This window comes from Arthrobacter sp. Soil761, assembly GCF_001428325.1.
Taxonomy (GTDB): Bacteria; Actinomycetota; Actinomycetes; order Actinomycetales; family Micrococcaceae; genus Arthrobacter.
Genome location: NZ_LMSF01000014.1, coordinates 1 through 43,202 on the forward strand (window position 1 = coordinate 1; position 43,202 = coordinate 43,202).

Genomic DNA, 43,202 nt, shown 5'->3' on the forward strand with positions numbered 1-43,202 from the left:
CGGGACCTGGTGGTCCTGAATGATGTGAACTCCGGGAACGTGTGGCTGGTGAACCAGAACATGCAGCTGGTCAACAACTGGGACGACGTCATCCCACCAAAGAACCAGTCCGACGACCAGGACCAGGAGTCGGCGGACAACAACACCATCAACATCCTGCCGGACCGCACCAAACCCAACCGTCCGCCGGAAACCAAGCCCGACGCCGTCGGAGTCCGCCCGGGCCGCACCACCATCCTCAGCGTCCTGGACAACGACTCCGACCCCGACGGCGACGTGCTCACCGCAGCGGTCGGGGAGGCCGGGCCCAAGTCCGGCACCCTGGAAAGCATCTACGGCGGCACGGCGTTCCAGATCACCGTGCCCGCGGACGCCAAACCCGGCACGGAGACCTTCAACTACAGCGCCTCCGACGGCCGCGGCCTGTCCGCCACGGGCCAGGTCACGCTCAGCGTCGTAGGACCCGATGAGAACAAGCCGCCGAAGTTCAAGCGCGGCGAAGACACCACCATGCTGGTGGAACAGGGCAAGACCGTCAGCCAGAACATCCTCACCGACTGGATCGATCCCGACGGCGATGACCTGGTCCTGCTGGATGCCAAGGCCGACAACGACCAGGACCAGGTCAAGGTACGGCGCGACGGCCTGCTCACCTTCCAGGATTCCGGGGCCACGGCCGGCAAGAAGAACGTCCAGGTCACCATCTGGGACGGCCGCGCCACTGTCACCGGCAAGGTGGTGGTCAATGTCCAGCCGCCCGGCGCCCTGGCACCCGTGGTCAACGCCGACCACGTCACCGCCGTCGTGGGCCAGGACCTGGTCATCTCCCCGTTGAAGAACGACGTCGATCCCAACGGTGGTGCCCTCCGGCTGGCCCAGGTGGAAGCCAACGGCCCTGCCGAACTCGGCCCCGTCACCGACGGCGGCACCTTCACCTTCCGCAGCACCACCCCCGGTCCGGTCTACCTCACCTACATTGCCAGCAACGGCCCGCAAAGCAGCCAGGGCCTCATCCGCGTCGACGTGGAATCCGGCAACGACGGCGGCGACCCCGTGGCGGTCCACGACGTGGCCCTGATGCCCACCGGCGGCAGCGTCCTGCTGGATCCCCTGGCCAACGACTCCGACCCCTCCGGCGGCGTCCTGGTGCTGCAGTCCGTCAAACTCCCCGATAACGCGACTGTGTCCGTCAGCGTGATCAACCACAGCGTCCTGCGGATCACCGACATCCTGGGTACCAAGGACCCCATACTGTTCGAATACACCATGTCCAACGGCAGGAAGTCGGCCACCGGCAGCGTGTCAGTGGTGCCCGTCCCGGCGCCGGCCGTGGTGGAGGCGCCGCAACCCAAACCGGATGAAGTCAATGTCCGCGTCAACGACGTGGTCACCATCCCCGTCCTGGACAACGACACCCACCCGCAGGGCCAGGAACTGTCTGTGGACCCCGTCCTGCCGCAGGCCGTGGATCCCGCCGACGGCAAGAGCTTCGTCTCCGAGAACACGCTCCGCTTCATCGCCGGCAGCCAGCCCAAGACCGTGCGCGCCATCTACAACGCGGTGGATCCGCAGGGCCAGAAGAGCGCAGCCGCCGTCACCATCCACATCCTGCCGCTCGAGGGCGCGGAGAACTCCCGCCCCCAGCCGCGCAACCTGACCGCCCGCGTGGTGGCGGCCGGCACCGTCCGGATTCCGGTCCCCCTTGACGGCATTGACCCCGACGGCGACTCGGTGCAGCTGACCGGCATCGACAGCACCCCTGCCATGGGAACCGCCACGGTGGGCAGCAATTTCATCGACTTCACCGCCGCAGGTGACGGCGCCGGTACAGACACCTTCCGCTACAAAGTGGTGGACCGCCAGGGCGCCATCAACACGGGCACGGTGACGGTGGGCATCGCACCCCGCGGCGAGTCCAACCAGAAGCCCACCCCGGTGGATGACGAGGTCCGGGTACGCCCGGGCCGGCAGATCGCCGTCGACGCAACGGCAAACGATACCGATCCCGACGGTGACCGCATCCGCATCCTCACCGACGGCATCGACGCCGACCCGGCACTGCAGGCCACCGTCAGCAGGAACAGCGGCCGCATCATCCTCCTGGCCCCGAACGAGGCCGGAACCGTCAATGTGCGGTACACCGTCGCCGACGACCGGGATGCCACGGCGCAGGCCACCATCCGCTTGGTGGTTGACAACGAAGTGCCCCTGAAAGCCCCGATTGCCCGGGATGACAGGGTGACGTCTGCCCAGGCCATGGGCAAGACCGCCGTTGATGTGCCGGTCCTCAAGAACGACGAGGACCCCGACGGCGTGGGCGAGAACCTGAAGATCAGCACGGAGGCCACCACGGCGCGGCCTGGCGGCAACGGCAACATGCTGGTGGACCTTACCGAACAGCCCCAGCTGGTCCCGTACACCGTGGAGGACGTGGACGGCCAGCAGTCAACGGCCATCATCTGGGTGCCGGGCCTGGGCCAGCAGGTTCCCACCCTGGCCAAGGACGAGGTCCTTGAAGTGGTGGCCGGGCAGTCCGTGGACGTCGACCTGAAGGACTGGGTCAAGGTACGGGAGGGACGCTCGCCGCGGCTGACCCAGGTGGACCGGATCAAACTCATCGGTGCCGACGGCGGGAATCCGGTCACGGGAGACGGCACCGGCCTGAAGTACACGGCGGGCGCCGACTACGTGGGCCCGGGGTCCCTCACGTTCGAGGTGACCGACGGCACCGGACCTGACGATCCCGCCGGCCTGAAGTCCACCCTGAGCATCCGCACCAAGGTCCTGCCGGACCCCAACAAAAACAACCCGCCCGAGCTGCTCGGCGCGGACGTTGATGTCCCCAAGGGCGACACGGCCAGCACGGACCTGGGAAAGCTGACCTCCGATCCCGACCGGGACGACGTCGAAAAGATGAAGTACCAGCTGGTGGGCGACCCGCCCGGCGGTTTCAGTGCACGCATCGAAGGCAGGACCCTGAAGGTTTCCGCGGCGGACTCGACGGCCACGGGGACCAGGGGCGCCGTGCAGGTCAAGGCGACGGACTCCCGCGGCCTCGAAGCCACGGCCACGTACCCGCTCGCCGTGACAGCCTCCAACCGGCCCAAGCCGGTGGCCAATGACGACGTGGAGCCCAACGCCGCCGCCGGGAAGCCCGTGACCATCAACGTCCTGGCGAACGACGCCAACCCGTTCCCCGAAACACCGCTGAAGATCATCGCCGCCAATACCGAAACAGGCAGCGGCAACGTAGGCGTCAACGGCGACTCGGTGACGGTCACGCCTGCTCCCGGCTTCACCGGAACCCTGGTGGTGGCGTACACCGTGGAGGACAAGACGCAGGACAGCTCCCGGCATGCCACGGCACGGGTCCGGCTGACAGTCAAGGACAAACCTGCAGCGCCCACCACGCCCCAGGCACAGAGTGTGGGGGACCAAACCGCGCTGCTCAACTGGTCCGCCCCCGCGGACCGGGGCTCAGCCATCACCAAGTACACGGTGTATGGGGAGGGCGGGTTCCGGCAGGACTGCCCCGCCAACACCTGCACCCTGAACGGGCTGACCAACAACACCACTTACCACTTCCAGGTCACGGCCACGAATGAATTCGGCGAGTCGGACCGGTCGCCGGCCTCGGCGGACGTCCGGCCGGACGTCAAACCGGATACTCCGTTGGCCCCATCCCTGAAATTCGGCGACAAGCAACTGGCCGTCAACTGGACCGCACCGGCCAGCAAGGGCTCCCCGGTGAAGTCCTACGACCTGGAGATCTCACCGGCGCCGGCCGGCCAGAACGCCCAGATCCAGAACCTGACCTCCGTCAGCTATGTGTGGAAGGGACTGCAGAACGGGGTGTCGTACAAGGTCCGCGTCCTGGCCCGCAACGACGCCAAGGACCCGTCCGAGTGGAGCCCGTATTCGGCGGCCGAAGTCCCGGCCGGTGTTCCCGCGACCCCTGCCGCGCCAAGCGTGTCGCAGGCAACTCCGGTGGGCTCGCAGAGCCAGCTGCGAGTGGTCTGGTCCGCGCCCAACAACAATGGCGACCCTGTCTCGTCCTACACCCTGACCACCCTCCGTGGTGGCGCGGCGGTGGCCAGCCAGCAGGTTGCCGGCACCTCGCAGAACGTCACCGTGGACAACTCCGAGTCCAACTACACCTTCACGGTGGCTGCCACCAACAAGGCCGGTACCAGTGCCACCAGTGCGCAGTCGGCCCCCATCCGGGCGGCCGGCAAGCCCGGACAGGTCAACGGCGGGACGGTGCGGGAGAACGGAACCAGCGGTCAGCTGGAGGTTACGTTCACGCCGCTGACGGATGCCCAGCGCAACGGCTCCACGGCGTCCGAGATTGCCTACTCCTACAACGCCGACGGCAAGACCGGCGCCATCAAGGCCGGGGGCGGAACCATTGGCGGCATGACCAACGGCAGGGACATCACTGTCACGATCATCGCAACGTCCACGAAGAACAACATGTCCGGCGACGCGAAGGCCATCGGCACGGGGAACCCCTATGGTCCGGCCAATGCCCCCAACGTGAACGGCACGACATCGGCGAAGGGCGACGGGCAGGTGCACTGGACCTGGAATAACCCCAGCACCAACGGCCGTCCGCTTAACCACTATGAGGTCAGCATGGACGGCGGAGGCTGGCAGAACGTGGGCAAGGCGACCAGCTATGACGCGGGCGCCGGTGGATGGAACCAGAGCCACAGGCTGCGCGTCCGCGCCGTAACGGTGGTGGACGGGGCGATTGGCGGACCGGCAACCTCAACCTCCGGTCCAGACAACACCCCGCCGCCGCCCACGTCCTGGAACGTCACGGCCAGCCCTGTCCGCAGCTGCACGGAGCCCCGCAAGGGCACCGACAGCTACGTTGCCGGCAACCCATCACAGTGCACGGGTGAGGGGATTTGGCTCGACGCAGGCGCTTACTCCCGGGCTGACCGCTACCAGGTCTGGTACAAGACCTCGAACAATCCCAGCGGCATCTGGTACCACCTGAGCGAAGGAATGGCCGCGGGCAACTGGCTCCGCTGCGACACCTCCAACGTGGGCTGCAACCCGCCGGCCGGCATGCCGAACCGCTAGCTAGCTCCAGCATCAAACAGGGAATTTCGACCAGTAGAAGGAAGCACATTTCATGACCATGACCATTGAGCAGGCCGAGTGGTTTGCCGACACGTTCGAAAAGCTGGTTGCCAACGTGGGGCAGGCGGTGCTGGGCAAGGAACACGTCATCCGGCTGACCTTCACCGCCATGCTGGCCGAGGGCCACGTCCTGTTCGAGGACGCTCCGGGCACCGGGAAGACCTCCCTGGCCCGGGCCCTCGCCGCCACGGTGCAGGGCTCCAACAACCGCATCCAGTTCACGCCTGACCTGCTTCCCTCCGACGTGACGGGTGTGACCATCTACGACCAGAAGACGCAGAAGTTCGAGTTCCACAAGGGCCCCATCTTCAACAACATCGTCTTGGCCGACGAAATCAACCGTGCCTCGCCGAAGACCCAGTCGGCGCTGCTGGAAGTCATGGAGGAATCCCGGGTCACCGTGGACGGCGTCACGTACGAGGCAGGCCGCCCCTTCATGGTCATGGCAACCCAGAACCCCATCGAGCAGGCAGGTACCTACCGCCTGCCCGAGGCCCAGTTGGACCGCTTCCTGATCAAGACCTCCATCGGCTACCCTGACCACGCCTCCACCGTCCGGCTGCTGGGCGGAAACAACCTGAAGGACCGGTCCAAGGACCTGTCTGCCGTCATCACCACCCAGGCGGTGGCGGACATGGCCGACCTCGCCGCCACGGCGCACGTGGACACCGCAGTGCTTGAGTACATCTCCCGGCTCTGCGAGGAAACCCGCAGTGCCCCGGAGACGCGCCTGGGCGTCTCCGTCCGCGGCGCCCTGGCCATGGTCCGGGCCGCCAAGGTCTGGGCTGCCTCGCAGGGACGGAACTTTGTGCTGCCGGATGACATCAAGGAACTGGCACCCGTGGTGTGGACCCACCGGTTCGTGATGGACCCCGAAGCCGAATTCTCGGGCGCCACCGCTGAGGCCGTGCTGACCAGGATCCTCGCCGACGTCGCCGCCCCGCAGCAGCGCACCAACGCCTGAGGCGCCGGGCCCGCGGCTTCAAGCCGCAGCCACCACCACTGACATTCCAGCGCAACAACGAAGGCACACCCCTATGTCTGACGGCACGTCCAGCGGCGCCCCGCTGACCCGGCTCGCGGAGCGTCTCCGGCAACCCTTCCACCGGAACGGCCGCCCCACCCGGCTGCACCCCGCGGCCGTATGGTCCGAAGCCAGCAGCACCGCCCTCCTCGCCCTGGCACCCGCCGGGCGGGCTGTCCGGGACACCTGGCTGAGGTACGCCTGGCCGGTGCTGTCCGTGGTCAGCATCCTGGGGTGGTCCGTCCTGGCCGCTGCCATCCTGCTGTGGGCCACAGGCCAGGCCTTCGGTTGGCAGGAAGCCACGGCAGCGTCCATTGCCGCCTTCGCCATGTTCGTGATCGCGGTGGCCTTCATCCTCGGCAGGTCCTCCTACGGCGTGGTGCTGGACCTTGCCCGCACGCGGGTGGCGGTGGGGGACAGCGCCGTCGGCAGCATTGCCGTCTCCAACACGTCGGCCCGGCCGCTGCTGCCGGCCGCGCTGGAACTGCCGGTGGGCAGCACCACGGCGGTCTTCCACCTGCCCCGGATGAAGCCCGGACAGGTCCATGAGGACCTGTTCACCATCCCCACCGCCCGGCGCGCCGTCATCGTGGTGGGACCGGTCCGCTCCGTCCGGGCCGACCCCCTGCACCTGCTGCGCCGCCAGGTCCTCTGGACCGAGCCGGAGGACCTCTTCGTCCACCCGCGCACCGTTGCCCTGGCCGGTTCCGCCGCAGGCTTCATCCGCGACCTCGAGGGCATGCCCACCACGGATCTGTCCAGCGCCGACGTCTCCTTCCACGCCCTGCGCGACTACGTGCCCGGGGATGACCGCAGGCACATCCACTGGAAGACCACGGCCCGGACCAACAAGCTGATGGTGCGCCAGTTCGAGGAAACCCGCCGCGCCCACCTGGCCATCTCGCTGTCCATTAACACGGACGAATACGCTTCCGACAACGAGTTCGAGATGGCCATCTCGGTGGCCGCCTCCATCGGCCGGCAGGCAATCCGCGAACAGCGGGAACTGGATGTGCTCACGCAAAAAGGACCCCTGCGCTGCGAAACCGGCCGCAACATGCTTGATGACATGACCCGGATCGTCGGCACCCCGATGCGCCGCACCGCCGTCGACCTTGCCAGGACCCTGGCCGACACGGTGCCCAATGCCTCCGTCGTGTTCTTCGTGGTGGGCAGCAATGTGACGGCAAGCCAGCTCCGTTCCGCTGCAGCCTCCGTCCCGCCCGGCGTCCGAAGCCTGGCGGTCCGGGTGGAAACCGGCGCCGCCCCCTCCAGGGCCAACATCGCAGACCTCACTGTCCTGACGCTCGGCGACCTGGCCGACCTTGCCATCGTGCTGAGAAAGGCTGCCGCATGAGCACCGCACCCGGCCATTCGCCACAAAGCGGTTCCCCGCAAACCCGTACCCGCCGCAAGGCTGCCACCCCGGATTCGGCCTTTGCGGACGGCCAGCCGGCCTGGCATTTCCTGATCGATGCCGGAGCCTTGGTGGTCCTGCTGGGCCTGGGCCTGCTCGGATTCGGTTTGAGCTTCGGCGGCGACCCGTACTACCTCCTGTCCGGGTTCGGCGGCATCATCCTTGGCCTGGGCATCGGCGCGGCGAACGCCCACCTGCGACTGGGGCTGCTGATCACCACCGCCCTGGCCCTGGCCGTCTACCTGGTGTTCGGAACCTTGCTGGCGGTGCCGGACGCCGCCATCGCCGGATTCGTCCCCACCCTGGATTCGCTGCGGACCCTGCTCCTGGGCGTTGTCTTCGCCTGGAAGGACATGCTGACGGTGGGGGTGCCGGTGGGAACCGCCGGCGGCGTGCTCATCGTCCCCTTCCTAAGTTCGCTGGTCCTGGCACTCGTGGCAGCGCTCCTGACCTGGCGGGCAAGGAGCCCCTACCTGCCGCTCCTGCCGGTACTGGTCCTGTTCGTCACGGGCATCGCCTTCAGCACCAACGCCGCGTTCCTGACCCTGGAACGCGGCATCGGCCTGACCGTCCTCGGCATCGCCTGGGCAACCTTCCGCCGGGACGCCCTGCGCCGGAACAGCACCCGCCGGGTAGCGGTGAACAGCCCCCAGGCGGACAGTGCCACCGCACGCCGCGCCAGGATCCGCCGGCTGGGCATGGCCGCGGGGGTGATTGCCGCCAGCGTGGGAATCACCGCGGTGGCCGCGCCAATGGTCAGCGCCGGCGATGACCGGAAGGTCCTCCGCAACGTGGTGGTACCGCCGTTCGATCCCAAGGACTACATCACCCCCCTGGCCAGTTTCCGGAGCTACGTCAAGGACAAGAAGGACGACACCCTGTTCGTCGTCAAAGGCCTCCCGCGGGACGGCCGGGTGCGCCTTGGCGCCCTGGATGCCTTCAACGGCACCAACTACAACATGGACCCTAACGGTTCGGGCAACTTCAGCAAGGTGGGCGACGCCAAGTCCATCAACACCCTGGCCGACACATCCGGGGTAGTACCCACCAACGACTACTCGATCAGCATCAACGTGGAGGACTACCAGGGCTTCTTCGTCCCCGGCGGCCGGAAGACCACGGGCATCAGCTTTGACCAGTCCGGCTCGGCTGCGGCTGCCGGCCTCTACTTCAACCCCGGAACGGACACCGCCGTCACCACCAGCGGATTGTCCCGCGGCGACTCCTACACCGTCCAGGTGTCCGACCCTGCCAAACTCGAGCACGGGCAGCTGACACAGTACGACTTCGCGAAGGTCTCCCTTCCCGACCCCCTGGAAGTTCCGCCGGTGGTGGGCTCCCAGGCCAACGACCTGTCCGCCGACGCGCCCACGGCCATCGACCGGGTGCGCCAGATCGAGGCGCACTTCCAGAAGACGGGGGCCTTCAGCAACGGTTTGGTCAGCGAGGGGCAGCTCCCCAGCGTCTCCGGCCACGGTTCAGCCCGGATCCGCAACCTGCTGACCGCCAAGCAGATGCTCGGCGACGATGAACAGTACGCGGTGGCCATGTCCCTGATGCTCCGGCACCTGGGCATCCCGTCCCGCGTGGTGATGGGTTTCTACCCTGAACCAACCAGCCCGGAGAACGGTGCGGGCGAGGTGAAGATCACCGGAAAGGACGTCCACGCCTGGGTGGAGGTCGCGTTTGAACGCGTGGGCTGGGTCAGCTTCGACCCCACCCCGCCGAAGGACAACATCCCCATTCCGCCGGACCCCGAGAACAAGTCCAAGCCCAAGCCGCAGGTGCTGCAGCCGCCGCCCCCGCCGCAGGAGCCCGCGGACCTGCCGCCAGATTCTTCACCGGACGCGCTGGACGCGGACCAGAAGAAGAACAATCCCTGGCTGTTCTGGGGCGCCCTCCTGGGCGCGCTGGGCGTCGCCGCCATCCCGCTGGTGATCCTGGGCCTGCCGCTGTTGCTGATCGCCTTGTTGAAGGCACGACGGCGGAAGTCCCGTTTCCGGGACGGCCATCCCGCCCAGCGCGTGGGCGGGGGCTGGAACGAGGTGGTGAGCCTGGCAACCGACCTGGGTGCCGCCGTCGACACCCGTTCGACACGGCGGGAAAGCGCTGCGGTCCTGGCCGATGCCTTCCCGGCGACCCAGGGGACCACCACCATGCTGGCGCGCCGGGCCGACGCCTCGATCTTCGGCGCCGGGGAACCAACCGAAGAGGATGTCCGCGAGTACTGGACCATCGTTGATGGTTCCCTCAAGGAGATGACCTCCGGGATGGGGTTCTGGCGGCGGCAGCAGGCACGGTTCTCGCCGCGCTCGCTGCTTGCCGACGCCCGGGCCGCGATGAACGCAGGCAAGGGCGCCAGCCTGCGCGGCGGCCGGGTGTCGCTGCCGGCGGTATCCGGGTTCATCGCTGCCCGCCGCCGTCGTGCCTCCGGCAGTGCCGGCGCACCGTCTGTTCAGCAAGGGCCTGTTCAACAAGGACCCAACCAGCAAGGACCCAACCAGCAAGGACCCAACCAGCAAGGACCCAACCAGCAAGGACCCAACCAGCAAGGACCCGGCCAGCAGTGACCTTCGATCCCGAACGCTGCCCGCGCTGCCGGCAGCCCGTCCCTGAGGGTGCCACGTTCTGCACTGCCTGCGGCGCGCCGCTGCCCAACAGGGCGGCGCGCCGCCCCCGCACCCCGGACCTGTCGGCAGACCAAGCAAGGAGCGATCCCGGGGAAGCGCGCCCCGCGCACTCGTCCGGGATTCCCGGTACTATCCCGGTAGTAGAAAGGCCCCCGGCACAGCCGGCGGGCACCGCATTGACGGGCACCGCGCAAGCGGGCACCTTGCATACGGGTACCGTGCCGGGCAGGACGGGCGGTACCACAAGGGTGGGGGCCGCTCCAGGGGGAGGAACGGGAATGGCAGTGAACCTTCAGCTTGTTCCGGCTGCGGCGGGCAAGCGGCTTGGCGCTGCCGTCATTGATTGGCTGCCTGGGGTGGCGGTGCTGGTGGTGACGTTTGCCATCGGATTCGCCGGGATTACCCGCACCAGAAGCGGTGGCTTCATTGTCTATGACACGTCCTCTCTGGTGCTCTTTGGCGGCATCGGCCTTGGCCTGACCCTGGGTTACCTCTTCGTGGTGCTCGGGCTGGAAGCACGCACCGGCAAAACGCCCGGGAACCTGCTGATGGGCATCCGCAGCGCGGACCAGGACGGTTACGCTCCCGGCGCCGGCGCCGTGTTCCTGCGTGGCCTCATCACCGGAGCAGGCATCCTGTTGGCCGTGCTGGCCGCGGTGCTGGTGGTGGTCTTCAAGTGGTTTGACGTCGCCCTGCCCATCCTTGGCCCGCTGCTCCTGGTGGGTGGCGCGTGGGCCGTGCTGGTGGTGGTTTCCAGCCGGTGGGACAGGGACGGCGGGCTGCGGGGCTGGAATGACACCGCCGCCAAGACCCTGGTGTTCGATGTCAAGGCGGGCCGCGATCCCATCACCACCGGTGGCATCCAAGGGCCTTACAGCTTCGCGCCCCTGGACCTGCCGCCCGTGCAGCAGGTCCTGTCGCCGGTGGCCGGCGCCAACGTGGCCCAGACTCCCGTACACCAAGCCCCCGGACACCCAGCCCCCAGACACCCAGCCCCTGTACACCCAGCCCCTCATGCCCCTCTGCAAACCCCTGCGGCGCAACCTCCGGCTCCGGCACCCCAGGCACCTTCGCCGTCGGCCGCCCTGCCGTGGCAGACCATGCCCTACAGCCCACCTGCCTCCTTCGCGCCGCCGCCCGCCGCCGGCCACCGGATGCCCCCGCCGCATGTGGACGACGACGTCGAACGCACCCAGGTGCGGCCCGGAACCGGCGGCCCCGCCCCTGTGGCCGTCCTCCGTATCCGCCTGGACGACGGCCGCGACTTCCAGCTGGACCGCAGCGTCCTGGTGGGCCGGAACCCGGTGGGGCAGGCCGGGGAACAGCAGGCCCAGCTGTTGGCTGTGGATGACCCCGGCCGTTCGATCTCCAAGACGCACCTGCACCTGCTCACCGACGGCGCGGGCATCTGGGTGACGGACCGCCAGTCAACCAATGGAAGCGCCGTCACCACCCCGGACGGCCTGCGCACCCCCTTGGTGCCGGGCGTCCCCACGTTTGTTACCCCGGGATCCAGCGTGCACTTTGGAGACCGTACCTTTTACCTAGGACAGGCATGAACCAGCACCCCGCCAGTGTTTCCACCATCCAGCCGGGGCCGGGACTCAGCCTCAGCTACGGCTACGGAACGGACAGGGGACTCCGCCGGGAGTTGAACGAGGATTCGTATATCGCCGCCGATCCCGTCTTCGCCGTCGCTGACGGCATGGGCGGCCATGAAGCCGGCGAAATCGCCAGCGGCCTGTGCGTGCGGGCCCTGGCCGGGATTCCCCAGGTGGCCACGGGGGAGCGGAGCATCACCGCTGCCGTCCTCCAGCAGTACCTGGTGCGTGCGGACAACTCGATCCGTGAGGCCACCGGAGCCCGTGCCGGCACCACCCTTACCGGTGCTGTCGTGGTGGAACAGATGGGCATGCCGTACTGGCTGGTGGTGAACATCGGCGATTCCCGCACGTACCGGCTCAGCCAGGGACGGTTCGAGCAGATCAGCGTCGACCACTCGGAGGTCCAGGAACTCGTGGACGCGGGCGAAATCACCGCCCAGGAGGCCACCGTCCACCCGCGGCGACACGTGGTCACCCGGGCCCTGGGCACGGGCGACGAGACGGAAGCGGACTACTGGCTCCTTCCCGTGGAGGAAGGCGACCGCGTCCTGGTCTGCTCCGACGGCCTGACGGGGGAACTGGCAGACGATGACATCCTCCGGATCCTCAGCAGCGTGGCGGATCCGCAGGAGGCGGTGGACGCCCTGATCCAGGCCGCCCTGCGCAGCGGCGGCCGGGACAACGTCACGGCCATCGTGGTGGACGCCAGGAACGTTTCGAACGACGACGGCGCTGGCACCACCGCGCCCCGCCTCACCTCCGCTGACGGGGACGAAGTGACCCTGCCGCGGCCGCAGGCATCCGAAGCCGTGACGCAGCCCCTGCCCGCACCGGTGGAGGAGACCGCGGACCACAACGGGGAGCCGGACGATGACCGCCGCTAGCTACATCCCCGGCACCTGGCTGGGCATTGTCAGGTCCCGCACCGCAGTCCTCCTGGGCCCCGGGTCGCCCGCGGAACTCGCAGGCGCATTGTGGGAACTCCTGGCCGGCCGGCCTGAGCCGCACGAGATCCTCGCCGCCGTGACCAGCACTTCCGGCGGATCCCTCACCCGCATCCCATCCTTCGGCATCCTGGATTTCAACGGATCCCTGCGGGTTTTCCTGCGGGGCGACATCGACCTCACCGTCGAACAGCCCGGGGGAGCCGTGGACCTCGACGGCCGGGACGTGACCACCTGGAACGAACGCAAATTCGTGGTCCCCGGCACGTGCCGGGTGGCGATTGCGGCTGGGACCACCGGTACCGCCGGGCTCGCCACCGAACAACCCGAGCTGCCGCTCGGTGAGGGCGTGGTGCTGCTGCAGTCCCTGACCCTGGGCGCACGCTCCGGCCCGGCTGCGGTCGATGCTCCGGCCGCAGCGGATGCTGTTGCACCGGCGGAAACTTCCGGCAGCGACGAGGCTTCTGCTGCTCCCGCCGGCCACGCCCCGGCTGACCTGCGGGAGCCGGACGTTCCGGACGAGGCGGAAGACCTGCCCGAAACCACGCTCCTGCCCGGGCATGCAGCCTCGGCCGAAACGGTGCTGGGGGTCATCGAAGAGGACGTTGATGAACGCCCGGCCGACGGGGTGGTCGATCCAGCGGAAGCCGCACACGCCCACGCCCGGGATGCCCATGACCCCGATGCCACTATTGCCCCGGATTTCATTATTGGTGTCGACGGGGAGCGTGGTGTCGACGGTGAGATTGGTGCCGGCGGGGATCGCGGCGCTGAGGGAGAAGCTGTGGGGAATGCTTCAGGTGAGCCCGCCCCAATTGAGGTGCCGGAGACAGGCTTCGCCGGCGTTGCCCCCACCGGAGCCGGCGCCGGTCCCGCAGCGGAGATGACGACGTCCTATGACCATCTCTGGGACCGCACCGTCATGCGGCACATCGAAGACGCTGCCGTGCGTGAGGACCCTGACGACGATTCCGGCCAGGTGTCCCCGCAGCAACGCCCGGCCCTGCCGGCAGCCGAACCCCTGCCCGCCCTCCGCAGCCCGGAGGCCCCGGCCCCGGATGTGCCGGCAGCCGGTTCCGGGACTGCGACAGAGACCGACGGCCGGCATCAGCCCACACCTGGCGCCGGACTTGAAGTGGGATCCAGTGCCGGTACAACTGGGGAGCCGTCAGGCCGGCCCCGTCCTGCCTCCGCCGGCGTCCTCATCGACTCCGTCCCGTGGCGCACGGGGGGAGCTACGCCGGCCCCGGACGCCCCTGCCTTCACCCCGTCGCCAACCCACGGCACGCCACTGGCTCCACCGGCATCCGGGGCACCTGCGCCCGTCGTACCGGCGCCTGCTGTATCCGGCACCGGCACCGGCTTCGACCCCGACCACGATGGCCAGACAGTGATGAAAAGCAGCCTGCCGGGAACCGCGTCCGGTCCGGCAACAAACGCGCCGGCCGTCCAGCAGGACCCCGCCAATGGACCAATGGTGCTGGCCCGCGTCTGTGCCCAGGGCCACGCCAACCCACCCACACGTGCCCTCTGCAGCGCCTGCGGGGCTGCCCTGCTGCCGGATGCCGTGCAGGTGGCCCGTCCCAGGCTGGGCCGGATGCGCCTGTCCACCGGCGAACTGCTGGACCTCGACCAGTCGATGGTCATCGGCAGGCAGCCGTCAGTGTCCCGGGTGCAGGGCGGCGTGATGCCGCGGCTCGTCCAGGTGGCAAGCCCCGGCGGCGACATTTCCCGGTCCCACGTCGAGGTGCGGCTTGAGGGCTGGCACGTGATGCTCTGCGACCTCAAGGCCACCAACGGCACTGTCCTGGTCCGCGAAGGCCAACCGCCGCGCCGCCTGGCCCAGAACGAGATGGCCATCCTGCTCGACGGCGACATCGCGGAGCTGGGCGACAACATCTCACTGCGTTTTGAGGAGATTCCTTGAGTTCCAAACGGCCCGTTGCGCCGCCGCCCCGCATCCAGGGCTTCACCTACATCAGCCTGCTCGGCTCCGGCGGGTTTTCCGACGTCTACCTGTACGAACAGGACAGGCCGCGCCGGAAAGTCGCCGTCAAGGTGCTGCTCTCGGACCTCAAGACCGAGGGCGCGCGGCGGCGGTTCGAGTCCGAGGCCAACCTCATGGCCCAGCTGTCCTCGCACCCATACATCGTCACCATTTTCGAAGCGGAAGTCACCGATGACGGGCACTCCTACCTGGCCATGGAGTACTGCTCCCGGCCCAGCCTGGACGTGCGTTACCGGCGGCAGCGCTTCAGCGTTGACGAGGTCCTGGCGGTCGGCATCCAGGTGGCCTCCGCCGTCGAAACCGCCCACCGCGCCGGCATCGCCCACCGCGACATCAAGCCCGCCAACATCCTGGTGACGGACTACAACCGTCCGGCCCTCACCGACTTCGGCATCTCCGGCACCCTGGCCGGGGATTCTGATGACGATTCGGGCATGTCCATTCCCTGGTCCCCGCCCGAACAGTTCCGGGACGGCGGCGTTGACGGCGTCATGGTGGACGTGTGGGCCCTCGGCGCCACGCTGTACACCCTGCTGGCCGGACGTTCACCCTTCGTGATGCCGGGCGCGGACAACTCGCAGCGTGAACTGATCAACCGGATCAGCAACATGGCGCTGCCGCGGCTGGGCCGTGCCGATGTGCCGGAATCACTGGAACTGGCCCTGGCAACCGCCATGGCCAAATCGCCCCAGTCCCGGTACTCCTCGGCCCACGCCTTCGCCCTGGCCCTGCAGCGCATCCAGGCCGAGCTCAACCTTTCCGTCACGCCCTTCGAGGTCCTGGAGGAGCCGCAGCAGGAGGAGGGCCACCCGGACGACGGCACCGAGGAGACGCGCGTCCGCAGCATTGCTGCCATCGATCCGGAGCGGACCGGCAGCGCACCCACGTTCCCTGCCCGCACCCGCCCCAACCCGACCGGCACCGGGACTGACGCGACGGGGCCCGGGGGCGGCGCCCTCCCGCCGTCGCACTTTGCTCCCGCCAGCCCCAGCCAATGGCAGCCTGCCCCGGCAGTGCCGCAGATTCCGGCCCGCACCACGTGGGCGGCGGCCACCGGGGCGGCTGCTCCGGCGGCAGCCACGGACGACGGCGCCGGCCAGGGGGAGTGGGCGCAGTCCACCGTCCTGCGTGGCAGCACAGGGACGGCCAACTACGGTGCACCCGTCACGGGCACAGGAGGAACGCAGGACACGGGCTACACCGTGGACGCAACAGTCCAGCGGGCGGTGAAGGCGGACGAGCCGCAAGCGGCTCCGAAGGCCGACCACGGCAAACGCAACCTCTGGCTCGCAATCGCCGGCGGCACCCTCCTGGTATTGGCGGCTGTGGTGGGCATCGTGGTGGCCAACACGGCGACAGGCACCCCCAAGGCGGTGGAAACCCAGCAGGCCAGCAAACCCCCTGCGGACGCCCTGGACAGCGGCACCGTGCCCGATGTCGAAGGCCTGGCCGGAACGGTCGACACCAACGGCGAGGCATCCTTCTACTGGAACAACCCCGACCCCAAGCCGGGCGATACCTACAAATGGAGGGTCTATACCATCGGTGTGGGCGGCGACTACCAATCCATCGCGCAGGCGCCCGTCCGGCTCAGGCCCAACCCGTCGGGGCAAACCTGCATCCAGGTCATGATCGTCCGCTCGGACGGTGCGTTCTCACCGCTGGGGTCCGGTTCCATCGCCTGCACCGGCCAATGAACGTCCCGCACTGCCGGTTTCACGGCAACACCACCACTCCGACTACCGCAACAGTTCTGCCTTGAGGAGGCACAGATCATGGGGGATCTAGCAATAGATTTCTGTGGCGAATGGTACGAGCCATCGGATGAGGACATCTTCAACATCGGCCGCGAAGGCGACCTTGAGGTGGACGACAACCCGTACCTGCACCGGCAGTTCCTGCAGGTTGCCCGCTACGACGGCATCTGGTGGCTGAGCAACGTGGGCAGCATGCTCTCCGCCACCGTGGCTGACGCCTCCGGCGGCATGCAGGCCTGGCTGTCACCCGGAGCGCGGATTCCGCTGGTGTTCAGCCACACCAATGTCATCTTCACGGCGGGGCCCACCACCTACGAGTTCGCCGTGCACGTGAAGACGCCGTCCTTCCGGCAGGAAGCCCGCGAAGAAGCCGGCAACGGGGACACCACCATCGGCCCCGTGGTCTTCACGGACGCGCAGAAGGCGCTGATCGTGGCGCTCGCCGAGCCTGTGCTCCGGCGTGAGGGCACCGGTTTCAGCACCATCCCGTCCTCCGCGGCGGCCGCCAAGACCCTGGGCTGGGCACTGACGCGCTTCAACCGCAAGCTGGACAACGTCTGCGACAAGCTGGACCGGGTGGGCGTGGCGGGACTGCGCGGCGGCGGCGGCAAGCTGGCCACCAACCGCCGGGCACGCCTGGTTGAACACGCCGTCACCACCCACCTGGTGACCCCCGATGACCTGTACCTGCTGGAGAAGATGAGGGGCGTGGACGAAGGATGAGGATCCGGCTGACACTCCGCCGCGAACCCGCCGACGCCAAGGACCTGGCCGTCACGGTGGACGGCATGGCCACCGTGGCCGACATCGCCACCGTGCTGTGGACGGCGGACCCCGCCCGTAAAGGCACCCCCGCGCCGGACAACCTTTCGCTGCGGATCGATGAAGCGTTCGTGGGTGCCGGCATCAGCGGGAACATCCTGGCCCGGGAGGACAACCTCCTCGAATCAGGCCTGCGCCCCGGCTCGGTGGTATCGCTGGCCCAGGTCAGTGGGCAGTTCCACGAACCCGGGGCCAACCGGGGACCGGCCGCCGCAACCCTGCGCGTGTTGTCAGGGCCCGACGCCGGGCGGGAATTTTCGCTGCCCACCGGCACCAGCTACATTGGCCGGGACCGGGACGTGGACGTCCGCCTGACGGATCCGCTGACCTCCAAACGGCACGCCCGGATCACGGTGGGCGAAGGCATCGAGATCGTTGACACAAACTCCGCCAACGGCCTGCTGATGGACGGGCTGCCCGTCACTAGGGCCACGCTGAACTCCTCCGACACGGTGACCCTGGGTGACACCACCGTCACCGTGGTGCCGCTGGGCCACAACCATGCGGCAGCGCCGACGTCGCCCCTGGTGGACTTCAACCGCTCCCCGCGGGTGGTGCCCCGCTTCGACGTCCCCAAGCGGGTTCTTCCTGCCGGGCCCAAGCGCCCCGAGGACCATCCCTTCCCCTACATCATGCTGGTGGCACCGCTGATGATGGGCGCGGTCATTTTCGCGGTCACGCAGAACGTGCTCTCCATGGTGTTCATGCTGATGATGCCCCTGTTCATCGTGGGCCACCACGTGGACCAGACAATGCGGACCCGGAAGCAGCAGAAGGAGCAGCTCAAGCAGTTCCGCGCCGCCATGGCCGCATTCCGGCAGGACCTTACGGAGCTGCAGCAGGTGGAACGCGCGGTCCGGCTGCAGGAAGCGCCGTCCGTAAGCGACACGGTGGACGCGATTTACAAGCTGGGGCCGCTGCTGTGGACGCACCGGCCGGAACACCCGTCGTTCCTCGGCCTGCGGTTCGGGCTGGGGACCGCCCCGTCCCGCATCCCGTTGGAAGAGCCCTCCAGCAACGACACCGAGGTCCAGTACAGCCGCGAAATCCAGGACTGCATCAAGCAGTTCAGCGGGATCGAAGGCGTCCCCGTGGTGTCCCAGCTGCGCACCTCCGGCGCGCTGGGGATCGCCGGCGCCCGCGGCCTGGTGGACGACGTGGCCCGTGGCATGGTGCTGCAGCTGGTGGGACTGCATTCCCCGGCCGAGGTGGTCCTCACCGCCATCACGTCCGCCCAGTCCCGGGAGCGCTGGAACTGGCTGCAGTGGCTGCCGCACGTAGGCTCGGGCCACAGCCCGCTGGGCGGGGACCACCTTGCCGCGGGGTCGGCCGGCGGCTCTTCACTGCTGGCCCGCCTCGAGGACCTGGTCGACGCCCGGGAGGCGGCGGCCAAACGGTCAGGCCCGGACCTGCGCCCCGGCATCGACCCCGTGAAGCATGAGCCCGAAGAGCCGGTCCTTCCCTCCGTGCTGGTCATCGTGGAGGACGACGCCCCGGTGGACCGCGGCCGCCTGACCCGGCTGGCCGAACGCGGTCCCGACTCCGGCGTGCACATCCTGTGGGTGGCCACTGACATCCAGTCACTCCCGGCTGCCTGCCGTGACTTCATGGTGGTGGACGGCGACCACGGCACCACCACCGGCCAGGTCCGGCTGGGCCGCCACACCTACCCGGTCAGCTGCGAGAGCGTGGACGCGGAGCTCGCAGCACAGCTGGCCCGGATGCTGGCGCCCGTGGTTGACGTGGGCAAGCCGGTCAATGACGATTCCGACCTGCCCCGCGCGGTGTCCTATGCGGCCCTGATCGGCAAGGACTTCCTGGACAATCCGCAGGCCGTGGTGGAGCGCTGGACGGAAAACAACTCCCTGCACGCCACCGCCGTGGCCAACCGCAAGGACAACGGGACCCTCAGGGCGCTGGTGGGCTCCAAGGGCATCGAGCCGCTGTACCTGGACCTGAAGAACGAAGGACCGCACGCCCTGGTGGGCGGGACCACCGGTGCCGGCAAGTCCGAGTTCCTGCAGTCGTGGGTCATGGGCATGGCTGCGGCCTACAGCCCCGACCGGGTCAGCTTCCTTTTCGTGGACTACAAGGGCGGAGCGGCGTTTGCCGACTGCATCAACCTTCCACACACGGTGGGCCTGGTCACGGACCTTTCCCCGCACCTGGTGCGGCGGGCCCTCACATCCCTGCGCGCGGAGCTGCACTACCGCGAGCAGCTGTTGAACCGGAAGAAGGCCAAGGACCTGCTGGCCCTGCAGCGGGAGGCGGACCCGGAGGCGCCGCCGTACCTGGTGATCATCGTGGACGAGTTCGCCGCGCTGGCCAACGACGTGCCCGAATTCGTGGACGGCGTGGTGGACGTCGCCGCCCGCGGCCGCTCCCTGGGCCTGCACCTCATCCTGGCCACCCAGCGGCCGGCGGGCGTCATCAAGGACAACCTGCGCGCCAACACCAACCTGCGGGTGGCGCTGCGCATGGCCGACGAGGACGACGCCACCGACATCCTGGGGGTGCCGGATGCGGCCTACTTCGACCCCGCCATCCCGGGCCGCGGTGCCGCCAAGACCGGGCCCGGACGGATCCAGGGCTTCCAGACCGGCTACGCCGGCGGCTGGACCACGGATAAACCGCAGCGCCCCCAGATCGACATCGTGGAGATGGCCTTCGGCTCCGGTCCCAGCTGGGAAGCTCCGGCACCCGAAAAGCCTGCGGCCCCGGAACCGGCCGGTCCCAATGACATTGCCAGGATGACCTCCACCATCGTGCACGCGGCGGACACCCTGGCCATCCGGCCGCCGCGGAAACCATGGCTGGACGAGCTGGCCAAGACCTACGACTTCTCCAAGTTGCCCAACCCCCGCACCGACGAACAGCTGCTGCTGGGCGTCGCGGACGACCCCGTCCACCAGGACCAGCCCACCGTCTTCTACGAGCCTGACCGCGACGGCAACATGGCCATCTACGGCACCGGTGGTTCCGGCAAGTCCGCCGCCCTGCGCGGCATCGCGATTGCCGGGGCCGTCACCCCGCGCGGCGGCCCCGTCCACGTCTACGGCATCGACTGCGGCTCTTCCGGGCTGCGGATGCTTGAGGAGCTTCCGCACGTGGGGGAAATCATCAATGGCGACGACGTCGAACGCGTCGGGCGGTTGCTGCGCCTCCTCCGGGACATCGCCGAGCTGCGTTCCGCGCAGTTCGCCGAGGTGCGCGCCTCCACCATCGTGGAGTACCGGAGGCTGGCCAACCGGCCGGACGAGAAGCGGATCTTCGTGCTGGTGGACGGCATGTCAGCCTTCCGTGAGGCGTACGAGCACAGCAAGCTTTCCGGGCTCTGGGACATCTTCCTGCAGCTGGCCACGGACGGCCGGACCCTGGGCATCCACCTGGTGGTGACCGGGGACCGGCCCAACGCCGTCCCCGCGTCCCTGCTCGCCTCCATCCAGCGCCGCCTGGTCCTGCGCCTGTCCTCTGAGGACGACTACATTTCCATGGATGTTCCCAGGGATGTCCTCACGGCCACGTCGCCCCCGGGCCGTGGGCTGCTGGACGGGCTTGAAGTCCAGCTGGCCGTCCTGGGCGGCAATTCGAACCTGGCCCTGCAGGCCCGCGAGGTCCATAAGCTCAGCGAAGCCATGCAGCGGCAGGGCCTGGAAACCGCCCCGGGCATTGAGCGTCTCCCCGAGCAGGTGGACCTGGATGTCCTGCCGGCCGGCAGCCCCGACCTGCCCGTTATTGGAGTGGACGACGAGTCCCTGCAACCGGCCGAACTCATGGCGCGCGGACCGTTGCTCCTGGCCGGCCCGCCGGGCTCGGGGCGCACCGTGGCGCTGGTCACCCTGGCCTACGCGCTGCGCCGGTCCAATCCCGCCACGGAACTGGTCTACCTCGGGTCCCGCCGGTCCGCCGTCGCGTCCCTCCCCATCTGGAACCGCGCCGTGGTGGGCCCGGACGACGTCGCCGAAGTGGTGGAGGACCTGGTGGAGCACTCCACCGGAAACCCTGGCACCGTGGCCTTCTTCATCGAGGGCCTCACCGAGTTCACCGACACCATCGCCGAGTCAGGAATGGCGCAGCTGGTGACGGCGTCCCTCAAAGCAGACCAATGGGTCATCGGCGAGTCCGAATCCTCCACCTGGTCCTCCGCCTGGCAGCTTGCCCAGCCCTTCAAATCGGGCCGCCGCGGCCTGCTGCTGAACCCGGGGGATATTGAGGGCGACAGCCTGCTCAACACGTCCCTGGGCCGGGTCAGCCCGGACTTCATTCCGGGCCGCGGGTACGTGGTGGGGCGGGGCAAGGCACGGAAAATCCAGGTGGCGCTCCCGCCCGAAAACCGGGACTGAACAGCGCCGATGAATGCGGGGGCCGCGATCCGTCGGGATTTGCGGCCCCGCAGGACGTTGTAGAAGACTACCGGGGACACCAGAAAGCCGCGGTGGGGGGACTGCGCGCATCGAAAGGTAGCAATGACCCCGTCCGCCCCGATCGTCCGCACTGTTTCGACGACGTCATCAGCAGCTGTCCTTGCCCTGGCCCTCGGCTTGTTTTCCACCGGTCCCGCGCTGGCTGCAACCGCGGACCCCTCTCCGACGGCAGGCACCCAGGCCCCACCAGACTGCGGTCTTGTCTGCGTGCCCATCCTTGCCGACAACCCCGACCCCGGCCGGCCCCGCAAATCCAAGGAGGCTGCCCAGCCGCCGGCCCAGCCGGCGCCACCCGCCGAGCCTCCCGCCCAGCCACTCCAGCCGCAGCCAACGGAGCCAGCCGCGCAGCCGCAGGCAGGCACTCCCGAACCGGCCGGGCCTCCCGCCACGGCAGCGGAACTCCCGGATGGGTCCGCCACCGGAACCACGTCACCCGCTGCCGGCTACCGGCCGCCGACCGGCCCCTCCAGCGGGGTGGACTGGAACAGCCCGGTCAACCGGACTCCCGGGCCTGCCCGGATGGCTGCCGCTGCTGCCCCTGCCCGTGACGAGGGCCCCGGCGGACCTGCGCTCCTGCCCATCGCCCTTGGAACGCTGCTGGTGGGCGTTTCCGCGGGCGCCTTCGCCTGGTGGAACCGAAACCGGAACCGGCTGCGCTCGCACTGACAGCGTTCACGCCGCCCTGCCCGCTGGCTGTCGCAGGTGTAAGGCAAGATAGGTCTGTGAGCACAGGACCAGGACCCGCAGAACAGACCGCCACCCGAACCGCGGAACCACACGAGCCCGAAGCCGTTCCCACCGAAGCCATCCGCGAGGAATACGAAAACCTCGCGGACCTGGTGCGGAAGTACCGGTTCGCGTACTACCAGGAGGACGCACCCCTGGTTTCGGACGCCGAGTTCGACACCCTCTTCCGCCGCCTCGAGGAGATCGAGGCGCTGCATCCGGAACTGGTGGCCAACGACTCGCCAACGCAGGAAGTGGGCGGCGAAGTATCCGCCGCCTTCGCGCCCGCGGAGCACCTGCAGCGGATGTACAGCCTGGAAGACGTCTTCTCGCTGGACGAGCTTGAGGCCTGGCTCAACCGGGCCGAGGCCAGCATCGAAAAAATCGGGGACGGCGGCACCAAGGCAGCCTGGCTTACCGAACTCAAGATCGATGGCCTTGCTGTCAACCTCCTGTACCGCGACGGCAGACTGGTGAGGGCTGCCACCCGCGGCGATGGAACCACGGGCGAGGACATCACCCACAACCTGCTCACCATCAAGGAAATCCCGCAGGAACTGCGCGGCAGCGGTTTCCCCGCCGAAATGGAGGTGCGCGGGGAGGTCTTCATCCCCTCCAAGGCGTTCGCGGAGTTCAACGAGGCCCTGATCGAAGCCGGTAAGGCACCGCTGGCCAATCCCCGCAACGCGGCCGCCGGCTCCCTGCGGCAGAAGGACCCCGCGGAGACGGCCAAGCGGCCGCTGAAGATGTTCGTCCACGGCATCGGCGCCCGCGAGGGGCTCGCGGCCAGCAGCCAGTCGGAAACATACGGGCTGCTCAAGGAGTGGGGCCTGCCGGTCAGCCCGTACTTCGAGGTGCTGGAGACCAGGGAAGACGTCCTTGGCTTCATCAAGCGCTACGGGGACCAGCGCCACAAGCTGCTCCACGAAATCGACGGCATCGTGATCAAGGTGGACGACTTTGCCACCCAGCGGGCCCTGGGCAACACCACCCGCGTTCCGCGCTGGGCCGTGGCCTACAAGTACCCGCCGGAGGAAGTCCACACCAAGCTGCTGGACATCCAGGTCAACGTGGGCCGAACCGGCCGCGTCACCCCCTACGGGGTCATGGAGCCGGTCAAGGTGGCCGGCTCCACGGTGGAAATGGCCACCCTGCACAACCAGGACGTGGTCAAGGCCAAAGGCGTCAAGATCGGCGACATCGTGGTCCTGCGGAAGGCGGGCGACGTCATCCCCGAAATCGTGGGCCCGGTGCTGGCCCTCCGGGACCAGCAGGACCCGCCCGTGCGGGATTTCGTGATGCCCACCGAATGTCCATCCTGCGGTACTCCGCTGGCCCCGGCCAAGGAGGGGGACGTGGATGTCCGCTGCCCCAACGCCAGGTCCTGCCCGTCGCAGCTTCGTGAGCGGGTGTTCCACGTAGCGGGCCGTGGCGCCTTCGACATCGAGGCCCTGGGCTGGGAAGCGGCCATTGCGCTGACCCAGCCGGCCGAACCCGATGTTCCGCCCCTGGCCTCCGAAGCCGGACTGTTCGACCTCACCCCCGAGGACCTGGCCGGCGTCCGGATCCGGAGGGAGAAGAAAACCAAGGGCGTTCCCACCGGCGAGTACGAGCTGGTGCCGTACTTCTTCAGCAAGGGCACGGCCAAGTCGCCGTCCAAGCCCACCGCCACCACGCAGAAGCTGTTCAAGGAACTCGAAAAGGCCAAGACCCAGCCCCTGTGGCGGGTGCTGGTTGCCCTGTCCATCCGGCACGTGGGCCCGCGGGCGTCCCGGGCCCTGGCCCAGGCGTTCGGCTCCATGGACCGCATCCGGGCAGCGTCGGAGCAGGAGCTGGCCCATGTGGACGGCGTGGGTCCCACCATCGCCGCCGCGCTGAAGGAATGGTTCGCGGAGGACTGGCATCTTGAAATCATCGACCGCTGGGCCGCCGCCGGGGTGCGCATGGAGGACGAACGGGACGAATCCATGCCGCGCACGCTCGAAGGGCTGACGGTGGTGGTCACCGGCTCGCTGCCCAACTTCAGCCGCGACGAGGCCAAGGAGGCCATCCTGCTCCGCGGCGGAAAGGCGGCCGGTTCCGTTTCGAAAAACACCAGTTACGTGGTGGCCGGCGAAAGTGCCGGCAGCAAGCTGGACAAAGCAGAGCAGCTGGGGATTCCAGTGCTGGACGAGGACGGGTTCCGGCAATTGCTCGACGGCGGCCCGGCAGCCCTGGGGGATGCGGCAGCGCCGGGAGCGGACGGGGACGCCAACGGGGAAGCGGCCGTACCGGCCGCAGTGGAGGAGAACGCATGACGTCCGCATCGGAACTGCTGGAGGTCGCCAAACAGGCAGCCGCTGCCGGTGCCAGGGTCCTTTCCGGCCGGGACGGCACCGCGCTGGACGCCAGCAACAAGGGGGCGGCCGGGGACTGGGTGACGGCCTTCGACGTCGCTGCCGAAAACGCGGTGCGGGACGTCATTGCCGCGGCCCGCCCGGGGGACAGCATCACCGGCGAGGAACAGGGCACCACCCGCCCCGCCGATCCCACCGGCCACCGCTGGTCCATCGACCCGCTGGACGGCACCACCAACTTCATCCGCAACATCGTCTACTACGCCACCTCCGTGGCTGTTGCCGACTCCGACGGCGCCTGGCTGGCCGGCGTGGTCAACGCCCCGGCGCTGGGCCGGATCTACTACGCCGCCCGCGGCCGGGGTGCCTGGCTGGAGGAGCGCGGAACCACCACCAGGCTTGAGGGCCCGGTCCCGGGCCGGACCGGGCAGATCCTGGCCACCGGATTCAGTTACGAACCCGGCATCCGCTCCCAGCAGGCTGCCGCCTTCGCCACCCTGATGGATGGATTTGCCGATGTCCGCCGGCTTGGTTCCGCGGCCCTGGACCTGTGCATGGTGGCGGACGGAACGCATGACGCCTACGGCGAGAGGGGCCTGAACGAGCACGATTTCTCGGCCGGGGCGCTGATCGCGGAGGAAGCCGGCTGCTGGGTGCGCAGGCCACGCCTGACCAGCCCGCTCGACGGCGGTCCCACCGATGAGGAGCGGCTCGACGCCTGGACGTGCGCGGCCAGCCTGGAGCTGAGCGGCAAGTTTCCGCTCTAGGCGGCGCGGGAAGCCGGGCCGGCTCTGCAACACTGGCTCTGCAACACCGGCACTGCAACACCGGCACTGCCCACTGGTACTGCACTGGTACTGCACTGGTACCGCTCACCGGTTCTGATAGTTCGATCACGGAAAGCGCGTTTCCGCCGGAACCGGGGCCGGGCCGCCACTACCATTGACGGGTGCAGCAGCAGCCAACCATCCGTCCCGCCGTCGAAGCCGACTTCCCGGCCATCGCCCGGATCACCGGCGACTCCTATCTCTCCGCAGGCTACTTCGACGACCCCGCCCATCCGTACATGGTCAAGATCATGGACGTTGCTGAACGGGCCCAACAGGCCACCATCTGGGTAGCCGAACGGGAGGGAACCATCATCGGCTCCGTCACGCTGGCGCTCGCCGGGGAACCCTACGCGGACATTGCCCTGCCGGACGAGCTGGAATTCCGCATGCTGGTAGTGGACCCTGCCGTCCAGCGCAGCGGCGCCGGCCGGGCCATGGTGGAGGCAATCATCGATTATGCCCGTACCCTTCCGGGCATCCGCGCGGTGGCCCTGACCACGGGGAAAGACTGGGAAAGCGCGCACGGCCTGTACCGCAGGACCGGCTTCCACCGGGTGGCTGAACGGGACTGGTTCGTTCCCGGAACCGACACAAAACTGCTGGTTTACCGGCGCGACCTGTAGCAGCCCTACAGTGGTGGCGACCCATTCCAGCTTTGAAAGGCCACCCATGCGCAAAACCTTCGGCAGCGGATCCGTCTGGGAACAGACCCTCGGCTACTCCCGTGCCGTCCAGGTGGACGACACCCTCTACATTTCCGCAACCGCGGCAAGCGGTGACGACGGGATCGTGGGGGACGACTTCTACACCCAGACCCAGTACATCCTGCAGAAACTCGGCAAGGTCCTGGCCGACGCCGGCTTCGGCTACGAGGACGTGGTGCAGTCCAAGCTGTACCTGACGGACATCAGCAAATGGGAAGAGGCCGGCCGGGCGCACGGCGAGGTGTTCGGTGACATCCGCCCCACCCTCTCCCTGGTCCACGTGCTGCCGTTCCTGGATCCGAAGATGCTTGTCGAGATCGAACTCGTCGCCCAGAAAGCTGCCTGACGCTCTCCCTGGACTACCGCGCCGGCAGGCCGTACCGGTGTTCCGGCCTGCCGGTGGTGCCGTAGCGGAGCTGGATGTCCACCGCGCCGTCGTCGGCCAGGGAGGACAGGTACCGCTGGGCGGTTGCCCGGGAGACGCCCACCCGGGAGGCCACTTCCGCGGCCGAGTACTGCTCACCGGGGGCCAGGGACTCCAGCACTGCCGCTTCGGTGGCGGAGCGGGGTTTCGACGACGGCGTGACATCACCCGGAATCAGGGAACGTTTTGCACGTTCCACCGCCTCCTGGTCCAGTGCCCCCGGCTGGCCCAGGAGGCGCCGGTACCGGGCATAGGAGCGCAGCTGCTGGGACAGCGACTCCGCAGTGAAGGGCTTGAGCAGGTATCCCAGCGCTCCCCGGCGGAACGCCACCCCGAGGGACGAGGCATCGGAGGCGGCGCTGAGGATGATGGTGTCCACATCCAGTTGCTGCAGCAGGTCCAGGCCCGATGCATCCGGCAGGTACACGTCCAGCAGCACCAGGTCCGGCCGCAGGCTGTGGATGGCCTGCAGTGCCAGGGAGGCAGTGCCCACGGGCGCCAGCGCCAGGAACCCTGCCACCGAGTCGACATACGTTGCGTGGAGCTTGGCCACATGGAAGTCGTCGTCCACGATCAGGACCCGAAAATCGTCAGCCATTCTCATCCTTTCCGGCTGCCCCCGGGGTTGCGGCGGCGGGCTTTCCCGCCGTCGTCTGCGGAAGGGTCGCCATGAACACGGCGCCCGGCCCGCCCTTGGTTCCGCGCTCCAGCACTTTCACGTCGCCGCCGCGGCGCCGTGCCAGCTGGCGCGCGAGAGCCAGTCCGAAGCCCTGTCCGCCACCTGCCCGGACAGGGCCGGAGGCCGTGGTGAAACCCTCGGCAAACACGCCCTCCGCGTCTGTGCCTTCTGCCAGCCCGTCACCCGAGTCCGCCACCACGATATGCAGCGTTCCGCCGTCGTCGGCCGGCTCATCCAGGACCTCAAGCTCAACCCAGCGCTCCGTTGATGACCCGGCAACGGCGGCGTTGACGGCGTTGTCGATCAGGTTGCCCAGCACCGTGGTCACGTCCTGGGCTTCGGTGACCTGCCCCCTGACCAGGGTCTCCGGGCCGATGCGGAGCGCAACGCCGCGCTCGTCCGCCTCCACGCCCTTGGCGCCGACGAAGGCCTGGAGATACGGGTCCTGTAACAGTTCCGCCTGGTCCACCGGGAACTTCAGCGGACCGGTGGCGGCCAACCGGGCAAGGTAGTCCCGTGCCTCCTGGTGCTGCCCGATGCCCAGGAAGCCGGCCAGGGTGTGCAGCTGGTTGGCGAACTCGTGCCGCTGGGCACGCAGTGCGGTGGACATGGTTCCCACGGCGTCCAACTGGCGGGTCAGCTGCTGCAGCTCGGTGCGGTCCCGCAGCATGATCACCCAGCCCAGGTCCTCCCGGCGGTGCAGCGCCTTGCGGGCGTTCGCCACCAGGACCCGGCCACCGGCCACCAGTTCCAGCGCATCCACGGCCGGACCGGCGGAGTTTGCAGCAGTCACGGCGCCTGGAACTGCCACAGCGCCTGGAACTGCCACAGTGCCTGGAACTGCCACAGTGCCTGGAACTGCCACAGCGCCTGGAACTGCCACAGCGCCGGCCGCGGTCCGCGTAAGGGACTTCAGCTGCTCCGGAACCGGGGCATCCTCCCAGCGGGTGCCGGACAGATCCGGCAACTCCAGCAGGCGCTGCGCCGCGGCGTTGAAGACGCTCACCCGGCCGTCGGCACTGACGCCGATGACGCCGTCGTCCACGCCCTGCAGCACCGCCACCTGGTCGTGGACCAGCGTGCTGATCTCTTCCGGCTCCAGGCCAAGGGTGAGCCGCTGCAGGCGGCGGCGCAGCAGGAAGGACCCCAGGATCCCGGCCAGCAGGGCACCCGCGGCCGTCAGCGCCACCGGCCCGATGTCGCGGGCCACGCTCTGGGCCACCGTCTCCATGGAGTAGCCCACGCTCACCTCACCCACCACCGTGGTGCTGCCGGGCGCATACACGGGAACCTTGGCGCCCGCGGAGGGGCCCAGGGTCCCGGTGTTCCGGGTGGTGATTTCCTGGCCGGACAGCGCCTCGGACGGGTCCGTGCTGACTTTCTCACCCAGCCGCTGGGGATCGGGATGGGCCAGCCTGATCCCGGTTTCGTCGGTGATCACCACGAACAGCGCTCCGGTCCGGGTCCGCGCTGCCTCGGCTGCTGACTGGAGCGGCCCGGCCAGAAGCTCGCCGGGCGGGGGAGTGCCGGGCTGGTCACTGATGGCCAGCACGTCGGCCCTGACCTGCGGATCCGAGGCAACGGTGCGCGCCAGCGTCAGGGCCTGGTTTTCGGCGTCGCTGCCAACCCGGTCGTACGTCAGCCAGGCATGTACGGTGGCGCTGAGCAGCACCACCAGCAGCACCACCGCCAGCTGCAGCAGCAGCGTCTGGGTGGAAAACCGCAGCGGCGGCCGGGGCACGGAACGCTGCATTCATCCTCCTTGACGGTGTATTGGCAGTGTATTGGCAGGGGTGTGTTTGCGTAGGTGCGGGTGCGGCCGAGCCGGTGGTTTCAGCGCGCCGGCCCGTGAGCACAATGAGCAAAATGCTCCCAATAAGCAGTATGCCAATCAATTGAGCCAAAGGCACTGCCGTGACGGACGCCACCCTAAAGTCTGTAGCACGCATCACAACGCTGTGGTGCTGTTCACAAGAAGGAGCCGGCTGTGCTGGTAATACTTGGATTCGCCATGATCGCGGTATTCATGGTGCTGATCATGACGAAGAAGTTGACGCCAGTGCTGGCGTTGATCATTGTCCCTACTGTTTTTGGCCTTTTTGCCGGTGCCGGCCTCGGCATCGGCGACATGGTGATGGACTCCATGAAGTCCATGACCTCCACCGCGGCGCTGCTGATGTTCGCCATCATCTACTTCGGCCTGATGATCAACGTCGGGCTCTTTGACCCGCTGGTGAAGTTCATCCTCCGCAAGCTGGGCAACGACCCCGCCAAGGTTGTCCTGGGCACCGCCATCCTGGCGGCCGCCGTGTCGCTGGATGGCGACGGGTCCACCACGTTCATCCTCACCACGGCCGCCATGCTGCCGGTCTACCTGCGCCTCAAGATGAGCCCCGTGGTCCTCACCTGCGTGGCCGGCCTGGCCAACGGCACCATGAACATCCTGCCGTGGGGCGGCCCCACCGCCCGCGCCGCTACCGCCCTGAGGATCGACGTCAATGACGTATTCGTCCCCATGATCCCGTCCCTGGTGGCCGGCCTGGTGGTCGTGTTCGCCTTCGCCTGGCTGCTGGGCCTGCAGGAGCGCAACCGCCTCCGTGCCACCGCTCCGGAAATCTGGGGCGTCCCGGAGACGGCGGCAGGCTTTGACGGAATGTCCGACGGCGGTGCCTCCGCCGGCGGAACCGGCGGCACGGGTGCCGGAACCGGCCGCGGACGCCAGGGCAACCCCGGCGGAGCAGCCCCCGCCGTCGACGGCTCCCCGGCAGGATCGTCCGTGGCCGTACTGGACCGCGCCGACACCCTCATTGAGGACAGCGGCGCCGGACTCACCGACACCGCCCTTGACCCGAACCGCTCCACCCTTCGCCCCAAGCTGTTCTGGTTCAACCTGGCCCTGACCGTCGCCGTCATGGTGGTGCTCGTAGCCAACATCATCCCGCTGCCGTTCGTCTTCATGGTGGGCGCCGCGGTCGCCCTGCTGGTCAACTTCCCCAAGGTCAAGGACCAGGGCGCCCAGCTGATCGCCCACGCCCCCTCCATCGTTGCCGTCGTCAGCATGGTCATGGCCGCAGCCGTCCTCACCGGCGTCCTCAAGGGCACCGGCATGGTGGAAGCGATGTCCGCATGGCTCGTCCAGATCATCCCGTCCTCCATGGGCCCGTTCATGGCGGTCATCACCGGCATCCTGAGCATCCCCATGACGTTCTTCATGAGCAACGACGCCTTCTACTTCGGCGTCCTGCCGGTGCTGAGCGAGACCGCCGCCCACTACGGCGTTGGCGCCGCTGACATGGCCCGTGCCTCCATCACCGGCCAGCCGTTCCACCTGCAGAGCCCGCTGGTCCCTGCCATCCTGCTGCTGGTTTCGCTGGCCAAGGTGGACCTCGGTGACCACCACAAGAAGGTCCTGTGGCGCACTGCCGTCATCTCCCTGGTAATGCTCGGCGTCGGGCTGCTGACTGGAGCCATTGGTATCGGTTAGTCTTTAGCTGCCCGCGCTCCTGTCCCCGAGGCAGGACCGGGTAGGTAAGGTGCCCGTCTGACGCCCGCTGGGGGCCGTCAGACGGGCATCTGCGTTTCCGCACTAGAATGGATCGGAAAACAATCCGAACTTTGCAGGGGAGATCCATGGCTGCGATCAACCGTGACGACGTCGCGCATCTCGCGCGGCTCGCTCACATCGAGATGAGTGCCGAAGAGCTGGACAGGATGGCCGGCGAGCTCGCCGTCATCGTCGATTCGGTCAAGTCCGTCAGTGAGGCCGCCGGGGATGACGTCCCGGCCACGTCCCACCCCATTCCGCTCACCAACGTGTTCCGCGAGGACGTTGTTGGACACACCTTCACGGCGGAACAGGCACTCTCCGGCGCCCCGGATTCCGATGACAACCGTTTCAAGGTCCCGGCCATCCTGGATGAGGCATAACCATGACTGAACACAACACCGCCGGCACCAGCGCCGACACCCTGATCCGGCTGTCCGCCGCGCAGCTGGCCGAAAAGCTCCACGCCGGCGAGGTGACCGCCGTCGAAGTTACCCAGGCCTACCTGGACCGCATCGCCGCCGTCGACGGCAAGGTCAACGCCTTCCTGCACGTCAACGCCGAGGAAGCGCTCGCCGTCGCCGCCGAGGTGGACGCCATCCGCGCCGCCGGCGGTGCTGAGGCCCAGGCCCTGCACGTCCTGGCCGGCGTCCCCATCGCCGTCAAGGACCTCATCGTCACCATCGGCCAGCCCACCACTGCAGGGTCCAAAATCCTCGAAGGCTGGCACAGCCCGTACGACGCCACCGTGGTGGAGCGCCTGCGCGCCGCGAAGATGCCCATCCTTGGCAAGACCAACCTGGACGAATTCGCCATGGGCTCCTCCACCGAGCACTCGGCCTACGGCCCCACCCGCAACCCCTGGGATCTGGACCGGATCCCCGGCGGCTCCGGCGGTGGCTCGGCTGCGGCGGTTGCCGCCTTCGAAGCGCCTCTCGCCCTGGGAACGGACACCGGTGGCTCCATCCGCCAGCCCGGTGCCGTCACGGGAACCGTTGGGGTGAAGCCCACCTACGGCAGCGTCTCCCGCTACGGTGCCATCGCCATGGCCTCCTCGCTGGACCAGATCGGCCCGGTCACCCGCACCGTGCTGGACTCCGCCCTGCTGCACCAGGTCATCGGCGGCCACGATCCCCGCGACTCCACGTCGCTGCCGGACCCCTTGGCAGACCTCGTGGCTGCCGCGAAGACCGGCAACGTCGATGGCCTGCGGATCGGCATCATCAAGGAACTTCACGGCGAGGGCTACCAGGCCGGCGTCGAAAACCGCTTCAACGACGCCCTGGAGCTGCTCAAGGAAGCCGGCGCGGAGATCGTGGAGGTCTCCTGCCCCAACTTCCAGTACGCCCTGGGCGCCTACTACCTGATCATGCCGTCCGAGGCCTCCTCCAACCTGGCCAAGTTCGACGGCGTCCGGTACGGCCTGCGCGTCCTCCCCGAGGACGGGCCCATGACCATTGAACGCGTCATGGGTGCCACCCGCGCCGCCGGGTTCGGCGACGAGGTCAAGCGCCGCATCATCCTGGGCACCTACGCCCTGTCCGCCGGCTACTACGACGCCTACTACGGCTCGGCCCAGAAGGTCCGCACCCTGGTGCAGCGGGACTTTGACGCCGCCTTTGAACAGGCCGACGTCCTGATTTCACCCACCGCCCCCACCACGGCCTTCCCGCTGGGGGAAAAGCTGGACGATCCGCTGGCCATGTACCTGAACGACGTCGCCACCATCCCCGCCAACCTGGCAGGTGTTCCCGGCCTGTCACTGCCCGGCGGCCTGGCCGACGAGGACGGACTTCCCGTCGGCATCCAGCTGCTGGCCCCGGCCCGCGAGGACGCCCGCCTCTACCGGGTTGGCGCGGTCCTCGAATCGCTGCTCGAAGCCAAGTGGGGCGGCCCGCTGCTGGCACAGGCTCCCGACCTTGCCGCAGCCGGTACCCTCGAAGCCCAGGAGGCAAAATAATGAACACCGAGGCAATCCTGAGCTTCGAAGAGGCCATGGAGAAGTACGACCCCGTCCTGGGCTTTGAGGTCCACGTGGAGCTCAACACCAAGACCAAGATGTTCTCCTCCGCACCCAACGTTTTCGGCGACGAGCCCAACACCAACGTCAACGAGGTGGACCTGGGCATGCCCGGCGTGCTGCCCGTGGTCAACAAGACGGCGGTGGAGTCCTCCATCAAGATCGGCCTGGCGCTGAACTGCAAGATCGCCGAATCGTGCCGCTTTGCCCGGAAGAACTACTTCTACCCGGACACCCCCAAGAACTTCCAGACCTCCCAGTACGACGAGCCCATCGCGTACGACGGCTACCTGGACGTGGAACTGGAAGACGGCACCGTGTTCCGCGTGGAGATCGAGCGCGCTCACATGGAGGAGGACGCCGGAAAGCTGACCCATATGGGCGGTGCCACCGGCCGCATCCACGGCGCCGACTTTTCGCTGGTGGACTACAACCGCGCCGGCGTCCCGCTGGTGGAAATCGTCACCAAGCCCATCGAGGGCGCCGGCTCCCGCGCCCCGGAACTGGCCAAGGCCTACGTGGCCGCCATCCGCGAGATCGTCAAGAACCTTGGCGTCTCCGATGCCCGCATGGAACGCGGCAACGTGCGGTGCGACGCCAACGTCTCGCTCCGCCCGCACGGCCGGGAACGGTTCGGTATCCGGTCCGAAACCAAGAACGTGAACTCGCTGCGCGCCGTCGAGCACGCCGTCCGCTACGAGATCCAGCGCCACGCCGCCGTCCTGGACTCCGGCAATCCCGTGGTCCAGGAGACCCGGCACTGGCACGAGGACACCCGCACCACCACGTCGGGCCGGCCCAAGTCGGACGCGGACGACTACCGCTACTTCCCGGAACCGGACCTGGTCCCCGTGGTGGCGTCCCGTGAATGGGTGGAGGAACTGCGCGCCACGCTGCCGGAACCGCCGGCCGAGCGCCGCAAGCGGCTCAAGGCCGACTGGGGCTACTCTGACCTGGAATTCCGCGACGTGGTGAACGCCGGCGTCCTGGACGAGATTGAGGAAACCATCGCGGCCGGCGCGTCCGCGTCCGTGGCCCGCAAGTGGTGGATGGGCGAGATCGTGGGCCGCGCCAAGGCCGCCGACGTCGACCCCGGCCAGCTGGGCGTCCAGCCTGCCACCATCGTGGAGCTCAACCGCATGGTGGAGGCCGGCAAGATCAACAACAAGATGGCAACGGAAGTGCTGGACGGCGTGCTCGCCGGCGAAGGCACCCCCGAAGAGATCGTCGAGAAGCGCGGACTCGCCGTGGTTTCCGACGACGGCCCCCTCCTGGAAGCCATCGATGCCGCACTCGCTGCCCAGCCCGACGTCGCGGACAAGATCCGCGGCGGCAAGGTCCAGGCCATCGGCGCCATCGTGGGCGGGGTCATGAAGGCCACCCGCGGGCAGGCTGACGCCGCCCGCGTCCGGGAACTGATCCTGGAGAAGCTGGGCGTCACCGTCTAGCACTCCCATACCCAACTGGGTCGCAGCAGATGTCGTTTTGAGCGCTGATAACGACATTAACTGCGACCCAGTTGGGCTTTAAGTACTCAGGTGCCGCCGACTGAAAGTACCCGTGGCTGCGCCGTCCGCGGCGGACTTACACTTGAGCCCACGGGGCGCTGGTGCCCCGGCGGCGTGCGGGAGGAACAACCATGGTGGCAAGGGAACCGATGAGGGCGCGCAAGGCATTGCTTGCCGGGGCAGTGGCACTGGCGTTGACGGGTACAGGGACGGCCCTGGCGTGGTCCGCCACGGGCACGCCGACGCCGTCGCCCTCGCAAACGGCACCAGGCAAAGACACCGCGCCCGGCAAAGACACGGCACCAGGCAAAGACACGGCACCAGGCAAAGACACTGCACCCGGCCAGCAGGACAAGAAGGACCAACAGGACAAGCAGGACAAGAAGGCCCAGCGTCCGCAGGCACTCCACGGCGAGGGCGTGGTCAAGAACGCCGACGGCACGTTCCAGACCGTCCTGGAACAGCGTGGGACGGTGGAATCGGTCAGCGATTCGGCCATCACCGTCAAGAGCGAGGACGGCTACTCCCAGACCTACGCCGTCAACGCCGATACCAGGATCACCATGTTTCCAACAGGCGACGACGGTAAGCGGCTTAAGCCGACGGACGGAACCACCGCAGACATCGCCGCCGGGGACACAGTACGCATCTCCGGCACCAAGGACGGGGACAAGGCAGCAGCAAAACGGATCGTGAAGGGTGCCGGTGACGGGCCTGGCCTTGGATTGGGACGCGGCCACGGCCTTGGACACAAGATGGGCAAGGGGAACCACCAGGACGACGAAGGGGCATAGCGTCCGGTTGCCCCTTGAGCTGCCCCTCCAGCGCGGGTTGAGCCCAGGTCAGCCCTGCCGCACCAGCCCGGCCATGATGTCCTCCAGCGCCTCGCAGACCATCACCACCGCCCGCCGTTTCAGGTTTTCCGGCCTGGCCAGCAGGTCTATCCTGCGGCGCGTGCTGATGCCTTCCAGGGGCCGCAGCACAATGCCCGGATTCAGGACCGGCCCTGCCGTGTACCTGGGCAGCAGCCCCACCACGCCGCCCGCGGCCACGAGCGCCGCCACCGTGAAGTAGTCGTTGATGCGGTGGACGATGTTTGGCTCCCGGCTGGACACGGCAGCGACGGCAGACAGGACATCGGCGGGGGAGTAGCCGGGGTGGCTGGTCACCCAGGCCTCGGCGCCGACGTCGTCCGCCGTGACCGTATCTTTTTGGGCCAACGGGTGGCCGGCGGGCAGTGCCACGTCCAGGGGCTCGTGCGCCAGCGGGATCACGGCCACGCGTTCCGCGGGCCAGCGGGGACTGTGGTCCATGCGGTGCGCCAGGACCAGGTCGTACCGGGCGGTGAGGGCAGGGAAGTCCTGCTGGGCAACATCCTCATCGGACAGTTCGATCCGCGGGTGTTCCGGCCGGTCCAGCATCCGTGCCAGCGGCGCGAACAGCGCCTGCCCGGCACTGTGGAAGCCGCTGAGCGTCACCCGGCCAGCCGGCGAGTGGTGGTAGGTGCCCAGGGCTCCGCGGGCGTCGGCCATGGCGCTGACGACGGCGGCGCCTGCGTCGGCGAGCACTTGGCCGGCTTCCGTAAGCACCAGGTTCCGGCCCTCCTTGCGTGTCAGCGGCACCTCGACTGTTCGCTGCAGGTGGGCCAGTTGCTGCGAGACCGCAGACGGGGTCACCATGAGGGTGTCTGCTACGGCCTTCACGCTCCCCAGGGCGCCCAGTTCACGCAGGATCTCCAGCTGATGTATCTCCACCACGCCAGTCTAATCATTAGCAATTCCTAAATCGTTGATTGAGAAAATTCCTGTTGTGCTAACGCTTCGCCGAGGCTTCAATGAGGAGGACAAGACCTCAGATCTGAATGCCAAGAAGTAAGGACGCCAATGAAGGCCCTGTACAAGCCCGGCCCGCAGGCCGGATTCGAACTCGTCGACAGGCCCGAGCCGGAGGCCGGTCCGGCGGACGTGAAGATCCGGGTCATGACCACCGGGATCTGCGGCACGGACCTGCACATCCAGTCCTGGGACTCCTGGGCCCAGGGGATCATCGAAGCGCCCCTCATCGCCGGCCACGAGTTCTACGGCGAAGTGGTGGAGGTGGGCGAAGACGTCCGCGAAGTCAAGGTTGGCGACAGGGTGTCCGGGGAAGGCCACGTGGTGTGCGGCATTTGCCGGAACTGCCGCGCAGGACGCCGCCAGATGTGCATCCACACGGTCAGCGTGGGGGTCCAGCGCGACGGGGCTTTCGCCGAGTACGTGGTGATCCCCGAGACCAACGCGTGGGTCCACCACGACCCCTCCGTCACGCCCGAACTTGGCGCCATCTTCGACCCCTTCGGCAACGCCGTGCACACCGCACTGAGCTTCCCGCTGGTGGGGGAGGACGTCCTCATCACCGGGGCCGGCCCCATTGGCCTGATGGCAGTCGCCGTCGCCCGCCACGCCGGAGCCCGCAAGATCGCCATCACCGACGTCTCCCGGCCCCGGCTGGACCTGGCCCGGCAGCTCGGGGCCGACCTCGCCATCGATGTCTCCACCACCCGGGTCCGCGACGCCCAGCGCGAGCTCGGCATGCGCGAAGGCTTCGACGTCGGAATGGAAATGTCCGGCCACCCCTCCGCCCTGCCTGAGATGATCGACAACATGAACCACGGCGGCCGGATCGCCATGCTGGGGCTGCCCAGCCAGGAAATCATCATCGACTGGGGCAAAGTGGTCACCCACATGCTGACCCTGAAGGGCATCTATGGCCGGGAGATGTACGAAACCTGGTACGCCATGAGCGCCATGCTCTCATCCAACCCCGTGCTCCATGCGGGCATCTCCGCCGTGGTCACGGACACGCTTTCCGCCACGGACTGGGAGAAGGGCTTCGACATTGCCCGCAGCGGCGTGGGCGGCAAAGTAGTCCTCGACTGGACCCGACTGTAAGGAAACCCATGTACACCTCCATCAAGGACCAGCTTCGCGACGAGCTGGAGGAAATCCGCACCGCCGGGCTCTACAAGACCGAACGCAGCATCAGCTCGCCGCAGTCCAGCCACATCACCGCCGGACAGATCGGCGCGCCGGGTGCCGACGTGCTGAACTTCTGCGCCAACAACTACCTGGGCCTGGCCGACCACCCGGACATCATCAATGCCGCCAAAGCCGCCATGGACGAGCGCGGCTTCGGCATGGCCAGTGTCCGTTTCATCTGCGGAACCCAGGACCTGCACCTCAAACTCGAGGCCAGGGTTTCCGCTTTCCTGGGCACCGAGGACACCATCCTGTTCTCAAGCTGCTTCGACGCCAATGGCGGCGTCTTCGAATCCCTCTTCGGGTCCGAGGATGCGGTCATTTCGGACGCCCTCAACCACGCTTCCATCATCGACGGCATCCGGCTGTGCAAGGCGCGCCGCTATCGCTACGCCAACCAGGACATGGCCGAGCTCGAGGCCCGCCTGCAGGAGGCGCAGGACGCCCGCCGGAAGATCATCGTCACCGACGGCGTGTTTTCAATGGACGGCTACCTGGCTCCGCTGGAGGCCATCTGCGACCTCGCCGAAAAGTACGGCGCCCTGGTGATGGTGGACGACTCCCACGCCGTGGGCTTCATGGGCGCCACCGGCGCGGGCACCCCCGAACACGCCGGCGTGTCCTCCCGCGTGGACATCTACACCGGCACCTTCGGCAAGGCCCTGGGCGGGGCGTCAGGCGGCTACGTGTCCGGCCGCAGGGAGATCATTGCCATGCTGCGGCAGAAGGCGCGCCCCTACCTGTTCTCCAACTCGGTGGCTCCCGCCATTGTGGCCGCCACCCTCAAGGCTCTGGACCTGGTGGAAAACTCGGGCGACCTGCGCCGCCGTCTCTTCGAAAACGCCGAACTGTTCCGCCGCCACATGACCGGGGAGGGTTTCGACCTGCTGCCCGGCGAACACGCCATCGTGCCGGTGATGTTCGGCGATGCCGTGATGGCCGCCAAGGTTGCCGACCTCATGCTTCAGCACGGCGTCTTCGTCACCGCCTTCAGCTTCCCCGTGGTTCCGCGCGGTGCCGCGAGGATCCGGGTGCAGCTGTCCGCCGCCCATTCAGCGGACGACGTCGAAGCGTGCGTTCGTGCCTTCGTCGCCAGCCGCGCCGAGGCAGCAGCCTGACGAAAGTTCCACCGGCCACGAACTCTGCAAGGATGGACGGATGGCAGCACATTACGATGTCCTGATCGTGGGCGGCGGCATTGCCGGCCTGTCCCTGGCCTCCGCGCTGGCCGGCCGCTGCAGCGTGGCACTGGTGGAGGCGGAGCAGGAGCTGGCGTACCACACGTCCTCCCGCTCCGCCCGGCAGCTGATCCCGAGCTACGGCCCTCCCGTGGTGCAGGAACTCACGCTCCGGACCTTGGAACTGATCGCGGCGCGGGACGCGGAACTGCCGGAACCGGTCCTGACGCCGCGCAGCTTCATGCTGATCGGCTCCGAGGCCGATGTTGCCGCGGAATCCAGCGGGCACATGCAGCCCATCGCCGTTGACCGCGCGCTTGAGCTGTGCCCGGCCCTGCTCCCGGGAACCTTCGCCGCCGCCGGACTGGATACTGGCTCGTTTGGCTGCAACGCGCCCCTGCTCCTGGACACGCACCGCAAGCAGGCACTCGAGGCCGGAGCCGATATCATCACCGGCGCACGGGTGCATTCGGCGCAACGGCTGGGTTCCGGATGGCAGGTAGGTGCCGGGGCCGAGGGCTTTGAAGCCGGCGTCCTGGTCAATGCAGCCGGGGCATGGGCTGATGAGCTCGCAGTGATCAGCGGCGTCGAGAAGCTGGGGCTGCAGCCGTACCGGCGCACTGCGGCGATTGCCGCCGTCGAACGCCCCCTGCCTGCCGCCACCCCGATGGTGGCGGCAGCGGACAATACCTTCTACTTCCGCACTGACGGTGACGACGTCCTGGTTTCGCCGTCCGAAACCGTGCCCAGTGGCCCCGAGGACGCGCGGCCCCGGCCAGGCGACGTGGAGCGCCTGGTGGAAAAGCTGAACTCCATCACCAGCCTGGGAATCACGGGAATCCGCCGCGCCTGGACCGGCCTGCGCACTGAGGCCGCCGACGGGGTTCCGGTGGCGGGCTTCGATGCCGAAGCCCCCGGCTTCTACTGGCTCGTGGGGCAGGGCGGCTACGGCTTCCAGACATCCGCTGCGATGGCTGAGCTGGCGGCTGACCAGATCCTCGCCGGCCAGGGAGCGTCCGGAGGTGCCGCCGCCGACGGTCCGGAATCCCGGACAGCGCGGGCCCTTGCTGCCAGCCGCTGGTCCATCCGACGCTGAAGAATGGTTCAATGAGCACCCTGATCACCAATATTGCCGAGCTGATGACCCAGGACCTTGAACACCGGGTCCTGAAGGACGCGGCGGTAGTGGTCGAGGGCGAACGGATCTCGTGGATCGGCGCCGCGGCCGAGGCCCCGGCGGCGGACGAAGCCATCGACGCCGGCGGCCGCGCCATGCTCCCCGGATGGGTGGACTCCCACAGCCACCTGCTGTTCGCCGGGGACCGTACCGCGGAATTCGAAGCACGGATGGCGGGGGAGGCGTACGCTGCCGGAGGCATCGCCGTCACCATGAACGCCACGCGTGCCACGTCGGACTTTGACCTCACCCGCCTGGCCATGGGCCGGGTTGCCGAGGCAGTCGCGCAGGGGACCACTTACCTGGAAACGAAGACCGGCTACGGCCTGGATATCGGGAACGAGGCCCGCAGCGCGCGTATCGCCGCCGGCGTGGCGGACCAGGTGACCTACCTGGGCGCCCACCTGGTTCCTGCCGGACAGGACCCGGAGGAGTACACAGACCTGGTCTGCGGACCGATGCTTGATGCCGTCCGCCCCTACGTCCAGTGGGCCGACGTTTTCTGCGAGGAGGGCGCGTTTACAGCCGAACAGTCCCGCCGCGTGCTGACGGCCTGCCGCGACGCCGGACTGGGCCTGCGCGTGCACGGCAACCAGCTGGGTGAGGGCCCCGGCGTGCAGCTTGCCGTGGAGATGGCTGCCGCCAGCGTGGACCACGTCAACTACCTGGCCGGGCAGGACGTGAAGTCCCTTGCGGCTTCCTGGTCCGGGTGGGACCCCGCCACCGGCACAGGCGAGCGGGGCACTGTGGCCACCTGCCTCCCGGCCTGCGACCTCTCAACCCGCCAGCCGCTGGCCCCAGCCCGCACGCTTCTCGACGCCGGTGTGCAGGTGGCGCTCGCTTCCAACTGCAATCCCGGAACGTCGTATACAAGTTCCATGGCATTCTGCGTCACCACCGCCGTCCTCCAGATGCACTTGAGCGTGCATGAGGCCGTCCGCGCCGCCACCTATGGCGGCGCACTGGCGTTGCACAAGGAAAGCGGGCGCGATGCGGATGGTGAACGCGCCGTGGGGTCCATCGCCGTCGGGCACCGCGCCGACCTGCACCTGCTCAACGCCCCGTCCGCAACGCATCTCGCTTACCGTCCCGGCATGCCATTGACGTACGCTGTGTGGCGGGCCGGAGCCAGGGAGCGGTAGGTCCATACCGTTTTTTGATTGTTCCTGACTGTTTTCCTTGAGTTATAATCAGGAAACGTCATCGATCGTGGTGGCTGATGTACGGAAAGGCCCCGCTTGCATGACGCGCACTGACCGGCTGACCGCGATTCTTGACCTGCTGGCCAGAACCGGCCAGGTGGAGGTCGACGAGATTGTCAGCACCCTCAACGTATCCCCGGCCACCGCTCGGCGTGACCTGGACAGCCTCGCCAAACGCCGGCTGCTGACGCGTACCCGCGGCGGCGCCACCACCGGTGCCCTGGCCTACGACCTCCCCGGCCGCTACAACCGCGACGACCACGCCGCAGCCAAGGAACAAATCGCGCAGTGCGCCTCGGCGCTGATCCGGCCCGGCGCTGTGATTGGCCTGTGCGGAGGGACCACCAGCACAGCGCTCGCCCAGATCCTGGCCACCCGGGAAGACCTGAACGCCCCCTCCAACCAGCCCACCCTCACCGTGGTTACCAATGCCATCAACATCGCGGGCCAGTTGGCCGTACGGCCCAACATCAAGGTGATGGTGACCGGTGGAATCCTCAACCCGCGGTCCTATGAACTGGTGGGACCCTATACGGACATCATCATGCAGAAGGTGGTGCTGGACATCGCCTTCATCGGCGTCAACGGCATCGATCCCGAAGTCGGGCCCACCAACACGGGGGAGGGGGAGGCCTCCGTCAATGCGCTGCTGGCCAGCAGGGCCAGGGTGTCCTACGTCCTGGCCGATTCCTCCAAAGTGGGCGTGCGGGCCTTCGCCACCATGGACGGCTACAACTTCACCCGGCTGATCACCGATGCCGGCATCTCGCCCCGCGACAAGGCTGCCTTTGAAGCCAACGGCACGGAAGTGATTGTCGCGCCCGCCTGACCCGAACTGCCGGCACCGGGCTCCTCCGGCGGCGCACCGCTGCCCGCTTACGACTGCGGACACCAGCCGCTCCATCAGGCCGGATCCAGAAACTGAAGGCAAGATGGGAACATGCTGGTTCCCTCCCGCCGTCGCCTTCGGCTCGAAGTATGGATCGTCCTGGGCCTGTCCCTGGGCCAGTCGGCTGTCTACTCCGTGGTGCAGCTGCTGGACAAGATGACACGTGCCCCGCTTGCCGAGGGCACGTCCACCCTGAACCGCTCCCAGAGCACCCGCGAATACTTCGACCTCACATATCAGCTGCTGGACATCATCTTTGCGCTGGTGCCCGTGCTGCTGGTCTTCTACTTCCTGACGGACCAGCGCCAGGCAGTGCCGGGCGAGGCGGGCAACTCCCGCTCTGCCTTTCAGAAACTGGGGTTCAATTTTGCCCGGCCCGGCAGGGATCTGCTCCAGGGCCTCGGACTGGCTGGACTGATCGGCATACCCTCGCTGGGTCTCTATGCGGCCGGCCGGGCGCTCGGAATTACCACCGCCATCATCCCCAGCGCCCTGGATGCCTATTGGTGGACCGTGCCTGTGCTCATCCTGTCCGCCATGCGGCACGCCGTGCTTGAGGAAGTCATTGTGGTGGGCTACCTTTTGGACCGCTTTGGCAAGTTCGGCTGGAGCATGCCGCTGGCCATTGCGGCGAGCTCCGTGCTGCGCGGCAGCTACCACCTTTACCAAGGCTTTGGTCCCTTCATTGGCAACGCCGTGATGGGCGTGGTCTTTGCCTGGCTGTACACCCGGACCCGCCGGGTCATGCCACTGGTCATCGCCCACGCCCTGCTGGATATCGTGGCCTTCGTTGGCTTCAGCCTGTTCGGCAAAGCCATGGGGTTGGGGTAGGACCCGGGACACCAGCCTGCGCGGCTCCAGCCATGCTTGTTGCTGTCACATCAGCGTCAGCAGCAACGGCCAGTCTGCTTGTGGGTCTGGTGGCAACACGAAGGGTTTCGCGTAGAAGTCGTCCCAGAGGGCATCAGCAGCGAAAAGGTCCTCCGGGTCCAGCAGGTTGTCGCCGTCGGGTTCCTCCACTTCCGGTTCTTCCATTTCCGGTTCCGGCCAGGCTGGAACGGCGGCAAGCGGCACTATTCCTGGCGGCCGGTGGGTTGGTTGGGGGTCGTGGTGTTCGGGGTTGTAGTGGCGGCCGGTGGGTGAGGTCCAGCCGGGCGGTCCGTTGTTGGTGGCGGGGTCGGGGGTCC

At 68.0% G+C, this 43,202-nt stretch carries 29 protein-coding genes and 2 pseudogenes; 27 read left to right on the forward strand and 4 right to left on the reverse strand.

Going from position 1 to position 43,202, the window contains the following annotated elements:
• From ASG79_RS11100 to ASG79_RS11170, 16 genes and pseudogenes are all read left to right on the forward strand, one after another.
• The coding region (locus ASG79_RS11100; protein WP_056390955.1) for an Ig-like domain-containing protein at window positions 1-5,091 on the forward strand (5,091 nt) is incomplete at its 5' end.
• A 52-nt stretch (window positions 5,092-5,143) separates the two neighbouring features.
• Window positions 5,144-6,115 (forward strand): AAA family ATPase, encoded by a 972-nt coding sequence (locus ASG79_RS11105; RefSeq protein WP_018771877.1) that lies wholly within the window; start codon window positions 5,144-5,146, stop codon window positions 6,113-6,115.
• Window positions 6,116-6,188: 73 nt separating this feature from the next.
• Window positions 6,189-7,532 carry a DUF58 domain-containing protein gene (locus tag ASG79_RS11110; RefSeq protein ID WP_018771878.1) on the forward strand — a complete coding sequence of 448 codons (1,344 nt, stop codon included), beginning with the start codon at window positions 6,189-6,191 and terminating at the stop codon, window positions 7,530-7,532.
• Complete coding sequence (locus tag ASG79_RS11115; RefSeq protein ID WP_056390958.1) at window positions 7,529-10,162, forward strand: transglutaminaseTgpA domain-containing protein; 2,634 nt, start codon at window positions 7,529-7,531, stop codon at window positions 10,160-10,162. Before ASG79_RS11110 ends, ASG79_RS11115 begins: the two co-directional genes overlap by 4 nt.
• Window positions 10,159-10,239 (forward strand): annotated as a pseudogene (locus tag ASG79_RS24105) (zinc-ribbon domain-containing protein); the annotation flags it as partial. The gene ASG79_RS11115 and the pseudogene ASG79_RS24105, both read left to right, overlap by 4 nt.
• Before the next feature lie 261 nt (window positions 10,240-10,500).
• The gene (locus ASG79_RS11120) at window positions 10,501-11,781 is read left to right on the forward strand and encodes an RDD family protein (RefSeq protein WP_056390961.1); all 1,281 of its coding nucleotides are present in this window, start codon (window positions 10,501-10,503) and stop codon (window positions 11,779-11,781) included.
• On the forward strand, window positions 11,778-12,710 hold the full coding sequence (locus ASG79_RS11125) for a PP2C family protein-serine/threonine phosphatase (protein ID WP_056390964.1): 933 nt from the start codon (window positions 11,778-11,780) through the stop codon (window positions 12,708-12,710). Before ASG79_RS11120 ends, ASG79_RS11125 begins: the two co-directional genes overlap by 4 nt.
• The gene (locus tag ASG79_RS11130; protein ID WP_056390967.1) at window positions 12,697-14,697 is read left to right on the forward strand and encodes an FHA domain-containing protein; all 2,001 of its coding nucleotides are present in this window, start codon (window positions 12,697-12,699) and stop codon (window positions 14,695-14,697) included. Before ASG79_RS11125 ends, ASG79_RS11130 begins: the two co-directional genes overlap by 14 nt.
• The gene (locus ASG79_RS11135) at window positions 14,694-16,475 is read left to right on the forward strand and encodes a serine/threonine-protein kinase (protein ID WP_056390969.1); all 1,782 of its coding nucleotides are present in this window, start codon (window positions 14,694-14,696) and stop codon (window positions 16,473-16,475) included. Before ASG79_RS11130 ends, ASG79_RS11135 begins: the two co-directional genes overlap by 4 nt.
• 78 nt (window positions 16,476-16,553) lie before the next feature.
• A complete protein-coding gene (locus ASG79_RS11140; RefSeq protein ID WP_018771884.1) occupies window positions 16,554-17,258 on the forward strand; it encodes a hypothetical protein in 705 nt (234 codons plus the stop codon).
• Window positions 17,255-21,700 carry an FtsK/SpoIIIE domain-containing protein gene (locus tag ASG79_RS11145; protein WP_056390972.1) on the forward strand — a complete coding sequence of 1,482 codons (4,446 nt, stop codon included), beginning with the start codon at window positions 17,255-17,257 and terminating at the stop codon, window positions 21,698-21,700. The genes ASG79_RS11140 and ASG79_RS11145 overlap by 4 nt, the downstream gene beginning before the upstream one ends.
• A gap of 123 nt (window positions 21,701-21,823) precedes the next feature.
• Window positions 21,824-22,447, forward strand: coding sequence for a hypothetical protein (locus ASG79_RS11150; RefSeq protein WP_056390975.1), 624 nt, complete (start codon window positions 21,824-21,826; stop codon window positions 22,445-22,447).
• 56 nt (window positions 22,448-22,503) lie between these two features.
• Entirely contained in the window at window positions 22,504-24,804 is a 2,301-nt protein-coding gene (gene ligA / locus ASG79_RS11155; protein WP_056390978.1) for an NAD-dependent DNA ligase LigA, read from the forward strand.
• Entirely contained in the window at window positions 24,801-25,610 is an 810-nt protein-coding gene (locus tag ASG79_RS11160; RefSeq protein ID WP_056390981.1) for an inositol monophosphatase family protein, read from the forward strand. The genes ligA and ASG79_RS11160 overlap by 4 nt, the downstream gene beginning before the upstream one ends.
• Window positions 25,611-25,792: 182 nt before the next feature.
• Entirely contained in the window at window positions 25,793-26,296 is a 504-nt protein-coding gene (locus ASG79_RS11165) for a GNAT family N-acetyltransferase (RefSeq protein WP_018771888.1), read from the forward strand.
• A gap of 46 nt (window positions 26,297-26,342) precedes the next feature.
• Window positions 26,343-26,723 (forward strand): RidA family protein, encoded by a 381-nt coding sequence (locus ASG79_RS11170; RefSeq protein WP_056390984.1) that lies wholly within the window; start codon window positions 26,343-26,345, stop codon window positions 26,721-26,723.
• 13 nt (window positions 26,724-26,736) lie between these two features.
• Here ASG79_RS11170 and ASG79_RS11175 read toward each other — a convergent pair whose 3' ends face one another.
• Window positions 26,737-27,399 (reverse strand): response regulator, encoded by a 663-nt coding sequence (locus tag ASG79_RS11175; protein WP_056390987.1) that lies wholly within the window; start codon window positions 27,397-27,399, stop codon window positions 26,737-26,739.
• On the reverse strand, window positions 27,392-29,233 hold the full coding sequence (locus ASG79_RS11180; RefSeq protein ID WP_056390989.1) for an ATP-binding protein: 1,842 nt from the start codon (window positions 29,231-29,233) through the stop codon (window positions 27,392-27,394). Before ASG79_RS11180 ends, ASG79_RS11175 begins: the two co-directional genes overlap by 8 nt.
• 234 nt (window positions 29,234-29,467) lie before the next feature.
• Between ASG79_RS11180 and ASG79_RS11185 the strand changes: the two genes are divergently transcribed.
• The 5 genes from ASG79_RS11185 (at window position 29,468) to ASG79_RS11205 (ending at window position 35,346) form a co-directional block, all read left to right on the forward strand.
• Entirely contained in the window at window positions 29,468-30,964 is a 1,497-nt protein-coding gene (locus ASG79_RS11185) for a CitMHS family transporter (RefSeq protein WP_056390992.1), read from the forward strand.
• Window positions 30,965-31,110: 146 nt separating this feature from the next.
• Window positions 31,111-31,407, forward strand: coding sequence for an Asp-tRNA(Asn)/Glu-tRNA(Gln) amidotransferase subunit GatC (gene gatC / locus ASG79_RS11190; RefSeq protein ID WP_043455998.1), 297 nt, complete (start codon window positions 31,111-31,113; stop codon window positions 31,405-31,407).
• A 2-nt stretch (window positions 31,408-31,409) separates the two neighbouring features.
• Complete coding sequence (gene gatA, locus ASG79_RS11195) at window positions 31,410-32,984, forward strand: Asp-tRNA(Asn)/Glu-tRNA(Gln) amidotransferase subunit GatA (protein WP_018771893.1); 1,575 nt, start codon at window positions 31,410-31,412, stop codon at window positions 32,982-32,984.
• The gene (gene gatB, locus ASG79_RS11200) at window positions 32,984-34,492 is read left to right on the forward strand and encodes an Asp-tRNA(Asn)/Glu-tRNA(Gln) amidotransferase subunit GatB (RefSeq protein ID WP_018771894.1); all 1,509 of its coding nucleotides are present in this window, start codon (window positions 32,984-32,986) and stop codon (window positions 34,490-34,492) included. The genes gatA and gatB overlap by 1 nt, the downstream gene beginning before the upstream one ends.
• Before the next feature lie 191 nt (window positions 34,493-34,683).
• A complete protein-coding gene (locus ASG79_RS11205) occupies window positions 34,684-35,346 on the forward strand; it encodes a DUF5666 domain-containing protein (protein ID WP_056390996.1) in 663 nt (220 codons plus the stop codon).
• 48 nt (window positions 35,347-35,394) lie between these two features.
• On the opposite strand, the gene ASG79_RS11210 is transcribed toward ASG79_RS11205, so the two are convergent.
• Complete coding sequence (locus ASG79_RS11210) at window positions 35,395-36,306, reverse strand: LysR family transcriptional regulator (RefSeq protein ID WP_018771896.1); 912 nt, start codon at window positions 36,304-36,306, stop codon at window positions 35,395-35,397.
• A 129-nt stretch (window positions 36,307-36,435) separates the two neighbouring features.
• On the opposite strand from ASG79_RS11210, the gene tdh reads away from it, so the two are divergent.
• The 6 genes from tdh (at window position 36,436) to ASG79_RS11240 (ending at window position 42,846) form a co-directional block, all read left to right on the forward strand.
• A complete protein-coding gene (tdh, locus tag ASG79_RS11215; protein ID WP_056390999.1) occupies window positions 36,436-37,482 on the forward strand; it encodes an L-threonine 3-dehydrogenase in 1,047 nt (348 codons plus the stop codon).
• A gap of 8 nt (window positions 37,483-37,490) precedes the next feature.
• Window positions 37,491-38,687 carry a glycine C-acetyltransferase gene (locus tag ASG79_RS11220; protein WP_056391002.1) on the forward strand — a complete coding sequence of 399 codons (1,197 nt, stop codon included), beginning with the start codon at window positions 37,491-37,493 and terminating at the stop codon, window positions 38,685-38,687.
• A 40-nt stretch (window positions 38,688-38,727) separates the two neighbouring features.
• A complete protein-coding gene (locus ASG79_RS11225) occupies window positions 38,728-39,843 on the forward strand; it encodes an NAD(P)/FAD-dependent oxidoreductase (protein WP_056391005.1) in 1,116 nt (371 codons plus the stop codon).
• Between the two features lie 11 nt (window positions 39,844-39,854).
• A complete protein-coding gene (gene hutI / locus ASG79_RS11230; RefSeq protein WP_056391009.1) occupies window positions 39,855-41,066 on the forward strand; it encodes an imidazolonepropionase in 1,212 nt (403 codons plus the stop codon).
• A 100-nt stretch (window positions 41,067-41,166) separates the two neighbouring features.
• Window positions 41,167-41,955, forward strand: a complete 789-nt coding sequence (locus tag ASG79_RS11235; protein WP_056391012.1) for a DeoR/GlpR family DNA-binding transcription regulator — start codon at window positions 41,167-41,169, stop codon at window positions 41,953-41,955.
• Between the two features lie 111 nt (window positions 41,956-42,066).
• Window positions 42,067-42,846 carry a CPBP family intramembrane glutamic endopeptidase gene (locus ASG79_RS11240; RefSeq protein WP_056391015.1) on the forward strand — a complete coding sequence of 260 codons (780 nt, stop codon included), beginning with the start codon at window positions 42,067-42,069 and terminating at the stop codon, window positions 42,844-42,846.
• Window positions 42,847-42,891: 45 nt separating this feature from the next.
• Here ASG79_RS11240 and ASG79_RS23730 read toward each other — a convergent pair.
• Window positions 42,892-43,202 (reverse strand): annotated as a pseudogene (locus ASG79_RS23730) (HNH endonuclease); the annotation flags it as partial.

Coding starts and splice junctions, on each gene's coding strand:
- ASG79_RS11105 (WP_018771877.1), top strand. CDS start 5,144: ATGACCATGACCATTGAGCAGGCCGAGTGGTTTGCCGACACGTTCGAA.
- ASG79_RS11110 (WP_018771878.1), top strand. CDS start 6,189: ATGTCTGACGGCACGTCCAGCGGCGCCCCGCTGACCCGGCTCGCGGAG.
- ASG79_RS11115 (WP_056390958.1), top strand. CDS start 7,529: ATGAGCACCGCACCCGGCCATTCGCCACAAAGCGGTTCCCCGCAAACC.
- ASG79_RS11120 (WP_056390961.1), top strand. CDS start 10,501: ATGGCAGTGAACCTTCAGCTTGTTCCGGCTGCGGCGGGCAAGCGGCTT.
- ASG79_RS11125 (WP_056390964.1), top strand. CDS start 11,778: ATGAACCAGCACCCCGCCAGTGTTTCCACCATCCAGCCGGGGCCGGGA.
- ASG79_RS11130 (WP_056390967.1), top strand. CDS start 12,697: ATGACCGCCGCTAGCTACATCCCCGGCACCTGGCTGGGCATTGTCAGG.
- ASG79_RS11140 (WP_018771884.1), top strand. CDS start 16,554: ATGGGGGATCTAGCAATAGATTTCTGTGGCGAATGGTACGAGCCATCG.
- ASG79_RS11145 (WP_056390972.1), top strand. CDS start 17,255: ATGAGGATCCGGCTGACACTCCGCCGCGAACCCGCCGACGCCAAGGAC.
- ASG79_RS11150 (WP_056390975.1), top strand. CDS start 21,824: ATGACCCCGTCCGCCCCGATCGTCCGCACTGTTTCGACGACGTCATCA.
- ASG79_RS11160 (WP_056390981.1), top strand. CDS start 24,801: ATGACGTCCGCATCGGAACTGCTGGAGGTCGCCAAACAGGCAGCCGCT.
- ASG79_RS11170 (WP_056390984.1), top strand. CDS start 26,343: ATGCGCAAAACCTTCGGCAGCGGATCCGTCTGGGAACAGACCCTCGGC.
- ASG79_RS11175 (WP_056390987.1), bottom strand. CDS start 27,399: ATGGCTGACGATTTTCGGGTCCTGATCGTGGACGACGACTTCCATGTG.
- ASG79_RS11180 (WP_056390989.1), bottom strand. CDS start 29,233: ATGCAGCGTTCCGTGCCCCGGCCGCCGCTGCGGTTTTCCACCCAGACG.
- gatC (WP_043455998.1), top strand. CDS start 31,111: ATGGCTGCGATCAACCGTGACGACGTCGCGCATCTCGCGCGGCTCGCT.
- gatA (WP_018771893.1), top strand. CDS start 31,410: ATGACTGAACACAACACCGCCGGCACCAGCGCCGACACCCTGATCCGG.
- gatB (WP_018771894.1), top strand. CDS start 32,984: ATGAACACCGAGGCAATCCTGAGCTTCGAAGAGGCCATGGAGAAGTAC.
- ASG79_RS11205 (WP_056390996.1), top strand. CDS start 34,684: ATGGTGGCAAGGGAACCGATGAGGGCGCGCAAGGCATTGCTTGCCGGG.
- tdh (WP_056390999.1), top strand. CDS start 36,436: ATGAAGGCCCTGTACAAGCCCGGCCCGCAGGCCGGATTCGAACTCGTC.
- ASG79_RS11220 (WP_056391002.1), top strand. CDS start 37,491: ATGTACACCTCCATCAAGGACCAGCTTCGCGACGAGCTGGAGGAAATC.
- ASG79_RS11225 (WP_056391005.1), top strand. CDS start 38,728: ATGGCAGCACATTACGATGTCCTGATCGTGGGCGGCGGCATTGCCGGC.
- hutI (WP_056391009.1), top strand. CDS start 39,855: ATGAGCACCCTGATCACCAATATTGCCGAGCTGATGACCCAGGACCTT.
- ASG79_RS11235 (WP_056391012.1), top strand. CDS start 41,167: ATGACGCGCACTGACCGGCTGACCGCGATTCTTGACCTGCTGGCCAGA.
- ASG79_RS11240 (WP_056391015.1), top strand. CDS start 42,067: ATGCTGGTTCCCTCCCGCCGTCGCCTTCGGCTCGAAGTATGGATCGTC.